The 45,867-nt window shown below is 60.8% G+C and carries 45 protein-coding genes; 23 read left to right on the forward strand and 22 right to left on the reverse strand.

Going from position 1 to position 45,867, the window contains the following annotated elements; translation table 11 throughout:
* A partial coding sequence (locus tag SM763_RS21090; RefSeq protein ID WP_368999640.1) for a hypothetical protein occupies nucleotides 1-190 on the forward strand: 190 nt, incomplete at its 5' end.
* Nucleotides 191-399: 209 nt separating this feature from the next.
* On the opposite strand, the gene SM763_RS21095 is transcribed toward SM763_RS21090, so the two are convergent.
* The 10 genes from SM763_RS21095 to SM763_RS21140 form a co-directional block, all read right to left on the reverse strand.
* On the reverse strand, nucleotides 400-750 hold the full coding sequence (locus SM763_RS21095) for a RidA family protein (RefSeq protein ID WP_065271736.1): 351 nt from the start codon (nucleotides 748-750) through the stop codon (nucleotides 400-402).
* Nucleotides 751-805: 55 nt separating this feature from the next.
* Nucleotides 806-1,909: an NAD(P)/FAD-dependent oxidoreductase gene (locus SM763_RS21100; protein WP_368999641.1), complete on the reverse strand. Its 1,104-nt coding sequence runs from the start codon at nucleotides 1,907-1,909 to the stop codon at nucleotides 806-808.
* Nucleotides 1,906-2,931, reverse strand: coding sequence for a histone deacetylase family protein (locus SM763_RS21105; protein WP_065271738.1), 1,026 nt, complete (start codon nucleotides 2,929-2,931; stop codon nucleotides 1,906-1,908). The genes SM763_RS21100 and SM763_RS21105 overlap by 4 nt, the downstream gene beginning before the upstream one ends.
* Nucleotides 2,928-3,419 carry a GNAT family N-acetyltransferase gene (locus SM763_RS21110; RefSeq protein WP_065271739.1) on the reverse strand — a complete coding sequence of 164 codons (492 nt, stop codon included), beginning with the start codon at nucleotides 3,417-3,419 and terminating at the stop codon, nucleotides 2,928-2,930. The genes SM763_RS21105 and SM763_RS21110 overlap by 4 nt, the downstream gene beginning before the upstream one ends.
* Complete coding sequence (gene kce, locus SM763_RS21115; RefSeq protein ID WP_065271740.1) at nucleotides 3,419-4,345, reverse strand: 3,5-dioxohexanoate:acetyl-CoA acetone transferase; 927 nt, start codon at nucleotides 4,343-4,345, stop codon at nucleotides 3,419-3,421. Before kce ends, SM763_RS21110 begins: the two co-directional genes overlap by 1 nt.
* A gap of 3 nt (nucleotides 4,346-4,348) precedes the next feature.
* Complete coding sequence (locus SM763_RS21120) at nucleotides 4,349-5,686, reverse strand: aminotransferase family protein (protein ID WP_368999642.1); 1,338 nt, start codon at nucleotides 5,684-5,686, stop codon at nucleotides 4,349-4,351.
* 39 nt (nucleotides 5,687-5,725) lie between these two features.
* Nucleotides 5,726-6,805: an ABC transporter ATP-binding protein gene (locus SM763_RS21125; protein ID WP_065271742.1), complete on the reverse strand. Its 1,080-nt coding sequence runs from the start codon at nucleotides 6,803-6,805 to the stop codon at nucleotides 5,726-5,728.
* Nucleotides 6,806-6,870: 65 nt separating this feature from the next.
* Nucleotides 6,871-8,013 carry an extracellular solute-binding protein gene (locus SM763_RS21130; RefSeq protein WP_065273615.1) on the reverse strand — a complete coding sequence of 381 codons (1,143 nt, stop codon included), beginning with the start codon at nucleotides 8,011-8,013 and terminating at the stop codon, nucleotides 6,871-6,873.
* A 68-nt stretch (nucleotides 8,014-8,081) separates the two neighbouring features.
* Complete coding sequence (locus SM763_RS21135) at nucleotides 8,082-8,867, reverse strand: ABC transporter permease (RefSeq protein WP_065273616.1); 786 nt, start codon at nucleotides 8,865-8,867, stop codon at nucleotides 8,082-8,084.
* 17 nt (nucleotides 8,868-8,884) lie between these two features.
* Nucleotides 8,885-9,751 (reverse strand): ABC transporter permease, encoded by an 867-nt coding sequence (locus SM763_RS21140; RefSeq protein WP_065271743.1) that lies wholly within the window; start codon nucleotides 9,749-9,751, stop codon nucleotides 8,885-8,887.
* Nucleotides 9,752-9,849: 98 nt separating this feature from the next.
* On the opposite strand from SM763_RS21140, the gene SM763_RS21145 reads away from it, so the two are divergent.
* Nucleotides 9,850-10,824, forward strand: a complete 975-nt coding sequence (locus SM763_RS21145) for a LysR family transcriptional regulator (protein ID WP_368948910.1) — start codon at nucleotides 9,850-9,852, stop codon at nucleotides 10,822-10,824.
* A 24-nt stretch (nucleotides 10,825-10,848) separates the two neighbouring features.
* On the opposite strand, the gene SM763_RS21150 is transcribed toward SM763_RS21145, so the two are convergent.
* Together SM763_RS21150 and SM763_RS21155 are read right to left on the reverse strand one after the other, a co-directional pair.
* Nucleotides 10,849-11,205 (reverse strand): hypothetical protein, encoded by a 357-nt coding sequence (locus SM763_RS21150; protein ID WP_368999643.1) that lies wholly within the window; start codon nucleotides 11,203-11,205, stop codon nucleotides 10,849-10,851.
* 128 nt (nucleotides 11,206-11,333) lie between these two features.
* Complete coding sequence (locus SM763_RS21155) at nucleotides 11,334-12,206, reverse strand: MurR/RpiR family transcriptional regulator (RefSeq protein WP_274830968.1); 873 nt, start codon at nucleotides 12,204-12,206, stop codon at nucleotides 11,334-11,336.
* A 150-nt stretch (nucleotides 12,207-12,356) separates the two neighbouring features.
* Between SM763_RS21155 and SM763_RS21160 the strand changes: the two genes are divergently transcribed.
* The 7 genes from SM763_RS21160 (at nucleotide 12,357) to SM763_RS21190 (ending at nucleotide 20,547) form a co-directional block, all read left to right on the forward strand.
* Entirely contained in the window at nucleotides 12,357-13,142 is a 786-nt protein-coding gene (locus SM763_RS21160; RefSeq protein WP_274869213.1) for an N-formylglutamate amidohydrolase, read from the forward strand.
* Entirely contained in the window at nucleotides 13,135-13,731 is a 597-nt protein-coding gene (locus SM763_RS21165) for a TRAP transporter small permease subunit (protein WP_368999644.1), read from the forward strand. The genes SM763_RS21160 and SM763_RS21165 overlap by 8 nt, the downstream gene beginning before the upstream one ends.
* Nucleotides 13,731-15,233: a TRAP transporter large permease gene (locus tag SM763_RS21170; protein WP_368999645.1), complete on the forward strand. Its 1,503-nt coding sequence runs from the start codon at nucleotides 13,731-13,733 to the stop codon at nucleotides 15,231-15,233. Before SM763_RS21165 ends, SM763_RS21170 begins: the two co-directional genes overlap by 1 nt.
* 48 nt (nucleotides 15,234-15,281) lie before the next feature.
* Nucleotides 15,282-16,316, forward strand: a complete 1,035-nt coding sequence (locus SM763_RS21175; RefSeq protein ID WP_065271750.1) for a TRAP transporter substrate-binding protein — start codon at nucleotides 15,282-15,284, stop codon at nucleotides 16,314-16,316.
* A gap of 134 nt (nucleotides 16,317-16,450) precedes the next feature.
* Complete coding sequence (locus SM763_RS21180; protein ID WP_065271751.1) at nucleotides 16,451-17,803, forward strand: glutamine synthetase family protein; 1,353 nt, start codon at nucleotides 16,451-16,453, stop codon at nucleotides 17,801-17,803.
* Between the two features lie 80 nt (nucleotides 17,804-17,883).
* Entirely contained in the window at nucleotides 17,884-19,266 is a 1,383-nt protein-coding gene (locus tag SM763_RS21185; RefSeq protein ID WP_368999646.1) for an aldehyde dehydrogenase family protein, read from the forward strand.
* A 135-nt stretch (nucleotides 19,267-19,401) separates the two neighbouring features.
* Nucleotides 19,402-20,547: an iron-containing alcohol dehydrogenase gene (locus SM763_RS21190; protein WP_368999647.1), complete on the forward strand. Its 1,146-nt coding sequence runs from the start codon at nucleotides 19,402-19,404 to the stop codon at nucleotides 20,545-20,547.
* 87 nt (nucleotides 20,548-20,634) lie between these two features.
* Here SM763_RS21190 and SM763_RS21195 read toward each other — a convergent pair whose 3' ends face one another.
* The 9 genes from SM763_RS21195 to SM763_RS21235 form a co-directional block, all read right to left on the reverse strand.
* Nucleotides 20,635-22,365 carry an ABC transporter ATP-binding protein gene (locus tag SM763_RS21195; protein ID WP_368999648.1) on the reverse strand — a complete coding sequence of 577 codons (1,731 nt, stop codon included), beginning with the start codon at nucleotides 22,363-22,365 and terminating at the stop codon, nucleotides 20,635-20,637.
* On the reverse strand, nucleotides 22,362-23,303 hold the full coding sequence (locus SM763_RS21200; protein ID WP_368999649.1) for an acetamidase/formamidase family protein: 942 nt from the start codon (nucleotides 23,301-23,303) through the stop codon (nucleotides 22,362-22,364). Before SM763_RS21200 ends, SM763_RS21195 begins: the two co-directional genes overlap by 4 nt.
* 2 nt (nucleotides 23,304-23,305) lie before the next feature.
* On the reverse strand, nucleotides 23,306-24,931 hold the full coding sequence (locus tag SM763_RS21205; protein ID WP_274836442.1) for an ABC transporter substrate-binding protein: 1,626 nt from the start codon (nucleotides 24,929-24,931) through the stop codon (nucleotides 23,306-23,308).
* A 30-nt stretch (nucleotides 24,932-24,961) separates the two neighbouring features.
* Nucleotides 24,962-25,882, reverse strand: coding sequence for an ABC transporter permease (locus SM763_RS21210; protein ID WP_065271757.1), 921 nt, complete (start codon nucleotides 25,880-25,882; stop codon nucleotides 24,962-24,964).
* A complete protein-coding gene (locus SM763_RS21215) occupies nucleotides 25,882-26,787 on the reverse strand; it encodes an ABC transporter permease (protein WP_368999650.1) in 906 nt (301 codons plus the stop codon). The genes SM763_RS21210 and SM763_RS21215 overlap by 1 nt, the downstream gene beginning before the upstream one ends.
* Nucleotides 26,784-27,356, reverse strand: coding sequence for an ANTAR domain-containing response regulator (locus SM763_RS21220; protein ID WP_274830976.1), 573 nt, complete (start codon nucleotides 27,354-27,356; stop codon nucleotides 26,784-26,786). Before SM763_RS21220 ends, SM763_RS21215 begins: the two co-directional genes overlap by 4 nt.
* Nucleotides 27,353-28,456 (reverse strand): transporter substrate-binding protein, encoded by a 1,104-nt coding sequence (locus SM763_RS21225; RefSeq protein ID WP_368999651.1) that lies wholly within the window; start codon nucleotides 28,454-28,456, stop codon nucleotides 27,353-27,355. The genes SM763_RS21220 and SM763_RS21225 overlap by 4 nt, the downstream gene beginning before the upstream one ends.
* Nucleotides 28,457-28,731: 275 nt before the next feature.
* Nucleotides 28,732-29,139, reverse strand: coding sequence for a diacylglycerol kinase (locus SM763_RS21230; protein ID WP_368999652.1), 408 nt, complete (start codon nucleotides 29,137-29,139; stop codon nucleotides 28,732-28,734).
* On the reverse strand, nucleotides 29,136-30,806 hold the full coding sequence (locus tag SM763_RS21235; RefSeq protein ID WP_368999653.1) for a phosphoethanolamine transferase: 1,671 nt from the start codon (nucleotides 30,804-30,806) through the stop codon (nucleotides 29,136-29,138). Before SM763_RS21235 ends, SM763_RS21230 begins: the two co-directional genes overlap by 4 nt.
* A 287-nt stretch (nucleotides 30,807-31,093) precedes the next feature.
* On the opposite strand from SM763_RS21235, the gene SM763_RS21240 reads away from it, so the two are divergent.
* The 6 genes from SM763_RS21240 (at nucleotide 31,094) to SM763_RS21265 (ending at nucleotide 35,659) form a co-directional block, all read left to right on the forward strand.
* Entirely contained in the window at nucleotides 31,094-31,909 is an 816-nt protein-coding gene (locus SM763_RS21240) for a UDP-2,3-diacylglucosamine diphosphatase (RefSeq protein ID WP_368999654.1), read from the forward strand.
* Between the two features lie 12 nt (nucleotides 31,910-31,921).
* A complete protein-coding gene (locus SM763_RS21245; protein ID WP_368999655.1) occupies nucleotides 31,922-33,151 on the forward strand; it encodes a BtaA family protein in 1,230 nt (409 codons plus the stop codon).
* A complete protein-coding gene (locus tag SM763_RS21250; protein ID WP_368999656.1) occupies nucleotides 33,144-33,791 on the forward strand; it encodes a class I SAM-dependent methyltransferase in 648 nt (215 codons plus the stop codon). The genes SM763_RS21245 and SM763_RS21250 overlap by 8 nt, the downstream gene beginning before the upstream one ends.
* A gap of 253 nt (nucleotides 33,792-34,044) precedes the next feature.
* Complete coding sequence (locus tag SM763_RS21255) at nucleotides 34,045-34,332, forward strand: ArsR/SmtB family transcription factor (protein ID WP_274836436.1); 288 nt, start codon at nucleotides 34,045-34,047, stop codon at nucleotides 34,330-34,332.
* Nucleotides 34,329-35,387: a permease gene (locus tag SM763_RS21260; RefSeq protein ID WP_368999657.1), complete on the forward strand. Its 1,059-nt coding sequence runs from the start codon at nucleotides 34,329-34,331 to the stop codon at nucleotides 35,385-35,387. Before SM763_RS21255 ends, SM763_RS21260 begins: the two co-directional genes overlap by 4 nt.
* Nucleotides 35,388-35,422: 35 nt before the next feature.
* Nucleotides 35,423-35,659: a thioredoxin family protein gene (locus SM763_RS21265; RefSeq protein WP_065271767.1), complete on the forward strand. Its 237-nt coding sequence runs from the start codon at nucleotides 35,423-35,425 to the stop codon at nucleotides 35,657-35,659.
* A 297-nt stretch (nucleotides 35,660-35,956) separates the two neighbouring features.
* On the opposite strand, the gene SM763_RS21270 is transcribed toward SM763_RS21265, so the two are convergent.
* Nucleotides 35,957-36,973 (reverse strand): GntR family transcriptional regulator, encoded by a 1,017-nt coding sequence (locus SM763_RS21270; RefSeq protein ID WP_274833898.1) that lies wholly within the window; start codon nucleotides 36,971-36,973, stop codon nucleotides 35,957-35,959.
* Nucleotides 36,974-37,152: 179 nt separating this feature from the next.
* Here SM763_RS21270 and SM763_RS21275 point away from each other — a divergent pair, with 179 nt between their 5' ends.
* From SM763_RS21275 to SM763_RS21310, 8 genes are all read left to right on the forward strand, one after another.
* Nucleotides 37,153-38,661 (forward strand): NCS1 family transporter, encoded by a 1,509-nt coding sequence (locus SM763_RS21275; protein WP_368999658.1) that lies wholly within the window; start codon nucleotides 37,153-37,155, stop codon nucleotides 38,659-38,661.
* 49 nt (nucleotides 38,662-38,710) lie between these two features.
* Complete coding sequence (locus SM763_RS21280) at nucleotides 38,711-40,057, forward strand: amidase family protein (RefSeq protein WP_368999659.1); 1,347 nt, start codon at nucleotides 38,711-38,713, stop codon at nucleotides 40,055-40,057.
* Between the two features lie 11 nt (nucleotides 40,058-40,068).
* Nucleotides 40,069-40,950: a polysaccharide deacetylase family protein gene (locus tag SM763_RS21285; RefSeq protein ID WP_274836431.1), complete on the forward strand. Its 882-nt coding sequence runs from the start codon at nucleotides 40,069-40,071 to the stop codon at nucleotides 40,948-40,950.
* Nucleotides 40,951-41,012: 62 nt separating this feature from the next.
* A complete protein-coding gene (locus SM763_RS21290; protein ID WP_368999660.1) occupies nucleotides 41,013-41,342 on the forward strand; it encodes a hypothetical protein in 330 nt (109 codons plus the stop codon).
* Entirely contained in the window at nucleotides 41,339-42,304 is a 966-nt protein-coding gene (locus SM763_RS21295; protein WP_368999661.1) for a CobW family GTP-binding protein, read from the forward strand. The genes SM763_RS21290 and SM763_RS21295 overlap by 4 nt, the downstream gene beginning before the upstream one ends.
* 15 nt (nucleotides 42,305-42,319) lie before the next feature.
* Nucleotides 42,320-43,504 (forward strand): ABC transporter substrate-binding protein, encoded by a 1,185-nt coding sequence (locus tag SM763_RS21300; RefSeq protein ID WP_368999662.1) that lies wholly within the window; start codon nucleotides 42,320-42,322, stop codon nucleotides 43,502-43,504.
* A gap of 579 nt (nucleotides 43,505-44,083) precedes the next feature.
* On the forward strand, nucleotides 44,084-44,680 hold the full coding sequence (locus SM763_RS21305) for a hypothetical protein (protein ID WP_368999663.1): 597 nt from the start codon (nucleotides 44,084-44,086) through the stop codon (nucleotides 44,678-44,680).
* 204 nt (nucleotides 44,681-44,884) lie between these two features.
* The gene (locus SM763_RS21310) at nucleotides 44,885-45,448 is read left to right on the forward strand and encodes a Pycsar system effector family protein (protein ID WP_368999664.1); all 564 of its coding nucleotides are present in this window, start codon (nucleotides 44,885-44,887) and stop codon (nucleotides 45,446-45,448) included.
* Nucleotides 45,449-45,867 lie beyond the last annotated feature (419 nt).

Below are 45,867 nucleotides of genomic sequence, written 5' to 3' on the forward strand. Positions count from 1 at the left end.
CCGTAGCGCCTCAGCGCCGCCGGTGAAGGGGGTTCTAGTCCCAACTCCAAATACCCGCAACCCCAAAATCAACAAAAACACATTTTTCAGGGAGAAAGATGGAATAACACACAAATACAATCGCTTAAGTCATGTCTCTGCGACGCTAACTGTGCTGCACGCGGTGTCGCCCCTTGGGAATCTCGAGTAAATCACGGCGCCTTTAGACGAATCCAATTTCGCCCACAGGGTTACCCACAGACTCGCCCCGCCTAAGCATGGTTTTGGGCTCCGAATCCAAGGAATCGGGTGGAATCATCGGCCGTCCCGAGGCACCAGCGCCATCGGATACAAAAAGCCCGGCCAATTTGGCCGGGCTTTCCGTGTGATGTATTCTGTCGTTGACCAAAGGCCGAAGGATCAGGCCTTGGCCGCGGTCACGATGAACTCGACCAGGAAGTCGGGGGTGGCCAGCTTGGCTTCGCCGCAGGCGCGTGCAGGCGTGTGGCCTTCGGGCACCCAAGCGTCCCAGACTTCGTTCATTTCGGCAAAGTCCTTCATGTCGGCCAGCCAGATCACCGTCTGCAGGATCCGGGTCTTGTCGCTTCCGGCTTCGGCCAGCAGCGTGTCGATCTGCTCAAGACAATCCTTGGTCTGCTGCGCGACGCTGGCGCCAGCGGTACCGACCTGACCGGCCAGATAGATGGTGTCGCCATGGGTGACGATCTGGCTCATGCGGGGGCCGGTGTGTTTGCGGGTAATTTCGGTCATTGTCCGTCCTAATCTGTTCCTAGGGTCTGAAGTTAATCTGTGATCCGGGATCCGGTCATCCGTCAAAGCGTGCCGGTCTGAGCGCCGCGACGACTTCGGGTTCGATAGCGGGTGTCGCGCCGCTGCACAATGCAACCGTGAGAGCGGCCAGCGCCGGAGCTGTCTGCACCCCGTAGCCGCCCTGCCCGGCCAGCCAGAAGAAACCATCCGCCCGGGTATCGAAACCGACAACCGGGGTCCGGTCGGGCGCGAAGCTGCGCAGGCCCGCCCAGGAGGTTTCGACCCGCGTCACCGGGACGGTCACCGCCTGCTCGAACCGGTAAAGCCCTTCGGCGAGCACCATGTCATCGGCCCAGGCGTCATGCGGCTCGACCGGATCTTCATCAGCGGGTGAGACCATCAGCTTGCCCGCCTCTGGCTTGGCGTACCAGTTTTCCGCGGCCGAGGCGAAAAGCGGCCAGCCTGTGGGATCATAGCCTTCGGGGGCAGGCAGGATCGCGGCAGAGCGGCGCAGCGGTGCCACATCGACTGGCAGGGCTCCAGCCAGTGCCGCAACCTGCGACGCCCAGGCCCCGGCAGCATTGATCACAATGGGCGCAGTATATGTGTCATCACCCGCCTGCACCTGCCAGTCCTGCCCATCGCGGGTCAATGCGCTGACCCGCGCCCCGGTCACGATCTGACCGCCCCGCCGTTTCAACAGGCTGGCATAGCCCGCCAGCATCCGGTCGACGTCGATATCCTGCGCATCCCATTCAATCAGCGCACCCGCAATCCGTTCCGGACGCAGGATGGGAACTAGTTCAACCGCTTGCTCTGGTGACAACCGCTCCAGCCCGACAGCGCCTGCCGCATAAGCCTCAAGCGCGGGCAGTTCGCTTTCGTCGGCCACCAACATCTCGCCGCGCGGTGACAGAAGTGAGCGATCCGAAATACCTTCCGGAATTTCCAGCACTGGCGCCGAGGCCGCGTTGAGGGCGCGCAGCGTGTCATTGCCATAATTGCGGATGAAGATAGCCGCCGACCGGCCGGTGGCGTGATAGCCGGTCTGCGGCTCTGCCTCCAGAACCAGCACCGACATATCGCGGGCCATTTCAGCAGCTGCCGAAATCCCGGCGATCCCGCCGCCGATCACGATGACATCAAAGTTCGCGCTCACGCTTCCTCCTGAAACCCGGTGAGGGTTCGTGTCAGGTTTTCGCCAAGCGAGTCGGAGAGGTAGCCTCCCTCCTGCACAAAGAGAACCGGCAGGCCGGTGGCCGCAATCGCCGCGCCGATGCGGGCAAAGCCCTCTTTGGTCACCGCCAGCCCCTCGAAGGGATCGTCAATCGAGGCATCCAGCCCCAGCGCCACGACCAGCACATCGGTGCCAAAGCTTTTGACCCGTTGCAGGGCGGTGGCCAGGGTTTTCAGGTAATCCTCGTCCCCGGTGCCGCGCGACAGGGGCAGGTTTAGGTTATAACCCAGCCCCTGACCTTCACCGCGTTCCTGTGCATGCCCCCAGAAGAACGGGTAGAACCGCGCCGGATCCGCATGGATCGAGACAGTCAGCACATCGTCACGACGGTAGAAGATACCCTGGGTGCCGTTGCCGTGGTGCACGTCCACATCCAAGATGGCCGGGCGCAGGCCAGCGGCGCGCAGCCGCTCTGCCGCGATGCCGGAATTGTTGAGAAAGCAAAAGCCCCCCGCCAGATCGCCAAAGGCATGGTGCCCCGGCGGGCGCGACAGCACATATGCCGAGCGTTCGCCGCCAAGGATCAGATCGGCGCCGGTGACAGCAGATTGTGCCGACCAATAGGCCGCCTCCCAGGTGCCCTCGGCAATCGGGCAGGCGGTATCGGCTTGGTGGAACCCTGCCTGTCCCACGGCGGATTTGGGATACCCGTCGGTCCGGGCTGCAGGGTGGATGTTGGGAATGACCTCTTCACCGGCTCCGGGAATACGCTGCCAGCGGGTATAGATGTTCTCCAGAAAGGTCAGGTACTCCGCCGAATGCAGCGCTGCAATCGGGCCAAGACCGGCATCCTGAGGCGCCTGAAAGCTGCACCCGGCTGCCACTGCGCCTGCATGCAGAACCTCGATCCGCTTCGGTTGTTCCGGATTGGGCAGAATGGCGCCGTTCGCCATGAAATGCTTTGGATCGTGGTTCCACTGGCGTTCGTCAAAAACCGCTTTCATGTCTCTCCTCTCAGGGCCGCGCATCCGGCCTCATCCAGTATCATTTCCGTCTGCGACACGGCGGGTTTGAACCCGAGCCTGTCGTAAAACCTGCGCGCATCCGGGCTGTCGTCATAGACGTTGAGCTTCAGAAACCGTGCATCCCATCTGCTCTGCGCCTCTTGCAGCACCGCTGCCAGCAGGCGCTGACCCAGCCTTTGCCCGCGCACATCCGCCGCAACCCAAAGGTCGGCCACATAGACCCCGGCCGCTCCGCGCACGGTGGAAAACACCGGCGAGAACAGGCTGGCCCCGACCGTGCGCGCCGCCACAGGCGGGCCTGCCTCGGCCAGTAGCGCGCCAAAGGCGGGATCAGTACCGAACCCTGCGCGCATCAGATCAGCCTCCCCCGCAACGTGGCGATCGCCCAGATCCTGCGACAACTGCGTCAGCGCCCAATGCAACGCAGGCACATCCTGTGCCCCTGCCGGGCGAAACCGGATCTCCATCAGATTGCGGTCCGGTCCGCGCCCTTCAGGGCCAGCATCTGGCGTGCTTCGTCGGGGCTGGCGACCTCGCGGCCCAGGTCCTCGACGATGCGGCGGATCTTGGTCACCTGCTCGGCATTGGTCTTGGCCAGCTGACCCCGGGAAATCATCAGGCTGTCTTCCAGCCCGACCCGCACGTGGCCGCCCATGGCTGCCCCCATAGTGATCAACGGCATCTGGTGCCGCCCCGCCGCCAGAACCGAGAACATGTAGCTGTCGCCAAACAGCTTGTCGGCGATCAGTTTCATATGGGTGAGGTTCTCCGGATCCGGCCCGATACCGCCCAGAACACCGAATACGAACTGAATGAACAGCGGCGCCTTCACGAGGCCCCGGTCCACGAAATGTTTCAGCATATAAAGATGGCTGACGTCATAGCATTCGAACTCGAACCGAGCGCCGCGCTCTTGGCCGATCTCGGTCAGGATCCGCGCCATGTCGCGCGGCGTGTTCTTGAACACCAGATCGTCGGAGTTTTCCAGGAAGGGCTTTTCCCAGTCGTGTTTCCATTCGGTGATCCGCTCGGCCGCCGGATAGAGCGCGAAGTTCATCGTGCCCATGTTGAGGCTGCACATTTCCGGCTCGGCCATTTTCGGCGCCGCCAGCCGGTCCTCCAGCGTCATCACGGCGCTGCCCCCGGTCGAGATATTCAGCACCGCGTCGCTGGCCTGCTTGATGCGGGGCAGAAACGCCTTGAAATGTTCGCTGCTGGCCGAGGGCTGACCGGTTTCGGGATCGCGCGCGTGCAGGTGCAGAACAGCTGCGCCTGCCTCGGCCGCGCCCAGCGCGTGCTCGGTGATCTCATCCGCCGTCACCGGCAGATAGGGCGACATCGACGGCGTATGAATCGAACCGGTGATGGCGCAGGTGATCAGAATCTTGGACATGTCTCAGCCGACTTTCAGTGCGGGGTGTATTTCATCGGTGAACTGGACCAGCGAGGCATCAAGGCCTTCGATGATCTCATCCAGATGGGTGTCATTCACGATCAGCGGCGGACAGACGAGGATATGATCGCCCTCCACCCCATCGCGGGTGCGGCGGGAATAAACGATCAGCCCCTTGTCATAGGCAATATCGACAAACCGCTGATAGGCGTTCAGCCCCTTGGGCAGCGGCGCCTTGCTGTCGCGGTCCGACATAAATTCAATGGCGGTGAGCAGCCCTTTGCCGCGCACATCGCCGATGATTTCGTGCTTCTGCATCAGCCCGTGCAGGCGTGCGATCAGCTTGTCGCCCATCTCGGTGGCGTTCCGGCACAGGTCCTGTGCCTCGATCTCATCCACCACCGCCAGACCAGCAGCGCAGGCCAGCGGATTGCCGGCATAGGTAAACCCATGGGCAAAGCCGCCCGCATCCAGCACCGGGTCGACCAGACGTTCATCGGCGATCATCGCGCCCAGCGGCACATAGCCCGAGCCGATGCCCTTGGACATCACCACGATATCAGGTTGTGCATTCCAGTGCTCACAGCCAAGGAAGGTCCCCGTGCGCCCGGCGCCGGTCATGACTTCATCCATGATCAGCAGCACACCGTAGCGATCACAGATCTCGCGGATCCGCTCCATATATCCGAGCGGCGGCACCAGCGCCCCAGTGGAGGCGCCCCCGACCGGTTCCAGAATAAAGGCAAGAACGCTGTCCGCTCCTTCGGCGAGGATCTTCGCCTCCAGCATGTCGGCGTAATGCAGACCGGTTTCCCTGTCGTTCGGGTCGAGACCATCCAGATAGGCGCGCGGCGCGGGCACCTTTGGCATTTCGCGCATCATCGGCGCAAAAGGCTGCGACAGGGTGGTATAGCCGGTGACGGCCAGCGCCCCCAGGGTGCAACCATGATAGGACGGGCTGCGCGAGATCACCTTCCAGCGGCTGTCCTGCCCGGTGGCCAGAGCGTATTGGCGGGCCATCTTCATCCCGCTTTCCACCGCTTCCGAGCCGCCAGACACGAAGAACACCTTATTCAGACCCTTGGGCATGCGCCCGGCCAGACGTGCAGCCAGTTGTTCAGAGGCTTCGGTTTCGAAATGCAACCGATAGCCGAAGGTGGATTTCTCCATCTGCCGCTGCATCGCGGCCAGCACGTTTTCATTGGAATGCCCGATGTTGCAGACCATCGCCCCGGATGAGCCATCCAGATAGCGCCTGCCATCCTTGTCCCACATATAGACCCCACGGGCCTGTTCCAGCACCGGTTTGCGGCCTCGGCCCTGATAGAAAAGATTGCTCATGCTGTGATCCTGCTCGCGAACGTGTCTTGCGTAAAACCGTCAGGCGCCAGCCAGCGCCGCGCAATCCTGTGGGCGGAATGCGGCAATGACAGATTGCCCTTCGGCAAAGGGGCGGCCGTCGATCATGTTGATCGCCTGTAGCTGGGTGTCCCCAACGCGCAGGAAATACCGGACGGTCTGCCCCTGATAATCGACGGTCTCGACCACGGCCTCGGCGGTGACGAGGCCAGAGGTATCGCTGCCCGGCGCCATCAGCACCAGCTTCTCTGCGCGCAGGACCAGCTTTGCTGCGGCGCCTTCGCTGGCGGCGGCAGCCTTGTCCGCGGGCACGGGAACCTTGCCGAACAGCGGCACGTCCAGCAGCGCGGCCTTGGCGTCGCGGGACACACAGGTGCCAGCCAGAATGTTGGAGGCGCCAAGGAAATTGGCGACGAATTCGCTGGCGGGAGTATTATAGACTTCTTCGGGGGTGCCGACCTGCTCGATGCGTCCGGCGCTCATCACCACGATCTTGTCCGACATGGCCAGCGCTTCGGACTGGTCATGGGTCACAAAGACGGTGGTGACACCGATCTGGGCCTGAATGCGCTTCAGCTCGACCCGCATGTCTTCGCGCAGGTTGGCATCCAACGCCGACAGGGGTTCATCCAGCAGCAGCACTTCGGGTTCGATGACGATGGCACGGGCCAGCGCGATCCGCTGCTGCTGCCCGCCCGACAGTTCCTTGGGATAGCGGCTGCCCACGTCCGGCAGCTGCACCAGATCCAGTGCCTCCTGCACCCGGCGGGCCACATCGGATTTGGGCACATCGCGGTATTTCAGGCCAAAGGCGATATTCTCGGCCACGGTCTTGTGCGGGAACAGGGCGTAGTTCTGGAACACGATCCCCAGGTTGCGCTTGTGGATCGGCACGTCGTTGACGCGCTTGCCACCGATCAGGATTTCGCCCTCGCTCGGATCCAGCAAGCCCGCGATCATCCGCAGGTTCGTGGTCTTGCCGCAGCCCGACGGCCCCAGCAGCGTCACAAAAGCGCCTTCGGGGATTTCAAGATTGGCCTGATGCACGGCCGTGAAGGTGCCAAAACGTTTGACGATGTTGTTCAGGGTGACGGAACTCACGGGGTGCTCTCCGGATGGAAGGTTCAAAGGTGCCCCCTCCCCGTTCGGGGAGAGGGCGGGAGGGATCAGTAGCCCTTCTGGACGCGACCGAAGGTTTTCGACCAGTCGGCTTCGTGACCGTTCCAGAAGTCCGGATCGGCAAAGGTCAGACCATCCAGCGTACCGGTGGGGTCAAAGGCCGGCAGGGTCGGGATCTTGTCACCAAGATCGACCTTGGTCGGATCCAGCGCGGTCGGGTAGTTCTGGCCTTCGGCCACCGCGATCGAGGTTTCCGGCGCCAGCATGAAGTTCAGCAGTTCTTCGCAGGCTTCCATCGGCGAGCCTTTCATCACGAAGAGGCATTCCTGCCAACCGAACCCGTTGGGCGGATCCATGTAACCGATGTCATGGCCCTGCTCCTGCAGCGCAAAGATGCGTCCGGACCAGGCTTCGGTGACGTAGATCTCTTCTTCGGCCAGAAGGCTCATCAGTTCGGCGCCCGACCCCCAGTATTTCAGGCTGAGGTCGCGGTGGGTGCGGACCGCATCCCATGCTGCCTCTTCATCCGAAATCTCGTTCGGGTTCTGGCCGGTCTGCAGCGCCGCGTACCACATGCGGGTGCGCCAGTCGCTCCAGCCTGCGATCTTGCCCTTGTAGGCTTCCTCGATCAGGATCTTGGCGCCTTTTTCCTTCATCTCGTCGTCCGAGATATGCTTGCGGTTATAGGCCAGACCAGTGGTGCCGTAGTCATAGGGCACGCAGGACAGTTTGCCGCCCGACACGCCGCGGAACACATCGACCAGTTTCGGGATCACGTATTCGAGGTTGGGGATGTTGGCCTCATTGAGTTCCGAGCTGAGGCCCAGCGCGTGATAGCGTGCATAGTCGAAGACGCCCGACAGATGCGCGATGTTATATTCGCCCGGCTGGCTGGCCTTGACGCGCGACAGGTATTCGTCGCCACCGCCGAATGTGCCGTCAACAACCTTGATACCGGTCTTGCCGGTATAGGGATCAAAGGCGTGCTTGCGGAAGGCTTCGCTAACAACGCCGCCCCAGCCGTCGAACCGCACCTGCTCGGTGGTCGCCGCATGCGCGTATTTGGCAAAGGGCGTGGACACGCCATAGGCCAGACCCGCCGCGCCGATCAGCCCCAGAAAGCTGCGGCGATCCAGATCACCGTTCATATAGCGCTCGCGGGCGCGCTCATACCGGGTGGTATTGTCCATTTTCTTGGTCATTTCAGTCTCCATGTTGGTCTGTATTTTGTTGGTCTTATTTGGGGAGGGCGCGGTTCTTACGTGCCGCTTTTGCGGGCCATGGCCCGGGCGATGGCTGCACCGAGGAGCGGCAGGCCAACGGTCATCACGATCATTACGGTGCCCAGCGCGTTGATCTCCGGGCTGATCGAGTTTCTCAGCATGGCGAAGATCTGCGTCGGCACGGTTTCCACGCCGCCGGGCTTCCAGAACAGTGTGCCGGTGATGTCGTCGAAACTGATGGTAAAGGCGAAGAGCCCCCCGGCCAGAACGGCGGGCAGCATCAGGGGCAGCGTGACCTGAAAGAAGGTCTGCACCGGCGAGGCGCCAAGGCTCATCGCGGCCTCTTCGACGTCGCGTTTGATCGACACAAGCCGCGCCTGCACCACAAGGATGACGAAGGGCAGCGTGAAGATCACGTGACCTGCCAGCAGGAGGCCAAAGCTCTTGTTGATGCCAAGGAAGTTCAGGAACAGCAGCAGCGCCACCGCAAGCACCACCTCGGGCACCAGGATCGGCGCGATAAGAAGGGTCGAGATCGCATTGGCCCCCGGCACCCGGTAGCGCACCAGCGCAAGACTGGCCAGAACGCCCAGCGTTGTCGAAATCAGCGCTGTCAGCAGTCCGAGGATGATCGAGGTACGAAAGGCGCGCAGGATCGCATCGTTCCCTGCCAGTTCCACGAACCAACGGAAGGAAAATCCGGTCATCGGGAAATTGCCAAACTGGCTGGCGTTAAAGCTGAGCAGCACAACCACGGCCACTGGCAGGAACATGAAGATATAGACGAGGACAGCCCAGCCCCGGATCAGGCTCCAGCCCATGTTGAAACGACCTTCCATCAGCCCAGCCCCTTCATCAGCTGGGCCATGCCCAGGTAGCGGTTATAGATCATCACCAGCGCCCCAAGCACTGCCAGCAGCATCAGCGACAGGGCCGAGCCAAGAGGCCAGTTCAGCTGGGTAATGATGGCTTCGAACACGAGGTTGGCGAACATGGCATCGCGCGGCCCGCCCAGAACCAGCGGGGTGATATATGTGCCCGCGCCCAGCACGAAGCAAAGCAGACCACCGGCGGCCAAACCCGGCAGCGATAGCGGCAGGGTGACTTGCAGGAACGCCTGCCAGCGGGTCGCGCCCAGAGAATTGGCGGCGTTTTCAAGATTGGTATCGATGCCGTCGAGGCTGACGAAGATATTGAGAATCATGAAGGGCAGCAGGAAGTGCACCAGACCCAGAATGACCGTCACCTCGTTATAGAGCATCTGAATCGGCTCATCGATGATGCCCAGCGCCAGCAGCGCCGAGTTGAAGGCGCCGGATACACCCAGAATGTTGATCCAGCTCATCGTGCGGATGATGTAGCTGATCCAAAAGGGCAGCATCAAAAGCAGCAAGAGCACCGCCTTATTGCCCTGCGAACGGGCAATAAAATAGGCAGAAGGGTAACCCATCAGGGCGCAGGCCACGGTGGTGATCGCCGCGATGCGCAGGGTACTGATCAGAATATCCCGGTAGAAAGGATCGCTCAGCGCCTCTTGCCAGTTATCAAGGTAGAAACCCGCCACATCCGCACCAGTGGCGGTGCGCAGCCAGAAACTGTAGACCAGAATAAACAGCAGCGGGACGAACAGTAACAGCGTCACCGCAGACAGGGCGGGGAACAGCAGAATCCAAGGCTGACGCGCCTCTCGTTTTTCGACGGACATGGTCTTTCCCTGTTAACGCCCACTTAATCCGGGCTTGACGGAAGCATGCAAAACCTGATCACCATAGATCAAATAGATAATCAAAATTGTGAATATAGATGGAATCTATGGAAAACGACGGGCGCTTTGCCCCCGAGCGTATTGCCCGCGAGTTGGACTGGAACCTGCTGCGCACCTTCGTGGTACTGGCAGAAAGCCACTCGATCACCGAGGCGGCACAACAACTGCGGCTGAAACAGCCTTCGGTTTCTGCCGCGCTGAAGAAGCTGGAGGACCGCATCGGGCGCAAGCTGATCGACCGCTCGCCGGGGCATTACCAGCTGACCGATGCCGGGCGGCTGCTCTATCGCGAGGCATTGGACATCAACGGCTCCATCCTGCGGTTGTCCACACTGATGCGGGAGCTGACGGATGAGGTGCAGGGCCACGTCAAGATCGTGATGGCCAGCCACGTTGTCTGCCCGCTGTTTGACGAGGTACTGGCCGATTTCCACCTCGCACACCCCAAAGCCACCCTGTCGATCGACGTGCGCACCAGCGCCGCCGCCATCGCCGAGGTGGCTGCAAAACGGGCCTCCTTTGCACTGTGCCTGGTGCGGGATCACAACCCAAAGCTGGAGTACCGGCGTCTGTACCGGGAATTCTTTGGTCTGTTCTGCGGCCCGCGCCATCCGCTGTTCGGGCGCAAGGATCTGAAACTGTCAGATCTGGCCGGGCACAGTTCGGTCAGCTTTGAAACCGACCGGCTGCACGATGTGCTGAAACCGGTGACAGTAATGCGGGCGCAGGCCGAACTGGGCGACAAGGTTACCGGCCTGTCCAGTCACCTTGAGGAAGTTCACCGCATGATCGTGGCCGGTGTCGGTATCGGCCCCCTGCCCGTCCACGTGGCGGCGCGGGATGTCCGGGATGGGCAGCTCTGGCAGGTCCCGCCATATGATGATCTTCCCGCCATCGACGTGCATGTGGTCTGGAACCGCCACGCCGCAAAAAACCGGGCCGAGGAATTGCTGATCGACGGCTTGCTGGAAGCGATTGCAGCCACCCCGATCGAGCAGCGAACCTATCGCTGAATCAGTACTGACCTTGAAACCCGCTTAAAGGGGCAAGCGCCACGCGCCCTTGTCGTCCTTGCAGAACTTGCGCTTTGGCTGCAAAGCCTTCTCCCTACCCTTCATGTGCGCTTCGTGCTGCAACATGATGCAGTTGGCATTTCTGTTGATGATCGTCACCGTACCATGAGCCTCGGTTTCGGGATTGCTCCACGCCTCGACCGTGCCGGTCTTTGGCTGGCTGACGCTGTAGAGGACAGCCTCAGCCTGGATCATCATCTCCATATCCAAAGGCGACAGGCCCGATTCCGCAAGAATACGGCTCAGCGGCTTGCCGATGGAGGGGACGGCAGCCAGAACCGCAATGCTGGCGATGGCGATAACTCTGACAAACCTGTTCATACGTTCGGACCTCGCTAAAAGACTTTTTGATCTAGGCGCACCCGAAAGGCGCTGAATATCAATACACTGCGGTATCCTCAGGCGCATGTCCATCCCATCCACCGGATGGCTGACCGCAATTGTCGCCGTCAGGAAAACTTGCGGAACAGCCGCGTCATATCGAACAGTTCATCCAGCCGTTCATAGCGCTCGCGGGTTTCATCCCAGCCTTCTTCCTGGGTGGCAGCGATCATCGCCTCGAGCAGCATCATGGTGGAGATGTTCGAATCCCATGCCGACGGGATTTCAACCCAGCAATTGAAGGTATAATGGGCAACCGAGGTGATCGGGCTGGCCCATTGGTCCGTGATCAGGATGATTTTCACCCCACGTTCGGCCGCCAGTTCCGCAAGACGCTGCAGGTTGGTTTCATAACGCCGCACGTCGAACATCAGCAAGGTGTCGCCCTCGACCATGTCCAGCACGTAATGGGGCCAGGTAGCCGAAGACGAGGTCATATGCGTCACGTGCTGACGGATCGCCTGAAAGTGGGTGAAGGCGTAATCGGCCAGCGCCCGCGTGATCCGCCCGCCCACCACATAGAGCCGCCCTTCGGTATCAGCCAGCTGGTGCACCGCGCGGTCGAATTGTTCGTAGTCGAGGTTTGAAAAGGTCTGACCAAGGTTGTCCGTCACAGCTTGTGCAAATCTGTTCAGCAGATGTCCCTCGGGCGCCTCGGACGCCCAGTTCGCGCGTCGTTGCGTCGGGCCGGACACCTGCGCCTCCAGCTCTTTCAGCAGCGCCTGATGGAACTGCGGGTAGCCCTTGAAGCCGAGTTTTTGGACCATCCGCGCCACCGTCGGGGTCGAAACCTCGGCATTCGACGCGACGATGGTGATCGAGGCCAGCCCCGCCGCAGGATAGTTTTCGAGCAGAGCATTGGCGAACTTGCGCTCGGACTGGGTCAGCGTCGAATAGTGTTCGCGGATCAGCTCTCGCACACTGGCGGCGGGTTTGGACAAGGGGGCACACCTCTATTTCGGTCGATCAAAAAACGGGCATTCGCCGCATCCTACATCGTGCGGAAAACGACCGCAGAAAAAACTGCCTGAAACGATATTGACAGAAAATGCCCCACGTGAAAACATTTTTCCAAAATCAGGGAGTACTGAATGTCACCGGGCGATTCCAACGCTCTGAGCGAGGCTACCGAAGTCTTCAACGCCGACGGCGCGGGGGAGGTGGTGATCCTGTGCGAGCACGCCAGCCACCACATTCCTGCGCGCTACAAAGGGCTTGGCCTCGCTGAAGCCGACCGCACCAGCCATGCTGCCTGGGACCCGGGCGCCCGGGCGGTGTCGCTCGCGCTGTCCGACGCTCTTGATGCGCCGCTGGTGGCCAGCCGGGTGTCGCGGCTTGTCTACGACTGCAACCGTCCGCCCGAAGCCGCCTCGGCCATGCCGGAAAAATCCGAAGTGATCGCGGTGCCGGGCAACTGTGACCTGACGCCCGAACAACGCGCCGAGCGTGTTGACACGGTCTATACCCCGTTCTGTCAGGCGGTCAGCGACGTGCTGGCAGCGCGCAAGGCCAAAGACCTGCCGACGGTTCTGGTCACCATGCACAGTTTCACACCGGTCTATTTCGGCGAACACCGCGCCGTTGAAATCGGCATTCTGCACGACAGCGACACCCGTCTGGCCGATGCCATGCTGGCCGAGGCCCCTCGCCTGCCGCAGCGTAGGATCGCCCGCAACGATCCCTACGGCCCAGAGGATGGCGTCACCCATTCCCTGCGCCTGCACGGTCTGGAAAACGGGCTCGCCAATGTGATGATCGAAGTGCGTAACGATCTGCTACGCACCCCGCAGGATGAGGCCGCCATAGCCGAAGACCTGCTGGTGCTGCTGCGCCCCGCGCTTGCCGCGCTCAAGGCCGGGAGGCAGGCCGATGCCTAGTTTCATTCTGCGATATGTCCGCATGATCGATGCGCTGAACCGGTTCATTGGCCGGTTCGCGATGTATCTGATCTTTGCCCTGATCGGGGTCCTGCTGTGGTCCTCGGTCTCCAAGACCTTCTTCAACCCGTCGCTCTGGACACTGGAGACCGCACAATTCGTGATGGTCGCCTATTACATCCTTGGCGGGCCCTATTCGATCCAGATGGGATCGAACGTGCGGATGGACCTGTTCTATGGCGGCTGGAGCACCCGAACCAAAGCCTGGGTCGATGCCTTCACCGTTCTGTTCCTGATGGTCTACCTCGGGATTCTGCTTTACGGCGCGGTCAGTTCCACCGCCTATAGCCTTGGTTATTTCGGGATGGAGCCTTTTTCCTTCTTTGGTGACCTCATCTGGACGCTGGTGAGCGAGGGGCCGACCGCGGCGGGTGAAAAACTCGGCTATCTCGAACGCAGTTCCACCGCCTGGCGGCCCTTTCTGTGGCCCGTCAAATTCACCCTCTGCTTCGGCGTCCTTCTGATGCTGCTGCAATGCCTTGCCGAATTGTTCCGGGATATCGGACGCCTGCGCGGAGTGGACCTCTGATGCCTTATGAAATGATCGCCCTCGTGATGTTTGCCGGCATGATGCTGATGCTGATGACCGGCCAGCGCGTCTTTGGCGCCATCGGCTTCGTCGGCGCGGTTGCAGGTCTGCTCCTCTGGGGTACCGGCGGGGTCGAGATCCCATTTTCCGCCGCGATGAAACTGATGAAGTGGTATCCGCTGCTGACGCTGCCAATGTTCATCTTCATGGGCTACGTGCTGTCGGAATCGAAGATCGCCGACGACCTATACCGCATGTTCCACGTCTGGATGGGACCGGTAAAAGGCGGCCTGGCCATCGGCACCATCGGGTTGATGGTTCTGGTCTCTGCCATGAACGGCCTGTCAGTCGCCGGCATGGCCATCGGCGCCACCATTGCGCTGCCGGAACTCTTGCGGCGCGGCTATGACAAGATTCTGGTGACGGGCACCATTCAGGCTGGGTCCAGCCTGGGCATTCTGGTGCCGCCTTCGGTCGTACTGGTGCTTTATGCGATGATCGCACGACAGCCGGTGGGTCAGCTGTGGCTGGCCGGCGTGGTGCCGGGCCTACTGATGGCCACCATGTTCATCGCCTACATCTATTTCCGCGCCCGGATGCAGCCGGACCTTGGCCCGGCGATGACACCCGAGGATCTGGCCGAATACGACCGCGTCAGTGACCATCCGCTGCGCTTGAACCATATCGTTCTGGCCGCACTGGTGCTGATCCCACTGGTGGTGAAGCTGGACTTCGTAGCGCCGAAATCGGCCATCGGTCTAGCGTTGGCGGCCGCGGCGCTGTCCTTTGTCACCCGAAAGATCCCGCTGTTCTACACCGACCTGTTCCTGAAAGAGAAATACCGCCTCTTGTTCTCGGGCGTGCTGCCGCTGGCGATCTTTGCCGCGATGATGATCCCCTTCGTCAACGGCTGGACCTCGCTGGTGGAAAGCTCGGCCATCGGTGCCATGACCGCCTTTATCGCCGCGGTGCTGAAGGGGCGCATGAACAAGGAGGTGTTTGAAACCTCCGTGCGTTCGACGCTGGGCATTTCCTGCATGTTCATGTGGATCATCCTCGCCGCGCTGGGGTTCGGCGCCATCTTTGACGGTCTGGGCGCCGTGAAGGCGATCGAGGATCTCTTCACCACGCAGCTTGGCCTTTCCCCCTGGATGATCCTGATCCTGATGCAGCTCAGCTTTGTCATCATGGGTACTTTCCTTGATGACACAGCGATGCTGGTGATCGTGGCGCCGCTTTATGTGCCGCTGGTCGGGGCGCTCGGCTTTGATCTGATCTGGTACGGGGTGCTTTACACCATCACCACGCAGATCGCCTATATGACGCCGCCTTTTGGCTACAACCTGTTCCTGATGCGCGCCATGGCGCCGCCGGAAATCGGGCTGAAGGACATCTATGTCTCTATCATCCCCTTTGTCGCCGTGATGATCGTGGCGCTGACACTTGTGATGCTGTTCCCGCAGATCGCCCTGTGGCTGCCGGAACTGGTCTACGGAAAATAACCAAAAGAGCCCTGTTCGGGGGCCCTATTTCAACAAGGAGAAAACGAGATGACGACAAGACGTAAGTTTTTGACCACCGCCGGTGCAGGCGCAATGGCGGCGCCGCTCGCCACACCGGCACTGGCACAATCCACCATCAAATGGCGCATGCAGACCTATGCCGGTGCCGCCCTGGCCGAACACGTGGTGAAACCCGCCATCGACATGTTCAACCAGATCGCGGGCGACCGCATGCAGATCGAGCTGTATTTCGCCGATCAGCTGGTGCCCACCGGCGAATTGTTCCGCGCCATGCAGCGCGGCACCATCGACGCGGTGCAGTCGGATGATGACTCCATGGCATCGCCCACCGAAGTCACCGTCTTTGGCGGCTACTTCCCCTTCGCGTCGCGCTACTCGCTCGACGTGCCGGTTCTGTTCAACAAATACGGCCTGAACGAAATCTGGGACGAAGAGTATTCCAAGGTCGGCGTGAAACACATCTCGGCCGGTGCCTGGGATCCCTGCCACTTTGCCACCAAAGACCCGATCCGCAGCCTTGAAGATCTCAAAGGCAAGCGCGTCTTTACCTTCCCGACCGCTGGTCGCTTCCTCAGCCAGTTCGGCGTGGTGCCGGTCACCCTGCCCTGGGAAGACATCGAAGTCGCCATGCAGACCGGCGAACTCGACGGTATCGCATGGTCGGGCATCACCGAAGACTACACTGTTGGCTGGGCCGATGTGACCAACTACTTCCTGACCAACAACATCTCGGGCGCATGGGCTGGCTCCTTCTTTGCCAACCAGGGCCGCTGGAACGAGCTGCCGGAAGACCTGCAGACCCTGTTCCGCGTCTGCTGTGATCAGTCGCACTACTACCGCCAGTGGTGGTACTGGGGCGGCGAAGCAGATCTGCGCGTCAACGGTCCGAAGATGGAACTGACCTCGATCCCCGATGCCGAATGGGCCACCGTTGAAGAAGCGGCCTATAAATTCTGGGATGAGATCGCAGCCGAAAGCCCCACCAAGGCGAAGGTTGTCGAGATCATCAAGAAGTACAATTCTGACATGACCAAGGCCGGCCGCCCCTACCGCTACGGCTGATAGGCCCCGGTCTTTGACCTTTCATCCGGCCCGCCCCCTATATGCGGGCCGGATACCCTGAACAGGAATTCGCCCGCAGGGGCCGGACGGAAACGCGTCCGCCCCTGCGGGCCGCAACACACAAAGGGCCCCTCATGCTCTCCTTCGACACGCTTAAATCTCAGGTTGCCGACGGCACTGTTGACACCGTTCTGGTGTGCCTTGTGGACATGCAGGGACGCCTGATGGGCAAACGGTTCCACGCCAAACATTTTGTCGCCAGCGCCTGGGAAGAAACCCATTGCTGCAACTACCTCTTGGCCACCGATCTGGAGATGGCGACGCCCGACGGCTATGCCTCCACCAGCTGGGAAGGCGGCTATGGCGACTATGTGATGAAGCCGGACCTTTCCACACTGCGCCCGATGCCCTGGCTGGAAGGCACGGTGATGGTGCTTTGCGATGTGCTGGACCACCACACCCACAAGGAAATCCCCCATTCCCCCCGCGCGATCCTGAAAAAGCAGATCCAGCGGCTGGCCGATATGGGCTATGACGCGATGATGGCCACCGAATTGGAGTTCTTCCTGTTCGAGAAAAGCTTTGGCGAGATCGCCAAATCCGGCTTCCGCGATCTGACGCCGATCTCGGCCTATAACGAAGACTACCACATCCTGCAGACCACCAAGGAAGAGCACGTGATGCGCCCGCTGCGCAATCACCTGTGGGATGCGGGCATTCCGGTCGAGAACACCAAGGGTGAGGCCGAGGCCGGTCAGGAAGAGCTGAACATCAAATATGATGCCGCGCTCAACACCGCCGATCACCACACCATCGCCAAACACGCGGTCAAGGAAATCGCCTGGCAGCAGGGCCATGCCGCGACCTTCCTGCCGAAATGGCACCAGGACAAGGTCGGCTCATCTTCCCACGTGCACCAGTCCCTGTGGAAGGATGGCAAACCCGCCTTCTATGACGAAAACGATGAACTGGGAATGAGCCAGCTGATGAAACACTACATGGCCGGGATGCTGAAATACGCCCCCGATTACATGTATTTCCTGGCCCCCTACATCAACAGCTACAAACGCTTCATGAAAGGCACCTTTGCCCCGACCCGGATCATCTGGTCGGTGGACAACCGCACCGCAGGCTTCCGCCTTTGCGGCGATGGCACCAAGGCAGTGCGCGTCGAATGCCGCGTCGGCGGCTCGGACATTAACCCCTATCTGGCCATGGCCGCGCAGCTGGCTGCAGGCATCGCGGGCATCGAGGAACAGCTGGAACTGGCCCCCGCAGCCAAGGGTGACGTCTATCAGGGCGAGACCGGCATGCTGCCCGGCTCCCTGCGCGACTCCCGCGAGGCGCTGAATGGCTCGACCCTGCTGCGCAAGGCATTCGGCGACGATGTGGTCGACCACTACGTGCGCGCCGCCGAGGTGGAAATCGAAGACTTTGAACGCGTGGTGACCGACTACGAAATCGCACGCGGATTTGAACGGGCCTGACGCCACGGCGCCTTGCTCCGGACCCCGAAATACTGACACGGCAGGGGAAAGCCCCCTGACAGCAAACACAAGAGGATGGCATGAGCCAGACACTGAAATGTATCTCGCCGATCGACGGATCGGTTTTTGCAGAGCGTGAAACCCTCTCGCGCGAGGACGCCTTTGCCGCCGCCGAGCGTGCCCGCGCCGCGCAGGCCGCCTGGGCCGCCCGCCCCCTGCAGGAGCGGATCGACCTGGTGATGGCCGGTGTCGCCAAGGTCGGCGAGATGAACGACGAGATCGTTCCCGAACTCGCCCATATGATGGGTCGCCCCGTGCGTTTTGGCGGCGAATTCGGCGGCTTCAACGAGCGCGCCTCGCATATGGCGGAGATCGCCAAGGAAGCGCTGGCCGATATCGAAGTGGGCGAAGACGAGACCTTCAAACGCTATATCAAGCGCATTCCGCAAGGCGTCGTCTTTGTCGTGGCGCCCTGGAACTACCCCTATATGACCGCGATCAACACCGTGGCTCCGGCCCTGATCGCCGGCAATACAGTGGTGCTGAAACACGCGACGCAAACCCTGCTGGTGGGTGAACGCATGGCAGAAGCCTTCCACGCGGCGGGCGTGCCTGCGGATGTGTTCCAGAACGTGTTCCTGGATCACGACACAACCTCTGAACTGATCGCGGCAAAGGCCTTTGATTTCGTGAACTTCACCGGCTCGGTCGGCGGCGGTCAGGCGATGGAGCACGCCGCGGCTGGCACCTTTACCGGCGTTGGCACCGAACTCGGCGGCAAGGATCCGGGCTATGTCATGGAAGACGCGGATATCGACGCAGCAGTCGACACGCTGATCGATGGCGCCATGTTCAACTCGGGTCAGTGCTGCTGCGGGATCGAGCGGATCTACGTGCATGAAAGCGTCTATGACGCCTTCCTCGCCAAGGCGCTCGAGATCGTCAAAGGCTACAAACTGGGCAACCCGATGGATCCCGAAACCTCCATCGGCCCGATGGCCAATGTACGGTTCGCCAAGGAAGTGCGCGAGCAGATCGCCGAGGCACTGGAGATGGGCGCCGTGGCCCAGATCGAAACCTTTGCCGAGGATGACGGCGGCGCCTATCTGACACCGCAGATCCTGACCAATGTCACCCACGACATGCGGGTGATGCGCGACGAAAGCTTTGGCCCTGTCGTGGGCATCATGAAGGTCTCCTCGGACGAGGAAGCCATCAAGCTTATGAACGACAGCGAATTCGGCCTCACGGCATCGCTCTGGACCTCGGATGTGGACCGCGCCCAGCGCATCGGCGATCAGATCGAGACCGGCACCGTGTTCATGAACCGCGCCGACTATCTGGACCCGGGCCTGTGCTGGACCGGCTGCAAGAACACCGGGCGTGGCGGCGGCCTGTCGGTGATCGGCTATCACAACCTGACCCGTCCGAAATCCTATCACCTGAAAAAGGTGACGGGCTGATCATGACAAGCTTGGCTCCCTCCACACCCAAGGGCGGCGACCGCCCGGGTGGGCGCGAATGCGCCCGCCGTGGGGGCGGGCGGGCGCAGCCCGGGCCGCAAGCGCCCCGGGCCATTTATCTCGAAAGGTAGCAACATGTCTCTCGTTGGAAACTGGTCCTATCCGACCGCAATCAAATTCGGCGCTGGCCGGATCAAGGAACTCGCCGAGGCCTGTGCGCAGGCTGGCATCAAGAAACCGCTGCTGGTCACCGACAAGGGACTGGCGGATCTGCCCGTGACCCAGTCCACACTGGACATCATGGAGGCTGCGGGCCTTGGCCGTGGCATGTTCTCCGAGGTTGATCCCAACCCCAATGAAAAGAACCTTGAAGCAGGCGTTGCCGCCTACAAGGCCGGTGGCCATGACGGCGTGATCGCCTTTGGCGGCGGCTCCGGCCTCGACCTTGGCAAAATGGTCGCCTTCATGTGTGGCCAGACCCGCCCAGTCTGGGATTTCGAGGATATCGGCGACTGGTGGACCCGCGCCGACGCCGACGCCATCGCGCCGATCATCGCGGTGCCCACAACTGCCGGCACCGGTTCCGAAGTGGGGCGCGCCTCGGTGATCACCGACAGCGTCACCCACCAGAAGAAGATCATCTTCCACCCGAAGGTGCTGCCCACCGTGGTGATCTGCGATCCCGAACTGACCGTCGGTATGCCGAAGTTCATCACCGCAGGCACCGGCCTTGATGCCTTTGCCCATTGCGTCGAGGCCTTCTCTTCGCCGCATTACCACCCGATGTCCCAGGGCATCGCGCTGGAAGGCATGCGTCTGGTGAAGGATTACCTGCCCCGCGCCTATGCCGACGGCACCGATATCGAAGCGCGCGCGCAGATGATGTCCGCCGCCGCCATGGGCGCCACCGCGTTCCAGAAGGGCCTTGGCGCCATCCACGCCATGAGCCATCCGATCGGCGCGCATTTCAACACCCACCACGGCACCACCAACGCGGTCTGCATGCCTGCGGTTCTGGACTTCAACGCCCCGGTGATTGCCGACCGGTTCAACCAGGCGGCGGCCTATCTGGGTATTGAAGGCGGCTTTGACGGCTTCCGCGCCTATGTGCAGGAACTGAACGACAGCCTTGGCATCCCGCGCAAGCTGTCGGATCTGGGTGTCACCGAAGCCTCGATCCCCGAACTGGTCAAGGGCGCGATCATCGACCCGTCTTGCGGCGGCAACCCGATCGAACTGACCGAAGAAAACCTTACAGAGCTGTTCAAAGCCGCCCTGTAAGGACGCCGTCCATTCGCACGTTCGGCCAAGGCGCCTCCCTGTCTTGCAGGGGGGCGCTTTTCCGTTTCGGGACCCGTGCCAGTCTCGTCAGACGGCGGCCCTGTGTCCGGCGCCCAGATCACGCAGGATCAGTTTTTCGGGCGACTGGCCGACTGGTAGCACGGGCGTTCCACTGGCATCACCAGCCTGCCGTTCTGGCAGAGGCCGCGTGGGATCCGGGACCGGCACTGCGGACAGCAAACGGCGGGTATAGGGATGGCGGGGCGAATGCAGCACCGCATCACGCGCGCCTTCCTCGACCACCTGCCCCAGACGCATGACCATGACCCGGTCCGCAACCTGTTCGATCACCGCCATGTCATGGCTGATGAAGAGGAAGGCCAGCCCGTCTTCGTCCTGCAGGCTTTGCAACAACTCCAGAATCTGCGCCTGAACCGAGACATCCAGCGCCGAGACGCTTTCATCCGCGACAAGGATCTTTGGCGACAGTGACAAGGCCCGCGCGATGTTGATCCGCTGCCGTTGCCCGCCGGAAAACTCATGCGGATAGCGCTGCATCATGTCCGGCGACAGGCCGACGCGGCGAAACAGCTCTGCAGTGCGGTCACTCATCTCCGACCCGCTGGACAGACCGTGAATGACCAGAGGCTCGGCCACTTGCTCGCCAACGGTCATCCGCGCATCCAGCGAGGCACCGGGGTCCTGAAACACCATCTGAATGTCCCGGCGCACCGGCTTCAGCGCGCCTGGGCCCATGCCATGGGTCTGCTGCCCCAGAACCGAGATCGAGCCCTGCCATGGCACCAGCCCCAACAGGGCCTTGCCAATTGTTGATTTGCCACAGCCGGATTCCCCGACCAGCGCCAGGGTTTCTCCTGCACGCACGGTAAAGGACACCTGTTCCACCGCGTGGACCCGCGCCTGCACCCGGTTGAGGATACCGCCGCGCACATCGAACCGCACCGACAGATCGCTGACCTCCAGCACCGGGGCGCCCTTTTGCACCTCCGGGCGAGGCGGCGCGGTGCCAAGACGCGGAACCGCAGCCAGCAATTCCCGCGCATAGTCGCTTTGCGGTGCGGCAAAGAGATCGCGCACCGGGGCGCTTTCCACCTCTTGTCCGTGGCGCAGGATCACCACACGCTCCGCCATTTCCGCCACGACCCCCATATCATGGGTAATCATTAGCACAGCGGTTCCATGATCCTTTTGCAAGGCGCGGATCAGATCGAGGATCTCTGCCTGCACCGTCACGTCCAGCGCGGTGGTCGGCTCATCGGCGATCAGCACCTCGGGATCGCAGGCCAGCGCCATGGCGATCATCACCCGCTGTCGCATGCCGCCGGACAATTCGTGGGGATATTGCTTCAGCCGCCGTTCCGGTTCCGTCAGTTGCACATCCTGCAGCAATTTCAGAGCCCGCGCAGGGGCTTCGCCGCGACTGCAGGCACCATGTTCCAGCAGCACCTCGGCCAACTGGTCCTGCACCGTCATCAGCGGGTTGAGCGAGGTCATCGGCTCCTGAAAGATCATCGCCACCCGCACGCTGCGGATATCGCGGTAGCCACGCGGGCCAAGGGTCGTCAGCTCCAGATCGCCGAGTTTCACCGAGCCGCCCGCGATGCGGCACATCGGCTCTGGCAACAGCCCCATGATCGCCAGCGCGGTCATGGATTTGCCGGAACCGCTTTCGCCCGCCAGACAGAGCGTTTCGCCCCGCTTCAGATCAAAAGACAGCCCATCCAGAACCGTCTTTGCCCCCGAAGGGGTGGCGACCTGAACACTCAGGTCGCGCACTGTCAGCACGGTCTCGCTCATTCGAACACCACGTTCGGGAAGTAGAGGCTGACCACCCAGTTCGGCATGTCGACGATTTCGGAAATCCGCAGATCGCCGCAGACGGAACACAATAGGTAGGCATCTTCGGCCGACAACCCCTTGGTGCGGCCCAGAAGGTCGACCATGGCGCTAACGGCATCCTTCGCGGCCTGCATCATGTCATTGCCGATGCCTGTGGTGACTTCATACCCTTTGGCATCCAGATGGCGCGTCACCGGCCCCGGCGTGGAAAAGCGCGGGAAGTTCAGGGTTTCCCCCTTCACCACGTCCAGCGTGACCTCCACATCCATCGGCGATTCAATCGCGGTGCCGCAAACCTCGCCATCGCCCTGCGCGGCGTGTGTATCCCCGATGGAGAACAGCGCCCCTTCGCATTCCACCGGCAGATACAGCGTGGTGCCTGCCGCCAGATCACGGATATCGAGATTCCCGCCCATGCGGCGTGGCGGCACCACCGAATGCAGGCCTGCCTCGGCCGGGGCCAGACCTATAGTCCCGGCAAAGGGTTTCAGCGGCACCTTGGCCAGATCTGAGAACAGCGACGGCGCCAGGGTTTCCGGATCGTAATCCCAGACCTTGAGGTAGGGATCGGTGAACTGATCGGCGAGCAGGCCAAAGCCCGGAATATTCGCCGTCCAGCCGAACCCCGAGGGGTGGAAGGCTTCGATCTTGACCTTCAGCACATCGCCGGGTTTGGCCCCATCGACATAGATCGGCCCGGTGACCGGGTTGATCTTGCCAAAATCCAGATTGGGCACATCGGCGCTGGTGCTGTCCTTGTTGAACTGCCCGCCCGAACTGTCGAGACATTGGAAATGCAGGCGCGATCCGGGAGCCACCGTTTCCACGGGCGGGAGCGAATTGTCCCACCCGTGATGGTGTGCACCGTGGATCGTGTAATCACAGTGCTTACACATTTTTATTCAGCATCCTTCGAGTAGATGTAGTCATAGTTGACCGGAATATGGACCGGATCAACGAACAGGCTGTCGTCGCCCGCGATCCTGTCCGAGGTCAGGGTGAAGCGTTGCTCGTTGAAGACCGGCACCCAGGGGGCATCCGCCATCACATCCAGATAGATGGATTTCCACGCCTCGATCCGGGCGTCGGCGTTTTCCGCGCCAGTCATGGCGTCCGCCTCGGCAGCGCGGGCGTCCAGCTCCTCGTTGCAGTACCAGGACCAGTTCCAGCCCCCCTGAACCGCGCCGGCGCAGCCCAGGATCGGACCGTAGAAGTTCGACGGATCCGGGAAGTCGGCGATCCAGGCCATGCCGCCGGACCAGATCATCGGCGCCTGATCGGCCTCACCGCCTGCGGCGATCACATTGGCCTGTGCCAGGCTGCGGATCTCGGCGGTGACACCGATCTCCTTGAGGTCCTGCTGGATCGCCTGTGCAATCCGCGGGTTGGGATCGACGTTCATCACATAAAGCTCAGTGGTGAACCCATCGGCAAAACCAGCCTCGGCCAGCATTTCCTTGGCGGCGGCGGGATCAAAGGCATAGCCTTCGTAATCCTCGGCGTAGCCCGGCATCGACGGCGGCAGCGGCTGGTTTGCCGGAACCGCACGGCCGTTGATCAGCTTGACGATACGGTCCTTGTTGATCGCCATGTTGACGGCCTTGCGCACGGCGACATTGTCGAACGGCGCCATCTGGGTGTTCAGTGTGATGTAACCGGTGTGCAGCTGGCCACCTTCGATAACGTTATCCTTCTGTGCCGGATCGTTCATCACCTGCAGGAACTGCGCGGGCGGAATGCCGTCGCCGGGCACATCCGCCTGCCCCTGTTGCAGGCGCAGCAGGGCAACGGTGGGCTCCAGCCCGATTTCAAAGGTCACCTGATCCAGCTTGGGCAAGTTGGTGCGGTGGTAATCGGCGAACCGTTCGAACACCACGCGCTGGCCCGGCGCCCATTCCGCCAGTTTGAAGGCGCCCGAGCCGACCGGCTGACGGCCAAAATCTTCGCCTGCCGCCTCGACCGCTTCCTTGGGCACGATGGAGGCAAAGTTCAGCGCCATCACATGGCCAAAGGTCGCGTCGGGACGGGACAGGGTGATCTCGATGGTCTTGTCGTCGATCACCTTGACGCCCGAAAGCCCCTCGCCTTCGCCCGCGTTCCAGCTGTCAAAACCCGCGATCATGCCAAAGAAGCCTGCGCCAGGAGAACGGGTTTCGGGGTTGGTGACGCGCTCTAGCGAGTATTTCACATCCTCGGCGACAATCTCGCGGCCGTTGTGGAACTTGATCCCGTCCTTCAGGGTAAAGGTATGAGTCAGACCGTCCTCGGAAATGGCATAGTCGGACGCCAGTTCGTTGCGCAGCGTCGTTGTGCCCGGCTCATAGCCCATCAGCCCGTCGAACAGCGATTTGATCATCGACCAGTTCTGCCAGTCATAGCCGATGGCCGGGTCCAGCGTGGCGACATCGTCCTTGTAGGTGACGGTCATGGTGCCACCCATCGGGGCATCTGCATTCACCTCTGCGGCTGCCATATGGCCGCACAAAGCCAGTCCGGCGACACCGGTTAAAAGAAATTTCTTCATGATTTCAGTCCTCTGTTGGTTTTACCGTTTCTATTTGGTCTTGATACGGGGATCGATTGCCGGCGCCACGAGGTCCGCCAGAAGATTGCCCAGAACGATCGCGGTGGCCGAAACCATGGTCACACCCATGATGACCGGAATGTCCACGCGCTGGATCGCCTGCCAGGCCAGCTGGCCGATCCCGGGCCAGCCAAAGACGCTTTCCACAACCACGATGCCGGACATGAACAGCCCGATGTCGATGCCGATCATCGCGATGATGGGAAGAATGGAATTGGGAATGACGTGCCGCAGGATGATACGGGCCTTGCCCAGCCCCTTGGCCCGCGCGGTGCGGACAAAATCCTGGCCCAGCACATCGATCATGCTGGAGCGCATCATGCGGCTGTACCAGCCCGCACCGAGAAACCCGAGCGTCACCGCAGGCAGCACCACGTGACCAAAGGTGCCGTAGCCGCCAATCGGGAACCAGCCCAGCTTCACCGCAAAGACATAGAGCAGGAGAATGCCGATGACGAATTGCGGTGCGGAGATGCTGACAAAGCTGAAGATCATCAGCCCGTGGTCTGCGGGCTTGTTGCGGCGCAGGGCCGCGACGATACCGATGGTCAGGCCGAACACCAGCTCGGTCACGATGGCCGCAACCATCAGCAACAGGGAGGCAGGCAGGCGGGCAGCGATCAGCTCCGAGACTTCGGCGCGTTGCAGATAGCTGCGCCCCATGTCGCCCTGAAACAGCGCCGTCAGGTAGTTCCAGTACTGCACGACAAAGGGATCGTTCAGCCCCAGCTGATCGCGGATGTTCTGCACCGTTTCGGCGGTGGCCGACCGCCCGGCGATCTGCCGCGCCGGATCGGCCGGCACAAGATACAGCAGGATAAAGGTCACCAGCGTGATCCCCAGAAGGATCAGCGCGCTCTCCATCAGGCGGCGGACAAGATAGGCCTGCATCAGTGGCGTCCTTTCAGAGTCGGATCAAGAATGTCGCGCAGGGCATCGCCCACCAGATTAAAGGCCAGCGCCAGCAACAGGATCGCAATGCCGGGGAAGAAGACCAGCCAGGGGGCGGTGGTGAAATAGGTCTGGTTTTCGAAGATGATATTGCCCCAACTTGGCATCGGGGGCTGCACGCCCACGCCAAGGAAGGACAGCGTCGCCTCAAGCAAGACCGTTGTCGAAATTCCCAGGGTGCCAAAGACAACGATGGACGACAAAAGATGCGGCAGCAGGTGTTTGAACAGGATGCGCAGGTGGCCAGCGCCCAGCGCCCGCTGCACGGTGATGAAATCACGCTCGGCCAGCGACCGGGTCTCGGTATAGATCACCCGTGCCATCTGTACCCAGTTCACCATCGCGATGACCAGCGCCACGATCAGCAGCGAGGGCTGAAAGATCGCCGCCAGCACAATCGCCAGCAGCAGCGCCGGAAAGGCCATCATCAGATCGGTAAAGCGCATCAGCACCGCGCCGATCCAGCCGCCGAAATAGCCTGCGGTAATGCCGACACCAGCGCCCAGCAGGATCGCGATCCCATTGGCAAGGATACCGATGATTAGTGAGGTGCGCGTCCCCAGAATAAGCCGCGAAGCCAGATCCCGCCCCAAAAGATCCGTGCCCAGCGGGAAATCCGCGCCCGGCGGCAGAGGCGCCCCGGCCAGACTTAGCCCGTCAAAGCTCTGCTCAAACGGGTCATGCGGCATGATCCACGGCGCCAGCAACGCGGCGCCCACCATCAGGATGATGATCACCATCCCAAAGGCCGAGCGCGGCCGAGTCATTAGCTCATAAATCACACGTCGGCTGCGCGCGCCGCGGCCTGCTGACATCTGACCGTCTGTGGCTGCTGTCATCGTCATGCCTGCCCCCGCATGGCCGGGCGTGCCAGAAACCGGACGGCGGCATCTTCCAAGGCGACGCGCTCTACCATGGCAAAGGCACGCAGTTTCTTCAGGGCCGTCGCCTCATCGACGCCCTCAGAGCGCATGATGACAAGAACCGCCTGCAACAACTCCAGCCGCATCGAGGCGCGCCGGTTGCTTTCGGCTTCGCGGCGGCGGGTTTCCATGCGCTCCTTGAACCGAGCAAAGCCCAGCACCAGCGCCGAGTAGATATTGGCGGTGGCATTGACCGGCAGATAGGCGTCCAGACCCTGCCGCACGGCCCATTCCAGGCGTCCCGGCGTTTCCGACCCGATCAGCCCAAGGATCGGCATAGGCGCAGATTGCGGCGACCAGGGGAATTGCCCGTCCTCGGCCCGGTCAAGGTCCAGAACCAGCAGGTCAGCGCGGACATCTGCCTCTTCCAGCGCGGGCCAGCGCCCTTCGGCCTTGATGCCAAGCGTGCCCAGACGTCGGACCAGTTGATCCCGCATTTCAGCGCTGGGATGCAGGACAAGAGCGTGTTTTCCGGCGAAGCTATAGGTCATTTTACGATCCTCAAACTGGGCGTCTGGAGCGGCGGGGCGGATACGGGGGGAACGCAGGTCAGATAGGGGTCCGCAGCGACGGGTCCCTCGGCCGAAGACAGCAGATGAAACTGTGCGTTCTCGGCCTGCGCGATATGCGGTGTCAGCGATGCGTGTCGGGTGATGGGGTCGATTTGCACCGGACCCAGAACCGTTTCATGGCGCGCATCGCAGGCCGCGTGGAACACCGCCCTTGGCGCGGTAGTCCCGGTTTTCGCGACGGTTTCGGCCAGAATGCGGACACTGGCATAGGACGTGGCAAAGACACAGGAACAGCGCCCGTTCGGGGATATTTCCCGGGCGCGCTGCACAAAATCCTCAGGGCCAAGCGGTTCGAAGTAGGTCCCGGCCGAAATGATCCCGTCGCCATATTGGCCCAGCACATCAAGATCCGCTTCGGATTGGTTGCAGGACAGGATTGTTGGCCGCTGCCCGGTGGGCAGTCCGCGCAAGAACGCCTCATTCGACGGACCGATCAGCGAATTGACGACAACATCCGGCTGCTCGGTGATGATCTCGGAGAGGGCCAGATCGGAGTCCACATCGCCAAGTGGTACGAAACGCTCGCCGACGATCTCAACCCCGGCGGCGCTCAGCCGTTCGCGGGCCAGACGCAGCGTTTCCCAGCCCCAGACATAGTTGGAGCCAAGCAGGTAGGCACGGCGCGTGCCTTGGCTCAGCACCCGGTCCAGCAGCGGGATCATATGATGGTTCGGCGCGCCCCCCATGTAGACGACGTGATCGTTGCTTTCGAAGCCCTCATAGGGGCACGGGTACCACAGCATCGCACCATAGCGTTCCAGCACCGGGATCATGTCCTTGCGGCTCCAGGAGGTGATGGCGCCCACCACGTGTGACACACCGCCAGAAAGGATATCGCGGGTCATCGCCTCATAGGCCTCGGGGCGGCCCGCCGGATCACAGGTCACGGGCGCAATTCGGGCAATGCCCTCGCGCTCCAGATCGGCGATGGCCAGCTCGGCCCCCGCCAGTCCGGCCTGTCCCAGCGCGGCGTAGGGTCCAGAGGTCGAGAAGACCAGACCAAGATCGAATTCCAGCATAGTACCCCACAAACGAAAAAGCCCCGCCACCCTGCAAGAGGGTGATCGGGGCTCAATTGCCAACGGCGATCAGGTCGCCATGTAGGTCCAATAAGGCTTAACAGGACCGGGAAGTCAAACTCTTCGTGGCCGTTTTGTGACGGCTCAGACGCGGGCGCCGATTTTTTGGGCAGCCGCGAAGGCGGCCCTTTGGCGCCTGTTTCTACCGGCCCCATGACGCCGCAGACTGCCGTCCCTTCTGCCCCATGATACCTTTGGCCGCACCGGAGTTGCGGCTAGCCAAACAGCGACAGCAGGATCCCCCCGACACACAAGGCATTGGAAATGATCAGCAGCGCAACCGCCAGAGAGCCAAGGTCCTTTGCGTGTTTTGCCTGCACCGACCATTCGGGCGATATCCGGTCGGTCAGCACTTCGATCGCGGTATTGAGCGCCTCGACCGCCAGCAGGAGTGCAAAGAGAATGGCAAAGGCCGCAAGCTGTAGAGCAGAGGCCCCAAGAACCAGCAGCAGGAACCCCGTCCCAGCCCCCGCGACAAGCTCCAGCCGGGCGGCGGTTTCCCCCATCAACCGCTGCAATCCGCCAAGAGAATACCGCGCAGCGGCAATGACATGCGCAACGCCGGTCACGGCAGGCGGGATCTCTTGCGGAGCTGCGCCCTGCGATTGATCACGTACCGTCATGTTGCGGGCCTCGCGATACGGCAGCGCGACGCCAGATCCAGCTCCGGCTGCCGGACCTCGGTGCGGATGTCGAGGAGGCCCAGAACCGTATGGAACAGATTGTCCTGACTGACAGGTTGATCGGTCATATCCTTCAGACAGGCGCCATCCAGATGCATCGCTTCGCGATAGCTTTCCGGCACCCACATCAGGAACGGCACCCGTGTCTGCGCCTCCGGCGCCATGAACATCGGCGCGGCGTGGAGGTATAGCCCGCCCTCCCCCAGGGATTCACCGTGATCCGAGATATACATCAACGCCGGTAGAGCATGGTCCTGCGCGTTCAGCATTGAAATCGCCTTGGCCAGGATGTGGTCGGTATAGGCGATGGTGTTGTCATAGGCGTTCACGATCTCTTCCGGCGTGCAATAGTCGAACTCGGCTGTTCTGCAATCAGGCGTGAAGCGGGCAAACGCCTCGGGGTAGCGCCTGTAGTAGGCGGGCCCGTGGCTGCCGATCATATGCAGCACCAGCACGGTGTCTTCCTTGATCGCTCCGATCTGCCGCGCCAGCGCCCCAAGAAGCGCCGCATCGCTGCATTCCCCGTCGGCGCAGGCCGCCGGGTCAAGCGTAACATCAACCTGCCGCGCGCCGGTGCGCCGGGCGATCCGCTGATCCCCGGTGTTGTTGTCGATCCACACAGGCTGCACCCCGGCATGATCCAGTACATCCAGAAGGTTCTCCTGCCCCATGAAAGCGCGGTGGCTGTAGTCACTCCGGCCCAGCGCGGAGAACATGCAAGGCAGCGACACCGCCGTCGATGTTCCGCAGGACGAGGTTTCGCTGAAATTGAGGAGATCAAGCCCCGCCAGCTGCGGCGTGGTGTTCCGCTCATACCCATTCAGCGCGAAGTTCTGCGCGCGGGCGGTCTCTCCGGCGAAGATCACCAGCAGAACCGGTTTTTTTGCCGCCAGCAGGTCTTCCCCCTTGGCTGCATCCTGTCCCAGCGGTGCGACCTCTGTGTTGCTGGCCCGGATTTCCATCTTGGCGTAGCGGGCGATGGCGCCAATGGTGGCGCCGGGCTGGTAGCTGCCCATCAACTCGTGATGCTCTCGGATGACCGAGGCATTTGCCTTGAGGTTGACGAACAGGAAACCGAACGTCATCGCGAAGCTTGCGACAGCAGTCAGCGGCAGCTTCCACAGGATATGCCGGAACTTCGGATAGGTGATGCGCGGCCAGAACAGCAAGGCGGCGGGCAGCACGCCAGTCAGCCCCATGTAACGCAGATAGGGCAGCGTGATCAGTTGCCGGGATTCCGCATAGGTGGTGTTCATCACGTTCTGGATCATCAACTTGTCGATCATGATGCCCAGGTGCCCCTGATACCATGAGGCCGCCGCCGCCAGCAGAATGAGAATGGCAGCCACCGGGCGCTGCACGCGCGGCCAGCTGAACGGGCTAAGGGTAAAGAACGTCAGCATCCAGACCGCAGCCCCGAACAGCACGACATTCATCGGCGCGCCCTCGAACAGCGTCGAGAGATGCCGCCAGAACGCCGCGTTGAAGGCCACCAGCATATAAGTGGCGACCAATATGTTGAGCATCGTCGGCGACAACTCCGGTCGCCTGACCTGTGGCAGGCGGGCGTTCAGCCTTCTGGCTGCATCGGCAAATCGTCCATGCAAGGGGCATACCTCCGGTAAAATATATCTGGTCTGGGCCGTCTTCAGCTGCTGTCGCCAGGGACGCTTCGTTGCCTCGATCACCGGAAATCTCCGGCCATTGCGGTTGGCGCGGGGCGGACGAAAGAACTGATGACAAGCCTCTGCCTGCGCCACCGGATGCCGCAGCAAGCTTTCAGTAACCTTACATCTCTCCGGGTCGGCCGAAACGCGCCGGGCCAGGACCGTCATGCTTCTGTCAATTAGCTGCGGTACCTCTGGCGCCACGCGCAGCAGCACGGGCGAGCACGATGAAGTACCGCACCCTCTTTCTGTCTGACATCCATCTGGGTACCCCGGGGTGCCAGGCCGAACTGTTGCTGGACTTCCTCAACAGTCACGACGCGGACAGCTATTACCTGGTGGGGGACATCATCGACGCCTGGCGGATCCAGCGCAAAGGCTTCCTGTGGCCCCAGGCCCATAATGATGTGGTGCAGGCAATCCTGGCAAAGGCCCATGATGGCGCCGAGATCTATCTGATCCCCGGAAATCACGACGAATTCCTGCGCTCCTACCTCGGGACGCATTTCGGCGGCATCGAGGTGGTGCAGACGGCAGATTTCATCGCCGCCAACAACAAACGCTATCTGGTGACCCATGGCGACCAGTTCGATTCCGTAGTGGTCAATGCAAAATGGTTGGCCCACCTTGGAGACCGGGCCTACGATTTCATGCTCTGGCTCAACACCCGCATCAACCGGCTGCGGCATCTTTGGGGCGGGCAATACTGGTCCTTGTCCAAATGGGCCAAGCATCAAGTCAAACAGGCCGTTAATTTCATCAGCGAATATGAAAACGTCCTGACCGCCGAGGCCCGGCGCGGTGGTTATGACGGGGTTATCTGCGGCCATATCCACAGCGCCGCCCTCCGAGATATTGGCGAGATTTCCTACGTCAACACTGGCGACTGGGTCGAGAGCTGCACTGCCGTGGCGGAACGGGAAGACGGGCAACTGGTGCTGATCGACTGGACCCGCTCGGCCCGGCGCGCCCATCACCGCAGCCGCCGGGCGCGGCGCAAGGACAAACAGTTCGAAAAAGACCGGCAACTTGAAAATGTATGATAGGTGCCCCCGATGAGCACGACCGCACAGGCGCGGCTGAATGCCGCCGTTCTGCAGGATGGCGATGCCACAACCGGACGGCTGGAGCGTCTGTTCTCGCGGCTGTTCCTGGGCCTTGTCTATCCGCAGATCTGGGAAGATCCGGTTGTCGATATGGCAGCCTTGAATATCAAGCCGGGAGACAATCTGGTCTGTATCGCGTCCGGCAGCTGCAACCTGATGTCCTATCTCACTGCAGGCCCCGCGTCGGTTACCGCCGTCGATCTGTCGCCTGCCCATGTGGCGCTGGGGCAGCTGAAACTGACCGCAGCGCGCTGCCTGCCGGATCATGCGGCGTTCTACCAGTTCTTTGCCCGAGCTGATCTGGCCAGCAATGTCGCGCTCTATGACCGCTACATCCGCCCCGATCTTGACCCGCGCACGCGGGATTTCTGGGACGCGCGGCAACCGATCCACCGCCGGATCTCCCTGTTTCAAAACCGGTTTTACCGTCATGGTCTGCTGGGGCGTTTCCTCGGCGCTGTGCATCTGGTGGCCCGCCTTGGCCGCGTGGACTTTGCGCCGCTGCTGGCCGCACGGACTCTGGACGAGCAGCAGGCGTTTTTCGATGATGAGATTGCGCCGCTGTTTGACATGTGGCTGGTGCGCAAACTGGCCGGGTTCCGCGCCGCCCTGTTCGGCCTTGGCATCCCCCCGGCCCAGTATGACAAGCTGGCCGCCGACGGTGGCGGCGACGTCCTGCCGGTGCTGCGCGAACGGGTGCGCAAGCTGATGTGCGATTTCCCGATCCGGGAGAATTATTTCGCCTGGCAGGCCTTTGCCCGGCAATACGACCCCGCCCCGGATGGATCCTTGCCCCCCTACCTGAGCCGGGAGAACTTCGAGGCTCTGCGGCAGAGTGCAGACAACGGACGGATCGTGAACCGCTCCCTCACCGATCTGCTGGAGGCAGAGCCGGACGAGAGCAAGGAAGGCTACGTGCTGCTGGATGCGCAGGACTGGATGAATGATACGCAGTTGAATGCGCTATGGGCGCAGATCACCCGCACGGCGAGGCCGGGAGCACGGGTGATTTTCCGCACCGGCGGCAGCGCTGATATCCTGCCCGGCCGGGTCAGGCCCGATCTTCTGAACCAATGGGCCTATGACGCCGAAGCCTCGGCCAAAGGCACGGCAGAGGATCGTTCGGCCATCTACGGCGCCTTCAACCTCTACCGCTACAAGGGGCCTTCCCATGTTTGATTCAGCGCCCGATACCCACGCTGATCTGATGGATCAGACCTATCGCCATCAGCGGGTGATCTATGATCTCACCCGCAAATACTACCTGTTCGGGCGTGACCGGTTGATTGCGGCCCTCGCTCCCAAGGAAGGCGCGCATATTCTGGAGGTGGCCTGCGGCACCGGGCGCAACTTGCATCTGGCGTCCCGCAAATACCCGCATTGTGCCTTTTACGGGTTGGATATCTCTTCCCAGATGCTGCTGTCGGCACAGGCGAAATTGAAAGACCGGGCACAGCTGGCTCAGGCAGACGCCTGTGATTTCGACGGCGCCGAGCTGTTTCAGCGCCCCCGGTTCGACCGGGTCTTTGTCTCCTACGGGATTTCGATGATCCCGGACTGGAAGACCGCCCTGCGCATGGCGGCCGCGCATCTGAGGCCCGGCGGTGAACTGCATGTGGTGGATTTCTCGGATCAGTCCGGATGGCCCGACTGGTTCGAAGCCTCCCTGCGCCGATGGCTAGCGAAATTTCACGTCAGTCCGCGGCTGAACCTTGAAACCACCCTGCACAGGATTGCCGCAGAGACCGGCGGCACGGCAGAGCATCGCCAGCTTTACCGCGGCTATGCGCAGTACGGCGTGCTGCGCAGGCCGCGTTGACCTGAAAGTCAGCCCCCAGCCCGGCCCCTGGGCCTGCTGCGGGCCGCTGTCGCGGTCGGGCAGCACTGGTGGGAAACCCATCACAGACAAGGCATTCCGGGTTGCACAAATGGTTGTCACCGCGGCGATGCCGCGCCCCAAAGAAGCAGACTTCGCTGAGCAAGCACCACAGGCTGAGATCCAGAGATTCACCCAATGGGGCCAATTGACGTGGATCAACGCGCATATGCGGTAGGCCGCATATACATGCGTCATGCAAGAGATACTTAACGCCATTTATGACTCGACCCGCCGCGCCGCCCTCGCCATCGTTTGGGACGGCGGCGAGCACTGCGTCTGTGAGTTGATGGAGCGGCTTGATGTAAGCCAAAGCCGCATGTCGCGACACATGAAGGTGCTGCGCGAAGCTGGTCTGGTTATCGACCGGCGAGACGCTCAATGGGTCAGGTATCGTCAGAACCCGAATATCCCGGCAGAAATCGCGGCTGTCATCTCTGCGGTCTTGCTGGCGGAAAACTCTCTCGAACAGGAGATGGCATGACCACAGATACCCAAGGACTCCCCGCGAAGCATGCGGCACCGGATTGGCTGTGGTATGCGGCTGTTATCGGTGCCGCGGTCGTTGGCTGGCTGGTATACGGGCAGTTGATCCCGTTTTCTGAATGGGTCACCAGCCTTTTGCCCGTTGCCCGTGACAGTCACACCGGCGAGGCGATCGCCTTCTTCGTATATGACGTCCCCAAAGTGCTCCTCCTTCTTACCGGCATCGTCTTCGTGACGGGTGTCCTGCGTAGCTGGTTCAGCCCCGAAAAGACGCGTACCATCCTGGCTGGCAAGCGGGAGTTCTTCGGCTATCCGCTGGCCGCCTTTCTTGGTGTTCTGACACCGTTTTGTTCTTGCTCATCCGTGCCCCTTTTCATCGGTTTCGTCTCCGCAGGGGTTCCCTTGGGCGTGACGTTTTCGTTCCTGATTGCCGGTCCGATGGTCGGCCCGGTCGGACTTGGGCTGCTCTATGCTCTGGTGGGATGGAAAATCGCCACGATCTACCTTGTATTCGGTTTCACGATCGCAACCGTCACCGGCTACGTGATGGGAAAGATGCGACTGGAACGCTATCTGCAGGACTGGGTGCGCGACCTGAATGCAGGTCCTGTTGGTGCCCTCCCCGAGGAGACGGTTACTTTCGTCGACAGGTTGAAAACCGGCGCAGAGCAAGTCCGTGAAATTGTCGGCAAAGTCTGGATCTGGGTGCTGATCGGGATCGGAATTGGCGCGCTGATCCACGGGTATGTCCCCGAAGCGATGATGCTGAAAATCATGGGCGGTGAGGCATGGTGGTCAGTGCCGGCGGCGGTCGCCTTGGGCGTGCCGATGTACACCAATGCCGCCGGTGTCATTCCCATAGTCGAGGCACTGCTTGGCAAGGGCGCGGCCCTTGGCACGACGCTTGCTTTCATGATGTCGGTGATCGCCCTGTCGCTGCCCGAAATGATAATTCTAAAACAGGTGCTGACCCTGCGGCTGATCGCGATTTTTATCGCCATTGTTGCCGCCGGTATTCTCGCCACTGGCTATCTGTTCAACTTCCTTCTGTAAACGCCCCCATAGATCCGCTCTTGAAAGGACATCCCGTGAAATCTGTCAAAGTCTACGGTCCCGGCTGCAAGCGCTGTGAAACCACAGAGAACATGGTCCGCGACGCAGCAGCGAAACTGGGCGTTGAAATCACCCTCGAAAAGGTGACGGACGCGAAATCCATCGCAATGGCAGGTGTCATGTCGACACCCGGGCTCGCGGTGGACGGCAAGCTTGTCCATGTGGGCGGACTTCCCGACCCGGCCAAGCTGGAGCAATGGCTAACCGCCTGAGCAGCCGGATCTAAGCTTTAGCAGCCAATTTGCCTGGACACCGCGGACGATGCGCCAAGTCAACAGTCGCAAACCGGACGCAAAGCCAGTCGCAACGGGCTGGTGGTTTCCCGCCGTTGCGGAGGCTGGCATGGGGCATCTCGCCAAAGGTGTAGTACACGTGACGTCCTCTGTGCAGCTCACTGAGGGCAGCCGTCCGATCAATCTGGCGCCCCGCGCACAATGCAGCTTTTATCCTCCCGCAGCGGTGTGGTTGCCGCCCGAACCAAAGGTACAGGCTATTGCGTCCCGAAGTCGCTACTTTCCGTTGAGCAATGCGGTCTGGTTTATCGAGATCGTTCCTGGCGTCAGATAACTGGGCAATTCTGGTGGCAGTAATACCGAAAGGGTTTGCAACCTTTTGCAGGTACGTTCCCGTGCTTCCAGAAGATGAAATTCCAGTAAGGAGGCCGCGGCGGCTGCATCATTGCGCGCCAGAGCTTCAAGAACCGCGATGTGTTCTGAAATGAGACGGCTGGTCCCCGGCGACCGACCAAGAAGCAGGCGGAACATTTCATTGATTGCCAAGACCAGGCGCGATTTTTGAAGGGTCTTGAGCAAGTGGTCGTTGCGGCAGCCAGACAGCGCCTGCACATGCAAGGCATTTTCCATTTCAGAAATGTCCTCTGCGTCCAGATCCCCGTCTTGGCGGTCCAGCTCCCGTGCCCGCGCCAAGGCCCGTTCAATGTGGCTTTTTTCGATATGGGGCGCCGCCTCTGCCAGCGCCACAGGCTCCAGCAGGATGCGCAACTGATAGTGATTGCGCACGTCCAGAGCGGTCAGAACCGGCAACACCCATTTGGAGCGCTCATTCTTCTCTACGATGCCGGAACTGCGGAGTTGCGAGAGCATATCGCGGACGACCGAGCGGCTGACGGAAAAGCGCTCGGTGAGCTTGCTCTCGTTGATTTGCAGAGGGCCGAAGGGAAGGGCGCGGATCAGCTCATCGCGCAGGACTGGCAGGATCTGATCAGGGTTGGACAGCGCTCTTGGAACGCTGCGGCTTGCTGTTGAATCGAACAGGGCCTGTTCAATCGAATCCCGACGGGGCGGGACAGAAGAATCAGTCCCGACCAGAAAGCCCCGGCCTTCGAAGCGGGTGATCATTTTTGCAGAATGGAGCTCGGCAAGCGCCTTTCTGATCGTGGTTCTGCTGGTGCCGAAATGCCGGGCCAATGGCTCTTCGGTCAGAACTTGTCCGGTTTCCAACCGCCCAGCCTCTATGGCGTCTTTGATCGCTTGGGAAATCGATATGTATCTGGGAATTATGGACAAATTTCAAACTTCGCTTTTGCGTTCTGTTTCGGATTCCAGCCACTCAACTGACATGCGCCGAGCCCCTAATCCCCAACTGCAACCTATCTTAGGCCGCTGCACTGGGAAACAAAAGGCTTCCCTTTCTTTAAAATGATTTTATGAATACCAAAGATCATTATAATGCGGGAGGACACGAAATGGCATATTCAGAAGCGGCGGCGCAGCCCCCGAGGGCGGATGAACAATCGCATCTGTTAGAAGCTTCAATCTTGCCGGTCTGGCTCAATCAGCGGACCATTGGTGGACTAGGCTACGTGTGGATCTGGATTGGTATGGCGGTCATTATCGCGACCTTCCAACTCGGTGCGGGCGGGGTTGCCGGATTGCCTCTGACGACGGTGATCGGAACCATTTTCCTTGCCAATCTTGTGCTTGGTCTGGTGATGGCGCTGACGGCAGACATCGGCACCGAGCATGGCATCAGCTTTGCGGTCTATCTGCGGGCGCCGTTCGGCACCGTCGGCACTCACCTGCCTTCGGTCACCCGCGGCATCGTGGCGGCGGCCTGGTTCGGCATCCAGACCTACCTCGGAGCGCTCGCGCTGAACGGCATCGTGTCCTATCTGGGCGGCTTCGACAGCTGGGTCTTCTGGTATGTCGCCTTTGGTCTGATCCAGATCATCAACACCGCGATGGGCATCCGGGCCGTGCAACTACTCGCCAGTATTGCAGCGCCTGCGATCATCGCGATCTCGATCTGGATGTATTACACCCTCGAAAGCGTCGCTTCGGCGAGCGGCCATAACATCTGGACCTTTGCCGGTGACGCGGAAATGAGCATCGTTGCGCTCTTCGTGGCCAATATGGCGTTCTGGTCGGCGCTGGCGGTGGATATCCCCAATATCACCCGCTTTCTGAAGACGAATGGCGGCGAGAAAAGCTTCTTCCGTCGCAACCGCAACATCTTTGCGGCGCAGTTCATCGCCCTGCCGGTGGCGCAGAGCTGGATCGCGCTGATCGGGGCGGTTTCCTTTATCGCGACTGGAGACTGGAACCCGATCAACGTCATTCAGGCGCAGGGCACCGGGGTGACGCTGGTCGTGCTGCTCGCGATGGTCATCCTCGCGCAGTGGTCTACCAACACCAGTGCAAACCTGATCCCGGCCGCGCTGACCTTTGTGAACGCTGGCGCGCCGCGCATCACCTATACGATGGGCATCGTGATTGCGGGTATCGTCGGCACGCTCACCATGCCCTGGCTGATTCTGAACCACCTGTTCACCTATCTCGGCATGTATGGCGCGATGCTGTCTGCTGTCGGTGGCATCATGGTCTGCGACTATTTCCTGATCCGGGGTCGCCGCCTGAACGTGCCGGACCTGTACCGCGAAGATGGCCAGTTCCGTTACTTTGGCGGCTGGAACCCGGCGGGTCTGATCGCCTGGGCCGTTGGTGGCGGGCTGGCGCTGTATTTCATCCAATACGCTTATGTCGTCGGCTTCCCGGCTGCGATGGCGGTGTATTTCATCCTGATGAAAGCCTGGGTCCTGCCGCGTCATCAGCAGGCCGAGATCAACGACCCGGACGATGCGAAATACCTCGCGACTTCGGTGGATCTGAACTGGGTCTACACGGCGGAAAACGGCATGCAGCGGGTCAGAACCGCAGACATCCCGTCGGATGCGATCGCTCGTGAAGACCTCTAAGCCGTTCAATCGGGGCGGGGGCATATCGCACCCGCCCCTGGAGACCATCATGACATTTTTTGAAGAGCATCACTCAGCCGGGACAATGACAGTTCCGGTGACGGAACGAACGGCTGCCGCGCTGCACGCGCTGGAAGGCTGGCAAGAGACAGGCGCCTGCACCGCGATCACCGCAGAACGCGCGATGACGCAGGCCGCACAGGCCGAAGACCGTGCGTCCCGTGGTCAGGCGTTAGGGCCTCTGGACGGGATGAGCGTCCTGTGGAAGGACATTATCGACCAGACGGGCCAGATCACCACCTGCGGTTCGGCGCTGCGCAAATCCGCGCAGCCTGCGACGCAGGACGCGGCCTGTGTATCTCTGATCGAGGCCGCCGGTGGCGTATCGCTGGGCCGGACCGGCCTCTCGGAATTTGCCTTCTCGGGCCTTGGCATCAACCCGCATTTCGGTACCCCGCCCTCTGCCCTGTCAGAGACGGTGCCGCTGCTGCCGGGCGGCTCTTCCTCGGGCTCGGCGGTGCTGGTTGCGGCGGGGCTGGCCGATCTCGGGATCGGCACCGATACCTCGGGCTCCGTCCGGCTGCCTGCGGCGCTGAATGGCATCTTTGGCTTCAAGCCCAGTGCGAGCCGCTATGATCGGACCGGCGTGCACGAGCTGTCCCGGACGCTTGATACCGTTGGCACATTCGCACGGTCCTTTGACGTGCTGCGCGCAGCGGATCGCATTCTGAACACGAGGCCAGCAACCAGCCCCGACACTGCAAAGACCGAGATCCTCGATCTGTCAGAGAGCCTCGGGCCGGTCTGGGACCCGGAGGTCACTGCGGCCTATCAGGCGGCGCTGAGCCGTATGACAGCCGCCGGATGGAGCGTGCGCGCCGCACATCTGACGGCGGTGGACGAGCTGCGTGCGCTGACCGCCGCTGAGGGACCGCTGGTCGCGATCGAGGCCCGACGGAAATATGCGGACCTGCTGGCCAGCGACGAGGCCAGCAGGATTGACCCGGTGATCCGCACGCGGCTGCAGCAGGCGCCGGTCCTGAGCGACGTGGACTATGCCGGTTACCTGCAGAAACGGGAGCAGTTGATCGTGGCGGCCCGCGCCGAGATCGGCGACAGGCTGCTCGCCTTCCCCACCGTGCCCTCGCTGCGCCACCCGCTGCCGGTCTATCTGAACGACCAGAAGGCGGCGCAGGAGCTGAACGCCAGACTGCTGGCTGCGACAATGATCGGGAGCCTGCTGGACTGGCCCGGCCTCGCGGTGCCGCTGCGCGATGCAGCGGGCCGTGTCGAAGGCTCGATCCTGCTGTCCGCCGCCTCTGGCAATGATGAGGGGCTGCTGGTTCAGGCCGAGCAGCTCCTCCCTGCACTTACCCATCCAATCCTCAACATCTAAGGGAGAATGAAATGACAAAGAAAATTTTTGTCGCTTATGGCGTGGATGTCGATGCCGTTGCCGGCTGGCTCGGGTCCTATGGCGGCGAGGACTCGCCCGATGATATCTCGCGCGGGATGTTCGCGGGCGAAGTCGGCTCGCCGCGCCTGCTGAAACTGTTCGAGAAATACGGCATCAAGACCACCTGGTTCATCCCCGGCCACTCGATGGAAACCTTCCCCGAGGAAATGGCAGCGGTCGCCAAGGCAGGTCACGAGATCGGCATTCACGGCTATTCGCATGAAAACCCCATTGCGATGACCCGCGAGCAGGAGATGGCGATCCTCGACAAGTCGATCGAGCTGGCAACCGCGCTGAGCGGCAAGCGTCCGACCGGCTATGTTGCGCCCTGGTGGGAATTCTCCAATGTCACCAACGAGCTGCTGCTGGAGCGCGGCATCAAATACGACCACTCGCTGATGCACAACGATTTCCACCCCTACCGGGTGCGGGTCGGCGACAGCTGGACCAAGATCGACTACAGCCAGCATCCCGACACCTGGATGAAGCCGCTGGAGCGGGGCGAGGAAACCGACCTGATCGAGATCCCCGCCAACTGGTATCTCGACGATCTGCCGCCGATGATGTTCATCAAGAAAGCACCGAACAGCCACGGTTTCGTCAATCCGCGCGATATCGAGCAGATGTGGAAGGACCAGTTCGATTACGTCTACCGTGAAAACGACTATGCGGTTTTCACCATGACCATCCACCCCGATGTCTCGGGCCGTCCGCAGGTTCTGATGATGCACGAGCGGCTGATTGAATACATCAACAGCCACGAAGGCGTGCAATGGGCCACCTTCGACGAGATCGCAGACGACTTTAACGCACGCGCACCGCGCAAAGCGTGATCCAGACGGTGGGAGGGGCCTCCCCTCCCACCAATAAATCACCAGGCCCGGAGGATATCGGCATGTGCGGATTATGCGGAATTTTTGGCACGGATGACCACTGGAGCGCCGCCGGGTTTGAAACCAGGGCCTCGGCAGATCCGGTGCTGCGGCGGCGGGACCGGACGGCGCGGATCGCAGTGGTCAATCGCATGCTCGCCCGCAGGCGTATCCAGCTCTCGGATTGGCAGGGGCAGAGCTATATCCTGCGCAATCTGACCGGGCGGCAGGCCATTGTCAGCAATGTCACCGAGGTCTGGGCCGCGCTTGAAGCGGAGTTCGGCGGCGGGTTTGACCCGCTGGACCCGGCAAACTTCCCTGAAGCCCTCCCCGAGCCAGGAGCGCAATCATGATGCGTCGTACAGCGGTTCCCATCACCCTGCTGACCGGCTTTCTGGGCGCCGGCAAAACGACCTGGCTGGCGCGCGCGCTGCAAGATGACACCGCAGGCCGCGTCGCCGTTCTGGTGAATGAGTTCGGGGCGGTCGGCATCGACCACCTGCTGGTGGGCACCATCGCGCCGGATACCGTGCTGCTCGATTCCGGCTGCATCTGCTGCCAGATCCGCGGCGAGCTGAAGGACGCGATCCTGAACCTGATGAGCCAGGCGCAAAACGGCGAGGTGCCGCAATTCGACCGGATTGTCATCGAAACCACCGGCCTGGCGGACCCGTCGCAAATCCTGTCGACGCTGACCTTCGATCCGGTGCTGCACAATCAGGTCATCCTGCAGGACGTGGTGACCGTGGCCGATGCGCTGAACGGTGCCGCGCTGCACGCGAAACAGCCCGAGTGGGTGGCGCAGGTGGCGGCGGCCAGCACGATCCTGTTGTCAAAGACCGACCTCGTGCCCGAGGATCGGCTTCTGGACCTTCAGTTGCGGCTGGGGCTGATCAACCCGACAGCACAGCTCCTCGATGCCCAGCAGTGTCCGACCTTTGCGGATATCGCCAGCGATGGCACCAGCGCCCCCGTCCGGGCGCAGGCGCGCGCCCCCTCGCATAGCGACGGCACCGGCGCGCAGACCCTGAGCCTCAGCTTCGACGATCCGCTCGACTGGACCGGGTTTGTCATCTGGCTCTCGGCGCTTATCCACCGCCACGGCACCAATCTGCTGCGGGTGAAATGCCTGCTCAAGACGCCCGAGGGTGTCGTCCTGATCGATGGGGTCGGCCACACGTTGCATCACCCGCGTCACCTTGACAGGGAGATGCCTTCCGATCAAAGCTCGCACCTCGTATTTATCGGCCGTAACCTGGACATGACGTTGTTGCGTGCCTCGTTTGAAGCCTTTTTGAACGTGAAAACATCCTGACAGACATAAAGCAAAATGCCGGAACCACTGACATCGCCGCCTTTGCATACCAACCCACCCGTGCTGCGCGTGTTGGGAACCGGAGTGACGCTGATCGACACCGTCCTCGCCTCGGCAGAGGCTGATCTGGGTATCCGGCTTGAGTTCACCGCCTTGGACGGGATCGAAGCACAACGTCGTGGTGTACTTGCGCCAGACAGTTTCGACATCTACGACCAGTGGTTTCATGACCTTGATCTGGTCTGGCCTGCGCGTTCGCTACGGCCGATCGAGGTCGATCGGATCGACTGCTGGGACGAGATCTGGTCCTGGCCGGTGCTCCAGAGCGACCCCGACAGGACGGCGCCGCGCGGCACGCCGCGAGACCGGTTATTCGTGCAGGAAAGCGGCGAATTGGGGCCGGCAGCCTCAGGCCAGATTTCCATGCTGCCAACGGTGTATAACGCCGACAGTTTTGCTATCGTCGGAGACAGCATCGCACCCGAGCCCAGGAGCTGGGGCGATCTTTTGTCCGAGCAATGGCACGGCAGGGTCGCCATTCAGGCGGATGCAGCCATTGGCGTGCCCGATCTGCTGCTGGCCTTGCGCGCACAGGGCGAGTTTCAATGCGATAATCCCGGAAACCTGACCCTCGGAGAAATCGGAAGTTTCATCCGCCTCGTCAAACAATATCAACTGTCGGGTCATTTCGCCGGGTTCTGGACCGATAGGACGCCTGGCGCAGATGGGACCGCCAAACTTTCGACAATGTGGTGGTCGAATTACCTCGCGCAAAAGGCCAAGGGTATCCCTATCCGGATGTGCGCACCGCGCGAAGGCTATCGCGGCTGGTGCGGCGGCATGGCTTTGTCCCGGCATCTCGATCAGCGCACCGAGGACTTGGCCTACGCTTATCTGAACTGGTGGCTGTCCGGCCCCGCAGGCGCGATTATGGCGCGCAATGGTGCCTATATGGCTGCCCCCAGCGCGACGCGCGCACACCTGTCATCGGTTGAGTGGGATTTCTGGTATGGTGGCAAACCTTCCGCTTGCGAAATCCGTGACGCGTTTGGGAATGTCGTCTATCACCCCGGAGAACGCCGCGAGGGCGGCAGTTATGAAACGCGGCAAAGTCAGATCGTGATCTGGAATTCCGTAATGGAAGAGCACAACTTCCTGGTCCGCCTTTGGGATCTGATCACTGCGGACGCGCTGATATAGCGGCCCCCGTGTCTCGAAGCGGATTGCCAGAGGCGGCAGGCAGTATTGTGGAGACTTTGGGGCCATACGATACACCGGACTCTGAAAATCCGTCTGATCCTCCTGAACATGTCGAAATCTAGTTTCTGAATTGATCTGGCCCCCATTTCCATCGCCAGTTTCGCCCTCGTCGATCACCCTGGCGGAGTAGAGCCGCGGTAGGCTGCGACAAGTCATACGGTCGTTTCCATGTTTCTGAAGGGGATAAAGATACCAGTGCCCGTTAAGGAGGTCTCAAACAACCCCAGGGCGTTTTTTTAAATCTGTGTATTTTTACCTAGGACTTAGCGACATGCCAAATATTTCGCCGCCGTTCACTGCTTTGTCTTTGTTGACCAATCAATCTCTGAAGTCCGCAAACAGCCTGGCAGAACAGAGTGCGTACGACCTTACCCCTTCTCCGTTGATGGCTCGCGGCTTTCCGGGCCCATTGTTTCAGGTCAATTTCCCAAAAAATCAAAGCGCGATTGAAGACTGTCAGCGCGCCATTGTTCGATGTGGCTGTTAATCATTGTGCAGATTATAACGGGTGTCGAGGAATTGAAGCTTGTCACCGCGTCGGAAGCACTGGAACTGGTTGCGGACGAGCGCCCATTCGAATGTGATTTTCTTGGTAAAGCAATGGATACAGGATTTAGGGTCGCACAGCTTGCTAAGCCAGAGAGGTTCACACTCAGTGTGCAGCTAGCTCAGGTCATTCTGGACAGCCTAGAACACTATCAATTTGAGCACGAGATCAGGTTTGACAAGCCTATCCTGCTTAAAGGTGTGAATGGTGGTAAGCCTTATCCCGTTCTTTACATGGACACGATGCAGCATCTTTCCACAGAGCACGTGCAAATCCATGAACGACGCCTGCTTGGGCAAAGCGACGCCCCAAGTAGAGCGCAACTGCGGGAGTATTTGGACGCCTATTGTAGTGTAGTAAGCACCGAGCGCATCCGACTTCCAACTGAGCCTGGAGACTTCGCCATAGAACCGACAAAAAGTTACCACTTATACAGAGAAAAAATAGAGAAACACCTTATGGACGTGGTCGACCATAGCCAAGGTGAGCAAGCGGAAGGCGAGACTGATGGTGTGGAAACAGCGGTAAAAACTGTTAAGGTTAGAGCTCTAAGAAAAAGGGCCCTTTAAAAAGAAACAGCCTTCATGAAGTTCTCCCTTCAACGGAACGCTTCTAGACAACACCTGACGCAGTCCCAACCCCAAAAGACCATATTATTTCGGAAATTGAAAAATCACATATCAGGAGCCGAGCGAGAGACCTCCTGTGTCATCAAAGAGCAATTTGACCCCCGCTCAAAAGGCACCGCAGTTAAGGTAGCAGGAATAATTTGCATGGATAGCGCCCTTCTAAACATCTGGAGAGAGAACGGAGCCTTTTTGCGGTATGGAGACGCTAAAGCGCTCTTCTTGATGAGTGTGAGTATTGCAGCTCTGTTCTCGTTTTTAAGACACACTCTAATCGCACCTGGTTCTGACTGGGCACAGATTTCGTATATTTTCGACGCAGATATGGGCCTGCATTCTTGGCTGACAGTTTTGTCATTTTCATTTTCGGCTCTAGTTTCACTCCTTGTAATTGCACCCACTCTTTCAGACAGAATGATACGTGTCACATTTTTTAATACCTTGGGGCAATGCCTGCAGAGGGGACCAATTCAAAGAGCTGAACTCGGCTTTCTCACATTTAGGGATATAGCAAAGCACTCAGATGCAGACGAGTATGTCGACCGTCTGAGAGAACTCGACGTTCTCAATAGGGACGCTGATGAGAAAAATGAGAATTTGGCCCGGCAGGTTTGGGTGATCTCCAGAATTGCGTATGCGAAATTTTCCGCTGTGAACTTGTCCCTATTGTCTCTGGCGATTGGGTTTTTCTTTTCCCTTTGTGCGGCATAGTAAAAGAGAGTTCAGCTCGGACTAACGAACCTATCCGCTTTTCAGGCAGAGATCTCGTGTTCCGTGATTTTCCTTAATCTTTAGTCCCTGGTCGTAAGCTCCGGAACTAGGACAAAGTCCGGGCCCGTGACGGCTGCCCCGTGGGGCAAATTGGTGACTATGGACATGCCCTAGCTAACTGCCCGCGGCTGCCCAGGATTGTCAGGTTGGGCTTCCGCAATACACACAAGTTGGCTTGCCCAAAAGGAACCAAACTGAACCAACCGCAATTCTTCAAATTTCACTGGAGTTGAATCTGGGTAAGCGCCGTCTCAACCCCACATTGCTGCTAATGGCTTCGGCTGCGATGTGATCTCCATCTCATGATGGGGAGTGCGTTTCGCAATGTGCGCTACAAATTCGTTTCTCAAATCTCTGGG

Source organism: Pseudophaeobacter sp. C1-32P7, assembly GCF_041008775.1.
Taxonomy (GTDB): domain Bacteria; phylum Pseudomonadota; class Alphaproteobacteria; order Rhodobacterales; family Rhodobacteraceae; genus Phycobacter; species Phycobacter gallaeciensis_A.

Bases quoted from the DNA above. Each gene is read 5' to 3' on its own strand.
- SM763_RS21260 (WP_368999657.1), top strand. From the start codon at position 34,329: ATGACCACAGATACCCAAGGACTCCCCGCGAAGCATGCGGCACCGGAT.
- SM763_RS21215 (WP_368999650.1), bottom strand. From the start codon at position 26,787: ATGACGATGACAGCAGCCACAGACGGTCAGATGTCAGCAGGCCGCGGC.
- SM763_RS21275 (WP_368999658.1), top strand. From the start codon at position 37,153: ATGGCATATTCAGAAGCGGCGGCGCAGCCCCCGAGGGCGGATGAACAA.
- SM763_RS21175 (WP_065271750.1), top strand. From the start codon at position 15,282: ATGACGACAAGACGTAAGTTTTTGACCACCGCCGGTGCAGGCGCAATG.
- SM763_RS21255 (WP_274836436.1), top strand. From the start codon at position 34,045: ATGCAAGAGATACTTAACGCCATTTATGACTCGACCCGCCGCGCCGCC.
- SM763_RS21295 (WP_368999661.1), top strand. From the start codon at position 41,339: ATGATGCGTCGTACAGCGGTTCCCATCACCCTGCTGACCGGCTTTCTG.
- SM763_RS21205 (WP_274836442.1), bottom strand. From the start codon at position 24,931: ATGAAGAAATTTCTTTTAACCGGTGTCGCCGGACTGGCTTTGTGCGGC.
- SM763_RS21225 (WP_368999651.1), bottom strand. From the start codon at position 28,456: ATGCTGGAATTCGATCTTGGTCTGGTCTTCTCGACCTCTGGACCCTAC.
- kce (WP_065271740.1), bottom strand. From the start codon at position 4,345: ATGTCCAAGATTCTGATCACCTGCGCCATCACCGGTTCGATTCATACG.
- SM763_RS21105 (WP_065271738.1), bottom strand. From the start codon at position 2,931: ATGAAAGCGGTTTTTGACGAACGCCAGTGGAACCACGATCCAAAGCAT.
- SM763_RS21300 (WP_368999662.1), top strand. From the start codon at position 42,320: ATGCCGGAACCACTGACATCGCCGCCTTTGCATACCAACCCACCCGTG.
- SM763_RS21145 (WP_368948910.1), top strand. From the start codon at position 9,850: ATGGAATCTATGGAAAACGACGGGCGCTTTGCCCCCGAGCGTATTGCC.
- SM763_RS21185 (WP_368999646.1), top strand. From the start codon at position 17,884: ATGAGCCAGACACTGAAATGTATCTCGCCGATCGACGGATCGGTTTTT.
- SM763_RS21150 (WP_368999643.1), bottom strand. From the start codon at position 11,205: ATGAACAGGTTTGTCAGAGTTATCGCCATCGCCAGCATTGCGGTTCTG.
- SM763_RS21165 (WP_368999644.1), top strand. From the start codon at position 13,135: ATGCCTAGTTTCATTCTGCGATATGTCCGCATGATCGATGCGCTGAAC.
- SM763_RS21285 (WP_274836431.1), top strand. From the start codon at position 40,069: ATGACAAAGAAAATTTTTGTCGCTTATGGCGTGGATGTCGATGCCGTT.
- SM763_RS21310 (WP_368999664.1), top strand. From the start codon at position 44,885: ATGGATAGCGCCCTTCTAAACATCTGGAGAGAGAACGGAGCCTTTTTG.
- SM763_RS21130 (WP_065273615.1), bottom strand. From the start codon at position 8,013: ATGGACAATACCACCCGGTATGAGCGCGCCCGCGAGCGCTATATGAAC.
- SM763_RS21160 (WP_274869213.1), top strand. From the start codon at position 12,357: ATGTCACCGGGCGATTCCAACGCTCTGAGCGAGGCTACCGAAGTCTTC.
- SM763_RS21170 (WP_368999645.1), top strand. From the start codon at position 13,731: ATGCCTTATGAAATGATCGCCCTCGTGATGTTTGCCGGCATGATGCTG.
- SM763_RS21180 (WP_065271751.1), top strand. From the start codon at position 16,451: ATGCTCTCCTTCGACACGCTTAAATCTCAGGTTGCCGACGGCACTGTT.
- SM763_RS21120 (WP_368999642.1), bottom strand. From the start codon at position 5,686: ATGAGCAATCTTTTCTATCAGGGCCGAGGCCGCAAACCGGTGCTGGAA.
- SM763_RS21195 (WP_368999648.1), bottom strand. From the start codon at position 22,365: ATGAGCGAGACCGTGCTGACAGTGCGCGACCTGAGTGTTCAGGTCGCC.
- SM763_RS21290 (WP_368999660.1), top strand. From the start codon at position 41,013: ATGTGCGGATTATGCGGAATTTTTGGCACGGATGACCACTGGAGCGCC.
- SM763_RS21110 (WP_065271739.1), bottom strand. From the start codon at position 3,419: ATGGAGATCCGGTTTCGCCCGGCAGGGGCACAGGATGTGCCTGCGTTG.
- SM763_RS21245 (WP_368999655.1), top strand. From the start codon at position 31,922: ATGAGCACGACCGCACAGGCGCGGCTGAATGCCGCCGTTCTGCAGGAT.
- SM763_RS21240 (WP_368999654.1), top strand. From the start codon at position 31,094: ATGAAGTACCGCACCCTCTTTCTGTCTGACATCCATCTGGGTACCCCG.
- SM763_RS21135 (WP_065273616.1), bottom strand. From the start codon at position 8,867: ATGGGCTGGAGCCTGATCCGGGGCTGGGCTGTCCTCGTCTATATCTTC.
- SM763_RS21250 (WP_368999656.1), top strand. From the start codon at position 33,144: ATGTTTGATTCAGCGCCCGATACCCACGCTGATCTGATGGATCAGACC.
- SM763_RS21200 (WP_368999649.1), bottom strand. From the start codon at position 23,303: ATGTGTAAGCACTGTGATTACACGATCCACGGTGCACACCATCACGGG.
- SM763_RS21230 (WP_368999652.1), bottom strand. From the start codon at position 29,139: ATGACGGTACGTGATCAATCGCAGGGCGCAGCTCCGCAAGAGATCCCG.
- SM763_RS21140 (WP_065271743.1), bottom strand. From the start codon at position 9,751: ATGTCCGTCGAAAAACGAGAGGCGCGTCAGCCTTGGATTCTGCTGTTC.
- SM763_RS21280 (WP_368999659.1), top strand. From the start codon at position 38,711: ATGACATTTTTTGAAGAGCATCACTCAGCCGGGACAATGACAGTTCCG.
- SM763_RS21220 (WP_274830976.1), bottom strand. From the start codon at position 27,356: ATGACCTATAGCTTCGCCGGAAAACACGCTCTTGTCCTGCATCCCAGC.
- SM763_RS21190 (WP_368999647.1), top strand. From the start codon at position 19,402: ATGTCTCTCGTTGGAAACTGGTCCTATCCGACCGCAATCAAATTCGGC.
- SM763_RS21210 (WP_065271757.1), bottom strand. From the start codon at position 25,882: ATGCAGGCCTATCTTGTCCGCCGCCTGATGGAGAGCGCGCTGATCCTT.
- SM763_RS21095 (WP_065271736.1), bottom strand. From the start codon at position 750: ATGACCGAAATTACCCGCAAACACACCGGCCCCCGCATGAGCCAGATC.